Below are 57,671 nucleotides of genomic sequence, written 5' to 3'. Positions count from 1 at the left end.
GACATTTCGTCCTAATGGACAGCCTACTCCTGCAAAATTACCAGGCACCAGAGAACATGATAGAGCTGCTACTTCGATTCAGGTCTACCATCTTCACTGTAGAGAACTGGTTCGTGAGCGAATGACTTTAGCTTCGAGGATTCAGCGGCTTGTCGAAGAGATGGACCTGCTCTATCCAAAAATTACTGATTCTCAAATAAAAATAGTCTACAAAAATAAACATAAGGAGCTTCTTCGAGCTATTAATCATAATTCGGAATATTCAGCGGCAGCATTAGCCTATGCACGGGCTGAGGTATACAAGATGGAGCGTGGTCATCAGGTAAAGAGACAGTGGCTCGAAGATATTCTCAATTTGAAGTGAGTATTAAAGGGGTTAAACTAACGACGCTGCTGTTTGGGGCAATTGAGTCTGAAGTTCCCCCACGGGTGCAACTTCTGTTTAATGGGCAATACAGGATTTGAACCTGTGACCCCTTCCGTGTGAAGGAAGTGCGCTACCACTGTGCTAATTGCCCGCAGATAATTAAGATACCATACTAAGTCCAAATTTGCAACTAAATTTTTCCTAAAAAATCAGCCTCTGGTTTCGGAGTTGAACTCGACACAATGCCAAGAATACAGGCATTTGTCGAGTCTGGCATCAGTTAACCTGCCACCAACCTGCCGACGGGCCGACAAACCGCACTACAATCCACCAAGCAACCAAAAGGCTAATCCCCATCCAGCTACCGCGACTTGTCCACTTCACAAAATCTTCGCTTTGGGTTTTCGTGATTGGCAGCCAGGGAACGATGCGCTCTTCTTTACCGTATTCGTCGCCGATCGACTCTTTGCGACGCTTAGATTCACCCATAATCTTTGTCTACTAAATTAGATTTCAACTGGATACCTAACCAAATTATACGCCAACAGGTCATCTCAAGCCTGCGTCAGCCAAGTCGTATCCAAATAATCAATCCTCGCAAAAGGACTCAAAGCCGCTAAAACCTGCTGTCCATAACTGCGGTGAATCACCCTGCTGTCGAAAATCGCCACCACCCCTTGACGTTCTCGCACCGGCGCGATCGCCCGTTGCAACTCATTCAGCGCCGCCGGCAGCAAATACAACCGAAACCAATCCTTGCGCCGTTCCTTATAATAAGCCACACGCGCCGTCACCAAAGGATTCTCCAAAGAAGGTAGCGGCAAAGTTGCGATCGCCAGCAAGTGAGGCGCCCTCAATTCCCCCTGATGTTCCCGCCAAAACTCCCACCCAGTCACCAAAATCGCATTCTCGCCCACCTCTGTTTTTTCAACCTGCACCCGAGAACCGAACTCAGAAGCCAAAATCGCCGCCAGCCGAGCCTTCAGCGGTACATCACCAACAATCAGCACCGTTAACCCTGGTACCGACGCGCTCATAAACAGCAAAGTCCGAATTTCTTCAATTAAAACACCCTGAAATTCCGGCGTATTAGGCAGCGGCAGCCAGTTGGGAATGTACAGTTGAATTAATTCGCTTTGTCGATCGGGCGAAAACTTAACGCTCGTCAATTCTGGAAGTCCCAGCATTTCCCGGAAAATCGGAGCCTTCGGTTCCACATCCACCGCCCCACCAATCAACACCACGGGCTGATCGTCCCAAATTTGGCCCAAAACCTCCCCCACCTGCACCGGCGCGCAGTACAGAGAAAATGACCCAGCCTCCCGATGAATTTGCGCCCACCGCAGTTTTCCGTTTGCTTCCCACCGCTGCCAAAAATTGCTCCAAGCAGCGGGAATTAGGGGGTTTGGCTCGATACTTTCAAACAGCCCCTTCAAAATATTTTGCTCTGCCGTTTCCAGCAAATAGCACTCCTCAGGTTTCGCCGGATGCTGAAAGAAAGCCCGCGTTAGCAGTACTCGCCCTTGGAGGATGGCATCGGCTTCCAAAGGCTGAGATTGCATTAAATCATTCCAATCAGCCGGTTGCAAACCCGCCGTCAATTGCTGGCGCGTCCAAACTTCCAAGTCATCCACACCGTCGATAATTGTCGGAATATTCCTGTGCAGTTCCGAATTCCCCGCCAAGCGAGCCGCCAGCCAAGACTCTGGATCGGCTAGCATCAATCCTCGCCCAGTGGCACGATCCGAATAAGTCTCGATCGACCCCTCTGTTTGCAGCCACTCTTGCAAACGCGGAATTTCCACTGCTCTCAAATACTCAATCAGCGGTGTCGGCGCCACTAAAATCACAGGCTCCGGCCACATCAAAATCGGCATCAAATAGCTAACTCGATACCGCTGTCGGTAAGCTCCAGCGGGAAGCCCTGTTTGAATTAGAGCGCTGCGCCCCAAGCGCAAAGCCCGCGCCACGAGCCTCGCCATCGTTAAATGGTGTGGCCAGTGCGGCTCGGAGTTCGATCGCAGAAAGCGGAGCAACGAGTTGTGGACTTCTACCTCAATCAATCGGTTTTAAAATTGACATTTCTCACTCAACATAATCAAAACTGGCCAGAAAATCAACTACTTTTTGACCGATAGGCAAACTGAATTTACTCTCCTGATTATTTCCACGTCGCTGACCAAAATTCTGGTGACACTGCACGGTCAAACTCTCCTGCCCCGAACTAATTAAAATAGTTTGGGTAGGTGATTGAAAAAAAGTTGTTGGCTGATTAATACTTGATATATTAGAGATCAATTTTCTCAACTCATTTAACTTACTTGTAGCGGCGCTCAATGCTTTACACAACACCACAATTCGTTTTCTATCCCAATTTTGACTTTCGATAGTTTTGCCGATCGCTATAATATTTTTCTGAGTTGGTACAGCATCCTTAAAAGGAAGAATCGCTAAAAAAGCTGCTGGCAATAAATGCTCGTCGCTATCAAATCTAAAAGTGAGAGTTGTCCGGCGGTAGCCGACTTCAATATTAGGAGGAAAATTCATTACCTGGTAATGCCGAGCTATTTCGCTGTAAGCTGTTGCTAAAGTGCTGTTTGCGGAGTAGTCTAAAAGTGCGTCAACCACAATTTGCACTAACCCAGGCGTGTGATTTAAAAATTTTCTCGATTCTGACGGCGAATTAAATTGTTGAATATGAGTGCGATCGCCTGCGGGGCTGAGGTCAACCCACTGGCAAGTAATATCATCTGCAATGATACCACACCGAGGAACCAAATACAGTTTTGCTCCTGTTAAAGTTGCTCCCCTCAAATCAGCGCCCACCCAATCAGCATTAATCAAATTTGTTTCTGTCAAATCAGCGTGAACGAAACTAGCACTTGCTAAATTAGTATTTCTTAAATCTGCTCCGTTGAGATTAGCTCCGCTCAATTTAGCACAGCTCAGATCGGCGCCGTTGAGGTTAGCTCCCGTCAAATCAGCCCATTTGAGGTTAGCTCCGCTTAAATTGGCACTGCTGAGATTCACCTGTTGCAAAGAAGCTTGTCTCATATCGGCCTTGCTCAAATTGACGCCGCTAAGTTCTGCTTTCGTCAAATCCGCGCCGTGCAAGTTAGCTTCTTGAAAGTTAGCTGAAGAAGCCGAAGCACCTCTGAGATTTGCACCGGAAAGATTAGCACCGCACAGGTTAGCTTCCGTCAGTTTTACCTCTCTTAAATCTGCTTCAGTCAAGTTAGCGCCACTGAAGTTAGTTTTGCTGAGTTCGCAGCGGACTAATTCGCTTCTAATCAGGGATGCTCGGATTAATTGAGCTGCACTTAAATCGGCTCTCACTAAGTTTGCTACGTTGAGAGTCGCCCCGTTTAAGATTGCCCGCGACAGGTTGGTACTGCTGAGTCTAGCCACATTCAAGTTAGCTTCGCTCAAGTTAACTTCGCTCAAGTTAGCGCCGCTGAGGTTGGTGACAAATAAGCTAGCCCCCCTTAAAATTGATTGGCTGAGGTTGATGCGGCTGAGATTCGCTTCATTCAGGTTGATTCCTGTGAAATCTCTGTCGCCTTCAGTGTATCTTTTGACGATTGCAAATCGTTTGAGCAGTTCTTCAGCTTCCATTTGTTTACCTGAATGAAAGGGCAATCGGCTAACTTTTATATGGCATAAACAGAAATAATATCAAAGTAATTTATAGTATTTACTCACCGAGCTGATAAAAGCTTTTGACAAACTCAATGACCGTATTTAGCGGCGGGGTGGTAAATCTTTGGGCTTTAATTGCAGGACTGATAGAGGTTTTGTTGACTCCCGGTAAATTTGTCAAGTTTCTGCCAAAGTCTGGGTGATAGTGAATCATCAAACTTTCGGCGCTGGAGTTAGCCAGTACAGTTTGGGTAGGCGATTGGAAAAAACTTGACATCGGTTCGCGATCTAGGCGAATCGGCTGAATTTTCATTTCCCCTATTTTTCTCATTGTTTTGGTCAGGGCGACGTTTAATTGCACTACCATATTTGACACTCTGACGCCCAGGTTATTACCACTTTGGGGTTGAATCATCTTGATGAGAGTCATCAAATTTTTTTGAGTAAATGCTGCATCACTAAAGGGAATAATCGCAACGAAAGCTGTGGGAAATAGTTGCTCGTCCTGTTCTATTCTAAATGATATGATTGTGCGTCGAGAATTAACTTCGATACTGGGAGGATGGTTCAAAGCAGGGTATTGACGGGCAATTTGGCGGTAGGTAGCTGCAAGGACAAAGTTAGCATCGGGGTCGAGGGGTCGATCGACAATAATTTGAACTGTCGGCGGTGTAGCATTGAAAAACCTTTGAGATTCTTCTGGGGTAAAGCGCTGAATGTGGCTGCGATCGCCGTTAGGACTGAGGTCAACCCAATCGCAGGTAATGTCATCTGCTTTCACATCAAACCTAGACACCGCATAAATTTTTGCCCCCGTCAGGGCCGCCCCCGTCAAATCGGCGCCCACCCAATCAGCGTGAATCAAATTCGCTTGAGTCAAATCCGCATGTACCAGAGTAGCGTTCAACAGGTTGACATTGCTTAAATTTGCCCCGTACAAGTTGGCCCCGCTCAATCTCGCTTCATCGAGGTCAGCGCCGGTCAGGTTCGCCCCGCTGAGGTCAGCCCACCGGAGATTAGCGCCTCGCAAGTCAGCGCCGCTAAGGTTTGCCTGAGACAGATTAGCTTGTCTGAGTTCGGCATTGCAGAGGTTTACTCCTCGCAAGTCTGCCCTGCTGAGGTCGGCTCTGTGCAAGTTTGCCCGTTCCAAGTTTGCCGCTGTTAGAAAAGCGCCTCTCAGGTGAGCCCCGCTGAGGTCGGCTTGCTCTAGATTGGCTTCTCTGAGGGTTGCTTCTCTCAAATCTGCTTCGCTGAGATTTGCACCACTCAAGTTGGCACTGCTGAGGTTGGCTCGGATCAGTTCGGATCTGATCATTGTAGCTTCGACGAGTTGGGCTTCTCTGAGGTCGGCTCGAATCAAGTTAGCCACGTTGAGGATAGCGCCGCTGAGGTTTGCTTTGTAGAGATTGGCACCGCTGAGTCTGGCAACATTGAGTTTGGCTTTTCTCATGTTGGCGTTTGACAAATTGGTGCCGCTCATGTTGGTGAGGCTCAAGATTGCCTCACTGAAATTAGCCCCGCTGAGATCGATCCTGCTGAGATTTGCCTCGCAAAGGAGGATGGCAGTAAAATCTCTTTCTCCTGCAGCATATTTGGTGATGAGTTCTTCGGCATCCATGCTTTTCAATTTCCCTGATGTCTTAGCTAGAACAAAGCTTTATTGTGCCAACCTTTAAACTACAATAAGCATTTTTTGTAACTTGATGCAATATGGCTAGACATCTATATTGTGGAAGCCTTTTATAAAATCCAAAATGCTAGTGATATTAGCTTGAGCCAATTTTGTGCTTTCGGCTAACTTACCCGATGGTGAGTTACTTGGCTCGTATTTTTTAATCAGGCGCTTGCCGAAGGCAGGGTGGTGATATACGCTGAGTCTTTGATCGCGGGAATTAATTAAGATCATCTGTGTTGGAATTTGAAAGAAATTGATGCTTTCGCCGATTTTTGGAAAAGAACTGGAAATTTTGATTTGGTCTACTTTGCTGATAGCTTGGTTGAGAGCTTTGCTGCATAACTGGACGTGTTTAGATTCTTTGACGTTAAGTTTGCCTGCATCATGGGATTGAATCATTTTCATCAAAGCTATTAGGTTTTTTTGAGTTGTGGCGGCGTCGTTAAAAGGAATGATGGCAACGTAAGCGGTGGCAAATAATTTATCGTCGCTGTCCATTTTAAAGGCGAGTACGGTGCGCCTGGAGCTGACTTCGATCGTGGGAGGCTGACTTAAACTCGGGTATTGTTGGGCAATTTGGTAATAAGTTGCAGCTAGGGCAAAATGAGCGCCTTGGTCTAAGGGCGAGTCAATCACAATCCGAACTGTGGGCAAAGTTTCGTGAAAAAATTCGTGGGTTCCTCCGGAGTTCAACCAGTAAATTTGGCTGTGGTCGCCGTTGGGGCTCAGATCAACCCACTTGCAGGTCATGCCTTCGGTTTTGATGCCGAGCCGCGAAACTGCGTGGAGTTTGGCTCCGGTTAAGGTGGCTCCGGTTAAGTCGGCTCCAATCCAGTCGGCGCGGATCAGATACGCATTTGACAGGTCGGCGTGAACTAAACTGGCATTTGACAGGTCGGCGTGGCAGAGGTCGGCTCGGCTGAGGTCGGCACCGCTCAATTTGGCTTCGCTGAGGTCGGCCCAGCGGAGATTGCAGCCGCTGAGGATTGCCCAGCGCAAATTGACGCCGCTGAGGTCGGCGCCGCTGAGTACGGCTTGAGTGAGGTTGGCTTGTCTCAGTTCTGTGCCTCGCAAGTCGGCGCCGCTGAGGTCGGCTCGGCTAAGGTCGGCGCCTTGCAGGTTGGCTTGTTCGAGGTTGGCTTCTGTCAAGCACGCGCCGCTGAGATGAGCGCCTCGAAGGTTGGCTTGTTCGAGGTTGGCTCCTCGAAGGGTGGCTTCGGTGAGGGTGGCGCCGCTGAGGTTTGCGCCTTGCAGGTTGGCGCCGCTGAGCTCGGCTCGAATTAGCTCGGCTCTGATCAGTTTTGCTCCTATGAGTGTGGCTTTTTTGAGGTCAACTCGCACTAGGTAAGCGACGTTGAGGTCGGCGTCGGTGAGGTCGGCGCCGCCTAGATGGGCGCCGCTGAGTCTGGCGATGTTGAGTTTGGCACCTGTGAGGTTGGTTTTGCTGAGGTTGGCTCCGCTCAGGTTTGCTACACTCAGATTCGCACCCTTGAGGTTGGCTCCGCTCAAGTTGACGCCGCTGAGGTTGGCCTCAGTCAGGTTGATTCCGGCAAAGTTTCTTTCTCCGGCGGCATATTTTTTCAGGAGTTCCTCGACTGTCATGGGGGCGGCACCGTATCAAATATCCCCATTTTATTGCTATGAATATCGGTATTGTAGGACTAGGTTTAATTGGTGGCTCGATCGGGCTGGATTTGCGATCGCGCGGGTTTAATGTTTTTGGGGTTTCGAGTCGGCAGCAGACTTGCTATCGGGCGCAAGCTCGCGGTGTTGTAAATGAAGCCAGCATACACCTGTCTCTAATGGCAGCAGCCGATCTGGTTTTTATTTGCACGCCGCTGGGGTCGATCGAGCCGATCGTCCGAGAGTTGGTGCCCTATCTTTCCCCTGATACTATTGTAACGGATGTCGGTTCCGTAAAAACACCCATAGTGCAGGCTGTGTCTCCTCTGTGGCCGAATTTTGTGGGGGGACACCCGATGGCGGGGACTGCTGAAAGCGGGATTGAGGCGGCGGTGCCGGATTTGTTTGTGGGCCGGCCTTACGTGGTGACGCCGACTCCCCAGACGCCGCCGTTTGCGGTGGATAAGGTTGAGGAAATTGCGCGGTTGCTGGGTGCTAAAGTTTACCGATGTGAGCCGGAAGAGCACGATCGAGCTGTGGCTTGGATTTCTCATTTGCCGATCGTGGCGAGCGCGACGCTGGTTGCTGCCTGCGATCGAGAGGGCGATCGGGATATTGTTAATTTAGCCCAACATTTAGCAAGTTCTGGTTTTCGGGATACCAGCCGGGTGGGGGGCGGCAATCCCGAACTGGGAGTGATGGTGGCCAAGTACAATCGAGAGGAATTGTTGCGATCGCTCTCTATTTACCGCGACAGTCTCGACGAGTTCATCAGCGATATCGAAGCCGAAAATTGGCAAGCTCTCGAACACAAGCTGAAGCTGACTCAACAAGCGAGAGAGAATTACCACTTGTGATCCAAAATTTACAACCCAATTCAACCAGTAATTCACGTTCAGATTGAGGCGCAAATAGTTGGTGTAGTCGCTAAAATGAAGCGAGTGTTAACGTTTAAAGCCTAGGAACCGGGCTTTTGAGAATTAACAATTAAACAAAGGTAAGGTGCGCGCCGAGCACCCTACTAATTTCTAATTCTCAGCCCTATTTCCCATGCCCAATGCCCTATGAATGATTCTCAAGCATCACCAAATCCATCAAAACCTGTCCATCCCCTAAAGCGGCTGCTAAAGTACGGGCGCCGCTACCGCCTGAAAGCTTGGCTGGCAAGTATCTGTTCGCTGCTGAATAAATTATTTGATTTAGCGCCGCCAGCATTAATCGGTATTGCCGTTGATGTGGTGGTGAAACAGCAAGATTCTATACTCGCTCAGTGGGGCATAAAAGATGTCTTTTGGCAACTAGCAATTATTACTTTTGTGAGTTTGATTGTTTGGACGTTGGAATCTGTTTTTGAATATGCCTATGATTATTTGTGGCGCAATTTGGCTCAGGATATTGAACACGATTTGCGTCTGGAAGCTTACAGCCATTTGCAGGAATTAGAATTAGCTTATTTTGAAGAACGCAGCACTGGTGGTTTGATTTCTATTCTCAACGATGATATCAATCAACTCGAACGTTTTTTGGACGACGGCGCTAATGAGGTGATTCAGGTAATTACAACGGTTGTTGTGATTGGGGCGGCTTTTTTTGCTGCTTCTCCTGCTGTTGCTGGGCTGTCAATGCTGCCGATACCTTTTATTATTTGGGGTTCGATCGCCTTTCAAAATCGCCTCGCTCCTTTCTATACTGACGTGCGGGAAAAGGTGAGTTTTCTGAACGGGCAACTGTCGAATAATTTGATGGGAATTACTACTATTAAAAGTTTTACTTCCGAAGATTATGAAATTCAGCGCATCGAAACACAAAGCCAAGCTTACCGCCAAAGTAACCGACGGGCGATCGTACTTTCGGCAGCTTTTATTCCGCTGATTCGGGTTGTGATTTTCTTGGGGTTTATTGCAACATTATTTCTGGGCGGTTTGGAGGTTGTGGCGGGCCGGTTGTCTGTGGGAACTTACAGCGTTTTAGTGTTTTTGACCCAGCGGTTGTTGTGGCCGCTGACTCGCCTGGGAAATACTCTGGATCAATACCAGCGCGCTATGGCTTCTACTAATCGGGTGATGAATTTGTTGGATACTCCGATCGCAATTCGCACGGGTGATATTCGGCGGCCGGTTAGTTCGATTAAGGGTGAGTTGGAATTTAAAAATGTTACCTTTTCTTACAATCAAAGAAAACCGATTTTGCAGTATTTTTCCCTGACTCTGCCGGCGGGAAAAACTACTGCGATTGTTGGGGCTACTGGTTCGGGAAAAAGTACGCTGGTGAAGCTAATCTTGAGGTTGTACGAGGTACAGCATGGCAATATTTATCTCGACGGTATAGAATTAAATAATCTGAATTTAAAAGATTTGCGGAGAGCGATCGGATTGGTGAGTCAAGATGTGTTTTTGTTTCACGGTACGGTGGCAGAAAATATTGCTTACGGCAGTTTTGAGGCAAGCAATCGAGAGATAGTAAATGCTGCGAAAATTGCAGAAGCGCACGAGTTTATCGCCCAATTGCCGGACGGTTACAACACTATTGTAGGGGAACGCGGTCAAAAATTGTCGGGAGGTCAGCGGCAGCGAATTGCAATTGCGAGGGCTGTTTTGAAGAATCCGCCGATTTTGATTCTTGACGAAGCTACTTCAGCGGTGGATAACGAGACTGAGGCGGCAATTCAGCGATCGCTCGAACGAATTACCAAGAATCGCACTACAATTGCGATCGCCCACCGTCTTTCTACTGTCCGCAATGCCGATTGCATTTGTGTCATGGAAGAGGGGCTGGTGGTAGAATCGGGGCAGCACGAACAACTGATCGAACAGGACGGAATTTATGCGGCGCTCTGGCGCGTGCAATCTGGTATAAGATAGATACGCAGCGGTTTTGGGTAATTGGGAATTGCTAATTTGTAATTGGGCATGGGCCATTGGGTATGGGTAACTAATGACACCAGTCAACAGGCAACTGCCCACAGCCAACAGCCAACTGCTAACTGACAACTGACTGTAAAATATTAGTTTATACAAACAAGAAGAGAAAATGTTTCTATTTGATAGCCCTGAGTCCAAACCCAACGAAAATAGCTGGAGTCGCAAGTTAGATAAATTTGTGAAAGCTAATCAACATGAATTGGCTGCTTTGGCTTGGGGGCTATTTCTGGAAAGGGGAGAGGAAAGCGAGGAGATTTTGGCAATTGATATTGCAGAAACTGCGCGTTTTGTGTATTGTAAGAAAGAGGCGGTTGAGGAGTTGAACCGTCAAGTAAAAAGTCATATTCAGGAAGTTGTAGGTGTGTTAAATGCTCACAAACCTGAGACAGAAGTGGCGATTTTGGCGATCGGGGAAGGTCAAATTAAGTTGATTCTTTTTGAACCTAAGCCTGAACCTCCTGTTTGTTTTGAGGAAGCCGCAACCGATGTGGATACGTTGTTGGCTAAGCTGGAACAGCAGATGGTTGAATATATGAAATAGGAATTATATCAAATCCGGTGGCATCGGAATTGATATTACCTACAGTCAGGAGACGACGCCCTGCAGTTTCCCTACAATTAATCGGGCGATGGTTAGATATCTTATCGAGGAAAATTGATTATATTGGGGTAGGGAAACGGCATTGCCGTCTCCTCAGTTGCCCTATTTTCGATGGTTATATCCGATCGCACTTACAGGGCAATTTCATCCCGCAGTCTCTTTCAATCCCTGGGTGATCTCAACATCAGCAACAGGGATATTGCCTGTTCCACAAAGAGTAAACCCGGACTTATTATAGATATCAGAATAACCAGCAATCAAAATAACCAGCGGGCGGCGAATCGTCATGAAAAATTTGAGCTTTGTCTAAAGTAGGTACAGCCTCCGCCAATTCTCTACCTACTTTTACCTCAAGCGCCCTGTCTGTTAATGGAAAGGAAAATTGATAGCAATCTTGCAAATATTTTGCCTTAGCAACAATCTCATCTTTCTCCAAAATCGGGCTGTTGCTACCAATCAAAATGCTATTACTTTCCTGGCAAACACACAGGCACACCTGAGAAAACACACTTTGAAAAGTCGTGATTTTTTCCGCATAAAACTGATCTCGGTGCAGCAGATTTGCTACCACAACTCCCTCGCTTGACAAGTGTTTTTCGCAGATTTGATAAAATTCTTTGGTGGAGAGGCGGTGCGGAAAGTAGCCGTTGCCAAAAGCTACGTCGATCATGATGATATCGTACTGAGTATCTGATTTTTGCTGCTCTAAATACTCTCGGCCGTCTTGAATTGTTACAGTTAGCCGATCGTCCAATTTTATCCCAAAGCACTGTGTAGCTGCTTGGATCGCGATCGGATCGACCTCCGCACATTCTATAACAGTGTCCGGCAAATAGTGGTGCACAACTAAGGGAATTCTGCCGCCGCCAAATCCAGCTATGTAGATTCTTTGAGGTTGGCTTTGCCACACTAAACCCAACATCATCGCTTGAGTATATTCAGATACTAGGTGTAAAGGATGGTTGAAATCGAAAACAGATTGCAGTAAATCTGTTTGCTGATTTACTTTTTCTACTAAAGATAGCTTAATGTGCGATCGCTCTTTTGTGACTGCAACATAGTGAACACCAGACTCTTTGCAAAAAATAACTTGGTCTGGCTGTTGCTGCAGCCAAGCCAGCCGCTGTCCAATAGCGGATAAATTAATAGATTGCCAAGTTTTGTGTTCCTCAATCATCTGATTTTAAATTTTATTTAAATTCGATACTCTCTAAGAATATAGCCTCATCAACCTGGTTTCTACCAAAATGCCTGAGTCGCCCGATATCTGCGAAGAAACCGGGCTTCTAGTCAAGGCTGGGGCAAGTCATGTTCTCATTTTCCAGCAGGGCGAAGAACGAGAAGACAACAGAAATTCACCAGATTACAGCCGTTTGTACGCCACCAATTCTAAACCTGAAACCGAAAGTTCCACTTTTCCCCAATCTTCCTTGTCACCTTCCAACTTTTCAAAGGCTGCTGAGGTGAGCAAAATCTCTCCTCGTTCCGCCAAATCTTCTCCCAGCTTCGATGCGAGATTAAATTCCGATCCGTACATATCCTCTCCTTCCAGCATCAAAACATCGCCACAGCCAATACCAATGCAGAGGTAAATATCCATCTCCGGTGGCAGTGTCGTGTTGACAGCCGCCGTGTGTTTCAAAGAGTCGATCGCAGCTTCCACAGCCGATTTTACATCAGCAAAAACTGCAAAAATATTGTCTGCTTCCTCCTTAACTACAGTGCCACCGCATTCGGAAATTATCGGTTTAACAATTCCGTGCATCCGGTGAATCATTGCCAAAAATTGAATAATTCCGTAGCGGACTGTCGTGCGCGAAAATCCCGACATATCTATTACTAAAATGGCGTAATTTTTGCGGAAAGTGGCATTAATTTTTTCATCAATTTCAGCCATTCTTTCGGGATATTCGTTTCTTTCTTGCAGCAGCGTTTCTAAGTTAGCGCGGTTATTTGTTTTCATTTTATTTTAATTAAATTCCCAATCGCGACACAGTTCTTGAGGGCGGCCAGCAGGATGCACCGCACAATTGATGCCATCCTTGCCGTAATAATAATCGCACACTTTGCAGGGTTTAGTTTGCTCTAATTTTTTAAGCAAAATTGCCCGGATTGTCTGGACTCGGTTTCGATACTTGTTTGCATTCGAGTGACTCGGTTCAATGGCCAAAGCTTGCTCAAAAGCTGCTAAGCTGGCATCGTACAATTTAATAATTTGGGCGCTGTATTTTGTCCAAGCATCGGCGTGGCTTTGATAAAGTTCGACTGTACTTAAGTTTAAAATTCCGTATTCAGTCCAAGCGTCAGCAGAAACTCGATCGAACTTAATATTGGCATTGAGCAAAACTTTTTTGATCGTTGCCAAAAGTTCCCTGGGCTGCCAAGGTTTGCTAACATAAGCCTCGGCGCGATCGCCCTGGAACCTCGAAAATAAAGCTAACTGCTGTCCCTTGCCTGTTAAAAATACCACCGGTATGTTCCGAGTTTCGGGATTAGCTTTAATTAAACGGCAAACGCCGTAGCCGTCTAGACGGGGCATTATGACATCTAATAATACTAAATCTGGGCAATTTTTCTCAATTTTATCCAGCGCTTCCACACCGTCAGATGCCTGAATTACATTCAATCCGCTGCATCTCAACTGATGTGAAATGCACTCCCGCTGGCTGCGGGAATCTTCCACCACCAAAACTGTACTCATCACTCCCCACCTGGTTTCTGAGGTAAACTTGTTCGCTGCTTTGAGTTGTCCTTGCTGAAATCAGTTTACCCGCATTAGATGAATTTGCTATCACTGGCACTCCGGATTTACTAAAATTGCAACAAATCTTAAACAGGGAAGCAAAGGTGATACTTATCAGACAATGCTGGTTGCCAATACGCGGATAATTGTTGAAGGTTTGGGCGGCAAATATTCGGCTTTTAAGCCTTAATAACGGCAAATGGTACTGATATCGGACGAAAACCTTGTTGAATTGCAACAGATAATCGGCTACTGTATACGTTGAAGTTCTTAAGGACGACAAATGAATCGATTGCTCCTCACTTTATTGGTAAGTCCAACGCTCTTTGGATCTGTGATGTCTTTGAGCGCGATCGCAAATCCCGCTCAAATTGGCGAAACACCAAGCCAATCGGCTGATTCGCCCCAATGCGTGCGATCGCCCCACACTCAGCGTCTGACTTGCATGCGGCTTCCTGGCAAGTCTGCTGCTGCTGCTTCTAAGCCGAGAATTACTTGGCAGCGCCCGGGTGAAGAACGGGTGGCGATGCTGGATTTTTCGGAAGAAGAAAGCGATGCGGCAGCGGCGCTGTTTGGCTGCGACTGCCAGGCGTGTATCAACTCGCTGCGGCAGTTGCGCGGTTTGCCACCTCTGGATCTGACTTGAGGCCGATCGCGCGTGATCGAGCTAACGTTTGAATTTTGCTCAAATCGCGATCGTTGCGAAATTTGATAATTGCGGGACGATCGCACTTGTCATCTACAATAACCTGTTCAGATCGGCGATCGAGCAGTTCAGAGCGATCGACCTTTTGATGTCCACAAATTTCAATAATTTCTCACCGATAAAATGCCCTTCGATGTCTTTCGGGCAAAAGGCATACTATAGAATTCTCTCACAGCTCAACAGTTGTTTTTTTTGATATTTCATCAGTCTATAATTTGGCCGTTTGTAATGGCGAATGTTATTCGCAGCTACACGGACGAGACTGCCAAAAGTTGTAGTTTTGGGTTTGTAACGGTAGATGAATGCAGATCAATGCTGATGTTGCAAATCGAGCGTACCTGCTGCTACAATAAAATTTATAATATTAGCCAAATAAACTGCTACTTGGAATCATGTCCGCAAACACCGCGCTACCCGCAGCCCTAGCTAAAATCGTCCAGCGCTTTCAACGACACTCCGATCCAAAACAGCGCTACGAGCAACTGCTGTGGTATGCTAAGCGACTCCCAGCATTTCCCGAAAGCGACAAACTGCCGGAAAACAAAGTTTCTGGCTGCGCGTCGCAAGTTTATGTTACTGCAAATTTGGCAGACGGAAAAGTTTTGTATCAAGGCGATTCAGACGCTCAGTTAGTCAAAGGATTAGTTGGATTGTTGGTGGAAGGTTTGAGCGGATTGACGCCTGCTGAAATCGTCAGCGTTACCCCAGATTTTATTCAAGACACGGGATTGAATGTGAGTCTGACACCTTCCCGCGCTAACGGATTTTATAACATCTTTCAAATGATGAGAAATAAAGCACTTGCTTGCGAATTGAGCGATCGCGCAGAAGCAAATTAACCGGATAAAAAGCCGTGACTCAGACTGCTGATTTAACCCAATCTAATTCGGGAAACTATCCTGCGACAGTTCAAAAATATCTCTGGAAGTGGAAAGCCACGCAAATCCAAGTTATTTACGAAACCAGAGGACAGGGAAATCCTGTATTGCTGCTGCCGGCATTCAGTACGGTTTCCACACGAGAAGAAATGCGTCCTTTAGCAGAATTGTTAGCTTCTAACTTTCAAGTTGTGAGCTTAGATTGGCCGGGTTTTGGCGAATCAGATCGCCCGCGAACCGACTATCAACCGCAATTATATCATCAATTTCTTAAGGATTTTGTTGAGGGAATTTTTAATAGTCCGGTTGCTGTAGTTGCGGCAGGTCACGCTGCGGGTTATGCGATGCAATTAGCGCAATCAAAGCCCAATGTTTGGTCAAAGATTGTGTTAGCTGCGCCGACTTGGCGCGGGCCTTTGCCGACGATGAGCAAACAGCAAAGCGGATGGCATGGAATCGTGAGAGAATTAGTACGATCGCCCTTACTAGGACAATTCCTCTACAAACTCAACACTGCGCCGTCATTCCTCAGTTTGATGTACCGCCGCCACGTCTATGTTGATGCAGCTAAAGTCACGCCGGATTTCATCCAAAGCAAATGGCAAGTGACGCAAAAACCAGGTGCTCGATACGGTTCCGCTGCCTTTGTGACTGGTGGTTTAGATCCGGCAAAAGTGCGATCGGAATTTACAGATAATTTTCAACGATTAGCAGTGCCGGTGATGGTTGTAATTGCTGAGAATGCGCCACCAAAATCAAAGGCTGAAATGGAAGCATTAACGGAATTACCGGGTGTTGAGTCGCGAGTTATTCCTGGTTCTTTGGGAATGCACGAAGAGAATGCAGAAGCTTTGGCAAATGCGGTTAAATCTTTTATTTGATAGAATTAAGAGGGAATGAACCGCAGAGGGCGCAGAGAACGCAGAGGGGAGAAGGAAAGAGGGGAGGAATGCAAGCTGTTTTTTTAACGTTAGTTTGGATTGTTTGCTATTGGTTTTGTCTGCCAGTTTATGCTATCGGAGAGTCGTCGATAATCAATTTGCCAAAGAGTACGATCGAAGGTGCGATCGACTTTCACATCCATTCTTCTCCTGATGTGATTCCTCGCAGGTTGGATGATTTTGAAGTAGCGAAATTAGCTGCTAGGGCGAAGATGAAAGCTGTTGTATTGAAAAATCATTATGCCAGCACAGCAGCGCGGGCAGTTTTGGTTAATAAAATAGTACCAGAAATCGAAGTTTTCGGGGGAGTTGTTCTCAATCATTCGGTAGGCGGAATTAATCCCGATGCTGTAAGCGCAATGCACCGCATCGGTGGCAAATACGGTAAAGTAGTGTGGCTACCAACGGTTGATGCTGAGCATCACTTGCAGGTTTTTCACAAGTCCGGAATTGGCATTAAAGTTGCGAAAAATGGCAAGGTTTTACCGGAAACAGCAGCGGTGTTGAAGACTGTAGCAAAAGATAATTTGGTATTGGAAACCGGGCATATTTCCTCAGAAGAAGTGATGGCAGTTGTCGGTGAAGCCAATCTTCTCCACATTAAGAACATCCTGATTACCCACGCAATGGCAGATGTACCCGGTTTGTCCCTAGAAAATATGCAAAGAGCCGCCCAGATGGGAGCTTTTCTAGAACTAGCATTTGTCAACGATTTGATGGGAGAAAAGGCCGCTGATGACGGACACAAAAACTGGCATCAAGTTTCTATTAGTAAGATGGCTGCCGCGATTAAACTAATCGGAGCCGAGCATTTTGTTCTCAGCACAGATTTGGGAAGAAAACCCGATCCTTTACCTGCAGAAGGCTACAAGTTATTTGTGGAAAAATTGATGGGCGAAGGCATTTCTCCGCACGAAATTGATTTAATGACGAAACACAATCCAGCTCTATTGTTAGGCATTTAGAATGGGTAATTGGGTATTGGCAATCGGGGATTGGGAATCGCTAATTGGGAATTCTCTTCGCTCTTTTCTCTTCCTTCTTCCCTCTTCCCTCTTCCTTCTTCCTTCTTCTATTCTTGATTGCCTTTGTCGCGCAGGTATCCGTTATCTGCAATGCGCCAAGCACCCCCAGCATTGCCCGTTAAATCGCTATCTTCCACGGTAGCAATGCCATCTCTGTAAACGCCGATCGCCTCACCTTCATTACCATTAATCCGACACCGGCGCACGATCAATTTTCCTCCCAATCCGACACCTATTCCCAAACTGCCGTTGTCAAAAATACTGCAATCTTCCACCGTTGCTTTCCCATTATCGGATATAAAAATTCCGTTCCATACCCCATCATGAATTTGACTGCGGCGGAGGATAGAATTTGCATCGGGGCCGCAAATTCCCACCACAGAATAGTCCGCAGAAGTGATATCGCTGTCTTCTATGATTAACTCACCTTTGCTAATATCTACAGCGTAATATTTCCCCGTCGCGCTCAGGGTTAAACCCCGCACTAAAGCACTGTCAGTTGCCATTTTAATGCAGTTTGAGTTGATACTTTCAACCACAATGCGATCAACTTCTCCGCTGCCGATAATTTCTACCGATTTGTCGAGAATTAGACTTTCGCGATAAACGCCTGGATCCACGTCAATCCGCGTGCCCGGTGCTGCATTTTTCAGCGCTTCGCTAATAGTAGTATAATCGCCTTGACCCTCCTGAGAAACAACAAATTTTTGACTCTTCAAAACTTTGGGATCAGAAGCAGATGCTTCAATTTGCCGTGATTCCGAGTCAAAATGCTCAGATTGTCGATCGCCCGCTTCGGAAAGTTGCGATGTTAGCTGCAAGCGTTCTTGATAAACTGTCTCTAGTTGGTGTTCTAACTCGGATACTTGAGATTGAAGTTGAGCTTGATTCTGGTTTGCTGTCTCGATTTGACTTTGAGTTTCCGAGAGTTGAGAATAAAGGTGCGATCGTTCTGTGTTAGCAGTTTCTAGCTGAGATTCTAATTCCAAGCGAGTTTGACGCACACTTTCTAGCTGACTTTCTAAGTCCCATACTTGAGATTGAAGTTGAGTTTGATTCTGATTAGCCGTCTCGATTTGACTTTGCAATTCCGAAATTTGAGAAGTGAGCTGAGATTCCAATTCAGAGCGAGTTTGACGCACAGTTTCTAAGTGGTGTTCTAACTCGGAGATTTGAGATTGAAGTTGAGTTTGATTCTGATTTGCTGTCTCGGTTTGACTTTGCAATTCCGAGATTTGAGAAGTGAGTTGAGATTCCAATTCAGAGCGAGTTTGACCCACACTCTCTAACTGATGTTCTAACTCGGAGATTTGAGATTGAAGTTGATGTTGATTCTGGTTTGCTGTCTCGATTTGACTTTGAGTTTCCGAGAGTTGAGAATAAAGGTGTGATCGTTCTCTGTTAGCAGTTTCTAGCTGAGATTCTAATTCTGAGCGAGTTTGACGCACACTTTCTAACTGATTTTCTAAGTCGGAGATTTGAGATTGAAGTTGAGTTTGATTTTGATTGGCTGTCTCGATTTTAGTTTGCAATTGCGAGATTTGAGAAGTGAGCTGAGCTTCTAACTCAGAGCGAGTTTGACGCACACTGTCTAGCTGAACTTCTAAGTCGGATACTTGAGATTGAAGTTGAGTGTGGCTCTGGTTGGCTGTCTCGATTTGACTTTGGGATTTCGACAGTTGAGAATAAAGGTGCGAGCGTTCTGTGTTAGCAGTTTCTAATTGAGCTTGCAGTTCTGATAACTGAGACTGGAGTTGCGAGCTATCTCCCTCCTTGCTATGTATCTGAGACTCCAATTCTGACAACTCAGCCAGCAGTCTCTCTCGCTCTAAAACAACCATTTCGGATTGAAGTTGTAGTTCATGAACTTGAGAGTTTAACTGGATTTTATCCAGATTAGCAGCTTCTAACTGTCTTTGCAGTTCTAATAATTCAAATGGAGGTTGCTTTGCTTGTTGGCGAGCGGTTTGCAATTGAGAGTTTAGTATTTCGCGTTCTTGCTCTGCACTCTCCAATTGAGCTTGTAGCTCGGACAATTCCGAAGTAAATTGCGATCGCTCTGCTTCGACTAATTGCAGTTGAGTTTGCAAACCCGACAGTTGAGACTGAAGTTGCTCCCGCTCTTCAATCGAGCGATCGAACTTAATTTTAATTTCTGACAACTGGTACTGTACCTGCAATCTGCTTTGAGTAGCAGTTTCCAACTGAGTTTCAAATTCAGACAGCAGAGCCTGAATTTGAGAGTGTTCTGCATCAACCGCCTCTAACTCTGCTTGCTGTTCCAGCAATTGAGCGTTAAGCTGCGATCGCTCCTGCTCCCCAACTTCTAACTGATCTTTAAGTTCTGCCACTTCTGCTAACTGCGACTCAGCTTGTTGAGCATTTTCTAGCTGAAACTGCAAATCAGCAATCAGAGCATCAATTTGCGATCGATCTTGGGCAATTCCTGCCAAAAATTCTTCCATTTCCGACACTTGATTTTTTAACAATTCTTGCTCGCGAGTCACAGTTCCCAACCGACTTTGCAACTGGGACAATTCAGAATTTAGCTGATTTTCATTCTGCACCTTTTGCCGCAATTCCGAATTTCGGGCATCCAACTGAGCAGCCAAATTCGATATAGCCTCCTGCGAACCCTGCATCCGCACCAAATTGCGTGAATTTCGCTTATTCAAAATTAGCCAGCAGACTAAGGCCCCGCCTCCAAATCCTATTAATAAAAGTAATGCTTCCATTTGTTTTATCTAATTAATATAAATTGAGTGATTTTGATGCTGACCAAAAAATGGACATCCCCAAATTGCTATCTTACTCAAAGCTATCACAACTTGCCAGCCTGTGTTTACTTGGCTCAACAATTTATATTTCTTTACAAATCCCTTTTGTTTTCAGGTAAGGTGCAGCGCACCCTGCAAGTTTGATTAATGCAGCAAATCCACAATATGAGGAATAATTTCGATATGCTGAGTTAACAAATAATCCAACCTATCCGCCAATAAACTAAAAATTAAATCGTTATAACTCATCCCGTATTCCGCCAAACCTAAAGCTACCAAACTCGTCACATTTTCCCCTGGATGTTTCAGATCCGGTTTTGGATTTGCTTCCAAAACATAAAGCGAGCCATCAGCATCACTTCGGACATCGAGCCGCACCAAACTGTTCAAACTAAACTCCCAATAAATTTTTCGAGCTAACTCAATTAACTCTTGTTTTAGTTCCGGTTCCTCGGCGCCCATTAACCGTCCTCTGTCGGCCGTAATGGCTTTTTGATCCATAGAAGTAAAGATACGTTCGTCAGACTCTAGCACCCGCTCCACAGTCGAAAAAGCAAAGGGTTTTGTATTTTTATCAAATTTGCCTTGAGCATAAGTAACATAGCCACAAACCGCTACACAAAATTCTCGTCCAGGCAAATACTTTTCAATTAAAGCAGTATTGTGAGTGTCTCGGTGAACTTCCGAAACCGCCTTAGACAAACCCTCAATCTTGTCTACAAAATGAACGTGCAGCGAAGCGCGGCCGGATACTGGTTTAACAACAAACGGCCCTGGATAATCTCCAAAAGCAATGGAAAAACGCTCGTGCAAATGAGGATGCAAAATCCCTTGAGAAGGATGCCAAGTCATAAACGGAGCGGTTTTTATTCCGACTGATTGCAGTTCCCGTTTAAAAGCGTGTTTGTTATCTAAAGTTGAACTATTTAAAGGATTGTGACCAACATAAGGCATTCCCAACATTTCCAACAATGCGGGAGTGTGACAAACAGGATTGTAGCCCTGGACTCCGCCAGTATTCATCCACACTAAATGGATATTTTTTTGTTTTAGTTGTTCGCCTAAATTCATGTCATCAGGCATGACAAAGACTTGCTGAAATCCAATTTCTGCTAATGCTTTAGCAATCTCGCGGGCGACGACTTCGTAACTCTTCCAAGAGCGGGGATTGTGAGTTTTGTAAATCACTGATTCGGGGCGATCGCAGTCGCCGCCGAACACCACAGCAATCCGCAATTTAGCAAGCAGCACCTCCAAATATTGAGGTAGTAAACTAAAGTCGTAATGCCAGTGATTCATGCCAATTGATGTTGCAAACATTTAAGTTTTTTCCCTGTGTATTTTATTTTTTATCGGCAGAACTGCTAGATTTTGCCAAATATATTCCAGCCAAAACTACGGAGAAAGCCAACCAATTAAACAAGCTCAAACTTTCCGCAAACAGCACCCCGGCAATAATCGCAGTAATCAGGGGTTCTAGCAGCAGGAAAAGAGCGACAAATCCCGACGACAAACGACCGAGACTGTGGATGAGAAGTCCTTGGCCGAAAGCTTGGCAAATCACCGCCAAACCAATTACAGCCAGCCATCCCTGCCAAGAATAAGGGAAAATTCGATCGCCCGCCAGCAGAACCAGTGGCAAAACCAATATACTGCCAATAAAACAGCGCCACATCAATATAGTTGTCGCTGGAAACTTCGTTCGCAAATGTTCTGCAATCAGCAGATTTCCTGCATAAAACATCGCCGATAAAAGAGCAGCAATGTCGCCGACAAGAGTGTCTCCCGCCGTTTGCAAATCCTCCATGCCGATCGCAATTGCGCCGGACAAAGCCACCGCCAGTCCCACCAAAAACCTGTTGTCAAAGCGCCGCCCCAACAGCAGCCATCCCCCCAAAGTAGTAAATAAAGGAGTTAAGTTTCGCAGTACAGTAGAATTAGCGACATTAGTCTGAGTCAGTGACCAGGCCCAGAAACCCAAAGAAGCAGAAGAAACCACGCCTACGGCTGTTAACAGCATCACATCCTGCCGAGTGTAGCTCGATCGCCCTTCAACTTGTGCCCCAGACATTCGGCGACGCGCAGCACCCGCACCATTCCACAGTCCAAATACCACAGTTGCTATCCACAAACGGTTAAAAACAGTAGCATTCGGGCTGATTTCCCGTTCGCTCAACCTAATAAAAATCGCAGCCAGCGACACCGCTAGCAGCGCCGCCGACAGCGAAACGATCGCCCAAATTTTGCCTTTACTGTCAGCTAATTCACCGTTTTTTAAACTGTCCGGCTTTCCCGAAACAAGAGTTTTGTCTTCAGTTGTTAAGGCATAGTTTAACTCGGTTTTTTCCAAAATATTGCGCTGAATTTCAATATTTGGCTCTGGCAATCCCAGTTTTTTTGACATTATTAAAAGTTCCAATAAAGGCAGAAGGCAGTTGTGTATAGTGCGTGACTCAATAAATTTTTGGTTGCGAAAATAGTAACTCAAAAGTCACGCACTATACTTACTAAGGCTGCATAAACTATTGTTTAGAGTTAACAGCAGCTTAGGTTGAAGGTTTAACAGAAAGCCTTGTCAAAGCCTCCTTCAGCGCCGGCGGCAATTGGCGGATAATCTTGCCCTTGTCGCGATCGACACCAACCAAAGTTACCTGTGCTGTCACGTATAATTCTTGAGTATCGGGCGATCGAATTTCGTAATCCCAAAGCAGCCGCACACCCTCGGTAGCAGCGATCCGCGTTCTGACTGCCACAGATTGACCCATTTGTACAGCCCGGTGGTAGCGCAGCGAAAGTTCCACCACGGGCAATTCCAAACCCTGCGCCACCCAGTCTGCATACTCGATGCCTAGAGAGCGCAAACTTTCCACCCTCGCTTCCTCCATCCAAGCAATATAAGTTCCGTGCCAAACCACACCGCTGTAGTCAGTATGGTGAGGGTACACTCGCACCAAATATTCAAACCAGCCCTCAGAGTCCATCCCGCGCCGGTTTTGAATAGCACCAGCCGGTGCGAGTTCTGGTTGAGTTCGATCGTTCTCTAACACGTTACAAATCGTTCCAAAACGCTACATTTCTACAAATCATAAGACAAACTTCAGGCCTATGCTTAACATTAACGAACTAGAGTACCAACGCCCTAGTTTAACGTCGCACAAGAAAACTCAACTGTTTTTACCGCCAAAACCATGATAGAAAAAATTTTAGTAGCCGTCGCCGGTCGCGGCTTGTGCGAAGAGATGTTTAATATGTTGATGGACATCCCTTCCTTGCAACAAACCTCTGTCACCGTCTTGCACGTCGTGCCGCCGCAAGTAACATCCGATGGCATGGCCGAGAAATTGGAAGAAGGAGGCAAGATTTTAGCACAAGCAGTCCAGTCTTTAAAAATAGATCCCAGCAGAGTCAATCCCCGGCTCAAACAGGGAGACCCAAAAACAACAGTTTGCCAAGTCGCAGAAGAAGAACAATCCGACTTAGTAATTATGGGTTCGCGGGGACTCGGACGGCTGCAATCGATTTTGGAAAACTCAGTCAGCCAGTACGTTTTCCAGCTAACATCGCGACCGATGCTGTTAGTAAAAGACGACATCTACGTTAAAAAAATCAAGCGCGTCATGGTGGCGGTAGACAAGTCAGAAGCGGCCAACCAGTCATTACAGCTTGCGCTATCTTTGGTCAAAGAAGTCAGTGGCGGAGAGATAATTTTAGTACACGTCACCAAAGATTTGACGGGAAAAGCCAGCACAGATTTAACAGCAAGTGCTGACAAAGACCCCGTATTGGCCCCAGCAGTAGCACTAGCGAAACAAATGGGAGTTAGCTACCGCTGCGTTAGTGCTACAGGCAAGCCTGGGGAAGAAATTTGTCGGATTGCAGACGACATGAATGCCGACTTGTTGGTGCTCGGTTCCCCGGATCGGCGACCCAACGTTGCCAAAAACTTTGTGGATATCGATCGACTCCTAGGAAATTCGCTATCAGACTACGTGCGAGTTTATGCCAACTGTCCCGTCTTGCTAGCCCGCACAGTCGGCTAGAATCTCATCGTTAAGAGTTAGCCGCTAACACTCAACAGTTAACAAAAAAAGCGCCTCAGCAAAAAGCTGTTGGCGCTTTTTTTGCAAGCAGCAAAGCCAGACAGAAATAGCAGCAGTTGCTAATCTTTTCTGCCTTGACGGCTAGCTGTTTGAATGTACAGAATGATTAGAAAAACACTGGGAACCAATACAAACAGAATGGTTGCCACAAACCCTAAATCGTTAACTTCCATGAAGACGCTCGCCTCTATCGGAAAATAGGAAAATACACACAACTAGGATATCACTCAAAGGCAAAAGGCAAACTCGAAGACAGAAGAATGGCTTACGGACAAGCGTCGAAACCCAGTTTCTGCGTGGATGCCTCGCAGACCAACCTTTTATTTTTTGTAGAAACCAAGTTTCTTTTCCTAGGTCAGGAAAAGAGATGATTATACAGTGAAATAGGAAAAAAAAACAAAATTATTGCATTCTGCATTTTTCTTTCCTTCTGCATCTCTAGCATCTCTAGCATCTCTAGCCTTCTGAAAGTCACGGTTTAGTCTTCACGCTCACCTGGCCGTTGACCATAGCTTGACAAGCCAACCGATAGTTTTCGGGCTTCTTCTTGAGCTTGCGGTTTTCAAAGTCAGTGCGGGGCGACAGATTTTCACTTCCCTCGACAATTTCCACAATGCAGGTGCCGCATTGACCGATGCCCCCGCAATTCATCATCTTTCCCGAAAACGTGTACAAATCGATGCGGTTTTCTAGAGCTTTGAGCCTCAAATTGGCTCCGTCTGCTGCGATGACTTCCTGATTTTCCTTCACAAACTTGATATTGGCCATTGCCGCTCCCTTAACGCAGTTGACATGGAACTCTATTACCAAATATTAACTAATGTGTCGGACGTTTAATACAGGATGTCCAATTGATCTGGTAATTAAAGCTCGCCCCAACTCAATCTCAAGGAGCGTCTGAGAGGTTATTAGTGGGCAGATTGCTCACAGCCCGCTGAAGAGACGAAAGTCCCAGGTTGTAGGTGACAATTGCCGACAATCGGTTTCTCTCAGCCCTAGTCAAATCAGTTTCCGCCTGAATCACATCCGTCTGAGTACCCACACCAGCTTGAAACCGCAGTCTCGCCAAACGCAGAGCTTCCCTTGACTGCAAAACCCCCGCCTCAGAAGTTTCGATATTCTCAAAACTCGACTCCAAGCCAAAATAAGCTTGTTCCACTTCCCGGCGCACCTGATTGCGGAGTTGGTCAAATCGAGTTTCGGCGATCGTAATATCAGCATTCCGCTGTTGCACCCGGGCGTTCGCCGCGCCCCCATCGAAGATACTCCAAGTCAGACTCGCCCGGATCGAATAACCATCGGCCCAGCCACGAGCAGCAAACGGATCGGGGTTATCAGGGTCTTGTCCCAGTACGTTGTAACTACCCCCCACGCTCACTTGAGGCAAACGCGATGCCTGAATCGCTCGCCTCTGCTGCTTGCTGATATCCCTCTGCACCAACTGCTGTTCCAACTCGGGGCGATTCCTAAAAGCCTGCACGATACTCTCTTCCAAAGATAGCCTCCAAGAGCCCGCTTGCTCTACCGGATCAGCCGCCGTCAAGTTCGCCGACTGGCTGATATTCAAAATCTCAGCCAGACGCCGCTGGGCAACTCGCTGATCGCGACGGGCTACTGACAGTTGTTGCACTTCGTTAGCCAAATTTGCCTGAGCCTGCAACACAGCAAATCGGGTTCCTACCCCGGCCCGTTCCAAAGCTTCGGCATCCCGCAAACTTTGCTGGGCATTTCTGACCGAAGCTTGGCGGATGGCAACTTGTCCGTCCGCGTTTTGCAAGGTGTAGTAAGCCTCAGCAGTGTCGAAGCGGAGTTCCTCGGCTTGGCGTTCCACATCCAGTTCCCGAAGGCGCAACTGTTCCTCTGCCGCGCGGATGGTAGCGCGCCGGCCTCCGAACAAATCGAGGTTGTAGCTCAACTGCAAAGTGCTGTTGAGACTGTTGTTGCCGAAATTTGTGCCTGCTTGCTCGGCGGGCTGCCCGGTTCGGTTAGCCAGAGAGTTGAGGCGGCGCTGGCTAGCCCGGATTCCGAGTTCTCCGCCCGCACTCATAGAACGGCTGGCGTCCATTTGAAAATTCAGGTCTGGATAAAGAGCAGCTTGCTGTTCGCGCAAAGCTGCTCTGCTTTGTTCCACTTGCTGTCCGGCGATTTGCAAAACTTGGCTGTTGCGGCGGGCGAGGTCGATCGCCTGCTGCAAGGTAATTGACTCTGTTTGCTCGATCCTGACATCCTCCGGGTTTGTCGGAAACAGCAGCGGATTCGGGTTGGGTTCCAGGGAAGCCGGAGGCTTGGTATCTAAAATGCCCTTCGGCGGGACAGGGGGGAAACTTTCGTTCGGAGTGCCCCGGAGAATGGGTACCGGGGAACTGGGCACAGGAACATTGTTGGGAGGGTTCGGAGAAGGCTGCTGAACCTCTGTCGGTTCCAACCCTCTTAGAGGCGTTGAACCGCCCTGCGACAGAGTTAATGGGGCAGCCGGAGCAGCCTGTTGAGGCTTTGATGCTTGCTCGGACTTGGTTGAGGAAGTTGATGCGATCTTTGATCCCCCTTGCTGCTGAGACTCGGAGGTTGGCGGGTTAAGGGCGATCGACTGTTCGGGATCGGATGCTGATTCAGGCGCTGTGTTCGAGGTCGATCGAGCATTCTGCCCTAATTCGAGCTGATTGCTAAGGGGGGAACTGTCCTGAGATTGAGCCGGAGGCTGTGCTGAAGCACTCTGTGTGGCGTTGCTGAAAGTAATTGCAGCGCCTACTCCGACTACGATGATTTGACGAAAAACACGCATAATTTTTTAATTACTCTGCAATCCTAGAGACAATTTTAGAGCAAGATTGAGGTCTCAAGTTTCTAGTTTGTAGCCTGAACTCGCCAGTTACAAGTCAGAATTACCCTACTCATCTTAACTTTTGAATGTTCGATTCAAAATTTAGAATTCAACCTCAGCAGTTGCCAGACCGATCGCCGCCGAGATTAGTTCCTCTACTCCGCTCACGGGCAAAATCCGGGTTTTCAGAGAGCTAGCGAGCTGTTCGAGGGTCATGTCGTCTAGAAAACGCGGTTCCCCCTGTTTTAGCATCACCGACGGCAACAGGATACCATCTCCCAAGTCTCGCCCCTGCAAAGCTTCGAGTAAATCTTGCCCGGTGAGCAAACCCGTAACAGTGATAGTTTGTCCCCAGTAGTGGCTGCACAAAGCTGCCATGTTGACGGACAAGCCGGGAATTTGGTTGAGTTGTTGTACGATCGGCTCAAAAGCTTTTTCCACAGCATTCCCCACCACCCAAACTAACTTGCGCGCAGGCTCGACTGGCATCGGTTGCAGCTTCTCAAAAGCAGTTTCAAACTGCTGGATAAACTGGCGAATCGAGCCCACACCGTTACCAATTTGCGGATAATCTTCGTAATCAGCAGCCGACGGCAAATCTAAACCAGCTATTAAAAACCACTCGTCAGCCAGCCAAATACAGCGCGATTTTGCATTCTGCTTTTTCGCCTTTTGGCCACCTTTTCCTTTACTCAAAAGCACTTGAATTTTCTGCACTTGCTCTATTACTTCTCGCGCTTTTTCCGCAGTTACTGCGATCAGTTCATCTTCGGCAGGGCGAAAGCGAGTTAAACCCACTGGCACTACGGCCACCGATGCTACAGCGGGAATATTTCCGGTATGAAATTTTGCCAAATCTAACAAAGTGCGTTCTAAATGTTCGCCATCATTAATACCGGGACAAACAACTACTTGAGCGTGAATTTGCAAGCGACGTTCTTGAAACCATTTAATTTGTTCGAGAATCTTGCCCGCGCGGAGATTTTTTAACAGCCTAATTCGCACTTCCGGTTCCGTAGCGTGCACGGAAACATAGAGAGGAGAAAGCCGCATTTGTTCGATTCTGTCCCACTCTTTCTGAGTCAGATTTGTGAGAGTGAGATAGCTACCATAAAGAAAACTAAGTCGGTAGTCATCATCCTTAAGATACAGAGTTTCCCGCTTGCCCGGTGGTTGTTGGTCAATAAAGCAAAAAGGACAGCGATTATTACACTGAATTAGTCCATCAAAAAGAGCAGTTTCAAATTCCACTCCCAAGTCTTCGTCATACTCTTTTTCTATTTCTAACTTGTGGGTTTTGCCTTTAGTGTCTAATACTTCTAATTCGAGAAATTCATCGGCGCACAGGAATTGATAGTCAATTAAATCGCGGGGTTTTTGACCGTTGACGGCGACGATTGAGTCTCCGGGTTCAAATCCGATTTCGGCGCAGATACTGTCGGGGATAACTTTGGTGATTAGGGCGGGCCGGATTGATAAGTCGCTCATAAGTTCGGGCTGGCATTTTCCAATTTGATAAGTTGTTGTTAAAAAATTTGTTTTAAGTTTTTATTTAACGATAAATTATACCATAATTCATGTCATTTGTCAAGCGCTCTGTGCCAAAAAAAGAGCTGTTTGTGATGCGCGAAATGACTTGTCGAGTTGCTGAATGCACAGGATTATATTTTTTCCATAAACACTCCTTCAATCCGCACCTCAAAACGTATCCCGATCGCGCTCGGCTGCCATCCAAGTTGCACCGCTTGGCCTATCCATTGTGCTGTATCAGAGGGTGTTACTGGTTTCACTTCGTTAGTTGGAGTCAAACCTTGAGGATGAGGTCGATCGGTGAGGATAACTAACACTGAACCCCGTTTTTCAGAGTGTTCGACAGCAACATGAAGATTTCCGCAAGCGTAGTCTGCTTGCGTATTAGTAGCTTGTCTTCGGATTAGCCAGATGAAAGGCTCCCTATCAACAATTATTTTTCTTGTTCCTTTTTTCGGTATTGACATAGTTTGCTAAGGTCGTTAGCGTAAAGGTAAAAATCGCACTTGCCCTTCCCATTCTCCTTCCAGACTGCACTCAGCTATTAGCAAAATTTCCTCGATCGCCAAACCTACGGAAACACGGCGACTGACTTCAAATAACCCAGGCATTGCAAGACCTGCGTGCATTCGCTCATAGGCGAAGTTGGTCATCGTTGCTACATCGTGAGTTAGTCCCACGCGCCCTTGCACCGCTCCCATTCTAAGACCGTTGGGTCGTCTGCTTCGATCAAGCCCATATCTTGAACGCGGACAATATCAACGTCGGGATTCCGTCGCAGAATACCTCGGACAATCTGATTGTTAAAGTTCTCGTCTGCTAAGAATCGCAGCATATAAAACTACTCTTTTTGGTTGCGTCTTGCTAATAGGCGATCGCGTATTCCAACTGGGCTAAAACGCCTTTCTGCTTCCTGCTGAACTTCTGCGGCAAGACGTTGACGTTCCATCATATAAGCGTTAACTTCAGATGGGTGTCGCAAGTAGTAGCCGATCGCAAAATAAATATCGGAAAGTTCAAGAGACGGGTACTGTTCCCGGATTTCTTCTGCTGTGCCTCCTTCAAGAAAAGCTGTAATGAGTGTATCTAGTGTGACCCGGGTTTTGCTAATGCGGATAACACCGTTTGCATCAGCCACAAGCGGAATTGGTTCAGCCGTAGGAACAAGTAGCATTTTGAGATTGATGGCAGTGTTAGTTTTCTCTCTTCAGCATAGCAGTCTGCTAAGCTCGATCGCCTTTAAAATTAGGATAAGTTCTGGGTTGTGAATTTATTTGAGCTGTGACAGAATAAAGCAAAAATCTTTAATTTATGAAATTCAAAATCTTGACAGGACTGCTAACCGGGTTAGTTGCTTTTACTACAAATGTACTTTTTTGTCAACCCAGTAGTGCGGAAAATGATAGCTTTTTTAACAACGGTACTCTCAAATATATTAACACTGGGATTCTGAATGCAGAACCCGTGGTGTGCGCTGCTGTTAACAAAGACGATACTTGTACGAATAGGACTTTGCCCCACACTCTCAAGGGGAGGAGGGATGCTGATGCTACCTTGAAAAAACAGCCAAAAGTTGACTTAACAGTTGTACAGTTTACCAACAGTCAAAATTACAGCATTGCTAAGATTGGCAACTCCGATTTAGCGGCAGGGGAAAAAGCTGAGGATTTCTTGATTCAGGGTGAGGAAAAGTATAGAAAAGGAGATCGTCAGGGTGCGATAGAAGATTTAAGCAAAGCAATTCAGCTTAATCCTAATTATGCCGAGGCTTACTATAACCGGGGAATACTCCGCTATGTATCAGGAGACAACCAAGGTGCGATCGCCGATTTCAACGAAGTTTTGCGAATTAATCCTAACTTGTTCCAAGCCTACGTCAACCGGGGGAATGCCCGCGATGACTCAGGAGACAGCGAGGGTGCGATCGCCGATTATAACGAGGCTCTGCGAATAAATCCTAGCGATTCAAAAGCCTACTACAACCGAGGGGTTACTCGCTCTCGTTTAGGAGACAACCAGAGTGCGATCGCCGATTACAACGAAGCTTTGCGAATTAATCCTAATTATGCCTTAGCCTACAATGGTCGCGGGAATTCCCGCGCTGAGTTAGGAGACAAGCAGGGTGCAATTCAAGACTTTCAGAAAGCAGCAGACTTATTTCAGAAGCAAGGAGATAGAGATAACTATCAAAAAGCCATTAATAATCTTAGGAGACTTCAATAAACTGCAACAACTCCCCAAAGGTCGATCGCACTACTAAGCGCTAAAAAATAGAATACTTAGAACCCAAACCTCTTTTTTAAGAATTCTGAGTTATAATTAAATATTATCATCATCAGATAATTTAATAATTTTTCAGATTTTAATTACTTACTATAGGGCGGGTAAATGGCTTATGTAAATCAAAGAAGATTCCTAAGATAAAATTACATTAAATAAAAAACCGAAAAAAATGTTCGCTTTTATCATTAAAAGCACGCACATTTTATCTCCAATTTCCCTGTCTAAATGGATTTTTAACTATCAAAAAATTCGTTAATTTTGAGATTTTATGTTTTTTTTAACAAACCAATAGATTGTAATTTGGCGTTCCAGTTATTAATTAGACCGAGTTCAGAGCGACATAAGTCGCTCCTACTGCTATCGAATTTCTATTTTAGATATTTCGCACGGCCCCACCTGCGATCGCCGTTAAAATGGCTACGCCAAAAGCTAGCCGATACAACACAAATATCCACGTCTTTTGAGTTTGCAGGAATTTCATCAGCCATGCGATCGACAAATAAGAAAACACAAACGCCGAAATCGTTCCAACTATCAAAGCTGCAACTCCAGCCTCGCCGATTCCTTGTCCCAAATCACCCTTTAATTCCACTAATCCAGCCAGAGTAATTGCCGGAATTCCCAATAAAAAAGAAAACCGCGCGGCGGCAGGTCTTTCCAATCCCATGAACAATCCTGCTGTGAGAGTGGAACCCGATCGCGAACACCCCGGAATCAAGGCTATTGCTTGAGCTAATCCCATCAAAATACCGTCTTGAACAGTTAACTTTTCATAGGTGCGATTGCGCTTACCAATTTTTTCTGCTGTTGCTAACAGCAGCGACATGACTATCGAAGCAATGGCGATGCTGGCCAAACTTCTCAGTGGCGAGTTGTCAAAATCTGGAACCAATGCCTTGATTAGCAGCCCAAAAAAGACTATAGGTATTGTTCCCAAAACCAGTCCCACCGCCATTTGAAACTCTTGCGATTTGTAGTTGCGCTTCACCACGGCTTCTACTGCACCAACAGTTATATTTGTCAAGTCTTTCCAGAAATACCAAAGCACTGCCACAATGCTGCCCAACTGAATAACAGCAGTATAAGCAACCCCTGGATCGCCCCATCCTAGGGCGATCGGCACTACCTTTAAATGAGCGGTGCTGCTGATGGGCAAAAACTCGGTTAATCCTTGTACAATTCCTAAAACAAAGGCCTGCACCAGATTGATTTGAGCAGACCCGGAAACATCAGCAGCGGGCGTTTGGGCGAGGAGTGCGTCAAGCAAAGCTATCATTAGTTGTAAATTCCCAGTTGTCTGTTTCTAGTTATCAATTGGATTTAAGATTTTTCACTCTTCTGAGAAGCTAGAAGCCCACCCCACCACAAATAAATTTTATTGTGGCGCGGATAGTTCCAGTCCGCCCGTGAAAAGCCGATCGCAAATAGCGATCTTCGGTCAGTATAATCCCCTGGTAGATGGCCACTATCAGGAATTTATGATAGTCGAGCCGAAACTACTTTAACTTACTCACCAACATTTGCCTACATTTTGCTGATAAACTTAGGAAAGTTTTTGCATCTGATTTCGCTTTCCTTACAGCAACGGCCAACACCTATGATATTTCCTGAGAACAAAAATTCAATTGTTACTCCTGCTTCTGGCCTGGGCTTGCTGCGGCGAATCTTGTCAGCGAGTCTTTTAACAGTCGTGATCGCACTTAGCTTGATACTGCTAACAGGCACGCCACCAGCCTTAGCAACTCTCACCGACGATCGCTTTGACGGTACAATCTTTGCCCTCTACGCCGGCAATGGTTCCCTAGTTCCTCCTAAAGTCAAGCTTGCAGATTCTTTCAAACGCCATAAGCCCGTATTATTAGTGTTTTACACAGACGACAGCAGCGACTCCAAGCAATACGCGATCGTCGTCTCTCAACTCCAGGAATTTTACGGCCGCGAAGCGGATTTTATGCCGATAACAGTTGACTCTTTGCCTCCGCAACCGTCACCGGAACTCACAGAACCGAGCCATTATTACGAAGGTTTCGTACCTCAAACTCTCATCCTCGACCAATCGGGCAAAGTAGTTTTTAACGAGAAAGGACAAATACCATTTGAACAGGTAGATGATGCTTTTCGGAAAGTATTTGATTTGCTGCCCCGTGAAAAATCCCTCCCGCTAAAACGCCGCGTCGTGAACGAACTTAATGTCGAATTATCGAAGTAAAATGTTGCAATAAGTAATATCAATTCCGGTTGCACCGGAATTATTGTTGACCCTTCGACTTCGCTCAGAGCAACGCTGTTGACTGTTGACTCGGGGTATAAAAACTGAATGGTTGAGTGTTAACTGTTGACTCGATTTTATCATTCCGATGCAACTGGAAAGGATATAAGCTAACTTCCACAAATGAAATACTCGCGAGGCCCGACTTCTTGAACAAGTCAGGTCTCGAATAGCTATCAAACCAATTCATATCGTTTCCGGCTGTATCGGGAACAATATTAAAGCTGAAAAAAGCGGCGCCACCAAGTATGGAACAGTACAAGATAAATAGAAATAAAAATGAAGTGGGCAAAGTATTGATAAAAGTTGGATATCGATGGGGTGACAAAAAATCCTTGATAGGGTTTTGGGTTAATTGTGGCTGAGTTTTGAGGATATTAAGAGGAATAGGCATCAAAATCAAAGAAAGCGGGTTTTTTGCCGTTTGTGCGGGTTCGGAAGTATGCTAGCAAAAAAAACCTGGTTTCTGAGCGCGATCGTTAATCTTCCCATCCCGCTGCTGTTTCAAGCCCTAGATGGGGAAATAGGTGTTTTCCGGCGGTAACAGTTGCAGGAGGTGCGGCGGGAATTTCGTTTCAATCCCTGATAGGGTTTTAGGTGTTTTCCGGCTAGCCCGCAAAAAATTACTCGCACCCATCTAAACGAAAGTTTCAATCCCTGATAGGGTTTTAGGTGTTTTCCGGCAGTACAGCGCCAGCACCTTCCCCTTCCCCCACAGTCTAGAATGGGTTGTTTCAATCCCTGATAGGGTTTTAGGTGTTTTCCGGCACAGCAATGAATTCGGCTACTGGAAAGGGAATAGTTTCAATCCCTGATAGGGTTTTAGGTGTTTTCCGGCCACGAACGCTGTGGCTCTGGTGGCGGGATTACGGTTTCAATCCCTGATAGGGTTTTAGGTGTTTTCCGGCAAGGAATCTATCATCTAGTTCAGCCACCTTGTGAGTTTCAATCCCTGATAGGGTTTTAGGTGTTTTCCGGCCATAAATTAGCAGAACGCTATTATTCAGAGGGTTCTAGTTTCAATCCCTGATAGGGTTTTAGGTGTTTTCCGGCTCAATCGCCACCACCAACCCCTGAGAGCTAGCAGCCTCAATGTTTCAATCCCTGATAGGGTTTTAGGTGTTTTCCGGCCCTTGGCTTCCTCTTTGGTGGCATAGCGAGGCGAATCTATGTTTCAATCCCTGATAGGGTTTTAGGTGTTTTCCGGTGCTGGCGCTATACCGAAAGAGCGATCACCAAAATCCAGTTTCAATCCCTGATAGGGTTTTAGGTGTTTTCCGGCCTGACTGAGCATATGCGCTCTTAATGTCCACTTCCGTGTTTCAATCCCTGATAGGGTTTTAGGTGTTTTCCGGCTTGCAAAAAAATGAAATTGTCCGCAAGGGTTACAGTTTCAATCCCTGATAGGGTTTTAGGTGTTTTCCGGCGGGGCAACGGGCTCAGGAACAAATAATGCTACATTAGTTTCAATCCCTGATAGGGTTTTAGGTGTTTTCCGGCTTTTAAAGAATTTAGAATGTCATTTTAAAGAATGTTTCAATCCCTGATAGGGTTTTAGGTGTTTTCCGGCGCAACCCGTCTCAGTATTAACATGGTGAAGCTAGGTTTCAATCCCTGATAGGGTTTTAGGTGTTTTCCGGCCATAGATGGTTTCACCAAGAAATAAATCGCCCCGTTTCAATCCCTGATAGGGTTTTAGGTGTTTTCCGGCAAATTTTGTGGGTGCGCTGGGCGATCAGCAATTGTTTGTTTCAATCCCTGATAGGGTTTTAGGTGTTTTCCGGCATCGCCTCGTTGCAGCTTGCTTTAGCTTCCCAGTGTTTCAATCCCTGATAGGGTTTTAGGTGTTTTCCGGCATAATGCTGTCCGGTGAGTTCACCGCCAGCGAGTTTCAATCCCTGATAGGGTTTTAGGTGTTTTCCGGCAAGTTGCTGGCAAGGGGACGAACAACGAGGCTAACGTTTCAATCCCTGATAGGGTTTTAGGTGTTTTCCGGCGGCGTCACATTTTACAGTGATATTGGCTTTTGTAGATGTTTCAATCCCTGATAGGGTTTTAGGTGTTTTCCGGCGGGCTGTGAACCATCGGACATCGACAATCTGGATTGTGTTTCAATCCCTGATAGGGTTTTAGGTGTTTTCCGGCCCTTCTAGGACGGAGTTTCTAACCAATTTTCTAATGTTTCAATCCCTGATAGGGTTTTAGGTGTTTTCCGGCTCAATATGTCGTCGTCTGTGCCCGTGAGGGCAACGTTTCAATCCCTGATAGGGTTTTAGGTGTTTTCCGGCCTTTGTGAATCTTAATGGTTCTACAATGAGTGCTTTAGTTTCAATCCCTGATAGGGTTTTAGGTGTTTTCCGGCGTCCGTGATCTGGCGACTTATAATCTAAGCCCATGTTTCAATCCCTGATAGGGTTTTAGGTGTTTTCCGGCTTGCTAGTAGTAAATTAGCTACCATTAGAAACAAGTTTCAATCCCTGATAGGGTTTTAGGTGTTTTCCGGCCTAAATACAGTATATTCTAAATACTTACTTATGGCGTTTCAATCCCTGATAGGGTTTTAGGTGTTTTCCGGCGGGGGCGCGATCGCTATCTCAGTAGCACTAAATCTCAATAGTTTCAATCCCTGATAGGGTTTTAGGTGTTTTCCGGCAACCTAATCCCTGTCGTCCTGGGGATTGGCGGTCTGTTTCAATCCCTGATAGGGTTTTAGGTGTTTTCCGGCGATGCGCCGAGGTGGTGTCCGATCGCCCCAGGTTTCAATCCCTGATAGGGTTTTAGGTGTTTTCCGGCCTAGACCGAATCTAGATTAGCTACTATGTAGTTCAGTTTCAATCCCTGATAGGGTTTTAGGTGTTTTCCGGCTAAGAGTGTGTCTGTGTGCAACCCCATAGGGTTTGTTTCAATCCCTGATAGGGTTTTAGGTGTTTTCCGGCTTTACAGCAATGCTCGCAGCAGTTGGTAAAAAAGTAGTTTCAATCCCTGATAGGGTTTTAGGTGTTTTCCGGCGGCGATTATTTACTGTCGGGTATCGACCGACGATCAGGTTTCAATCCCTGATAGGGTTTTAGGTGTTTTCCGGCCGCCCGTTCCAGAAGCCTTGGTGTATTTGGTTTTCAACGTTCATTTGCGTCTGTATTAGCAAAAATATCATTTCAGCCTCCGACCTGTCAATACCCTATTTAAACTTTACCCCTCAAACCCTTATCATATAAAGGTTTCAGCAATTGCGTCTGCCGTTTTCCCCAAGAATTGGCATCAAACCCTTACAGAAATTGGATTACAGCCCAAAAAATTCACCCCTCGATTTTTACACCCAGCAACAGACGCAATTTTCCCAAAAATATACCTCGCCCCCAAAACCCGCAGACAGCAACAATTATCTCCATAATTATAAGCTGTTGAGCAAAATAGATCTGAACCCTTAAACTTCAAACCATGACCAAAACCTTAATTCCCGTAATACTCGCCGGCGGTAAAGGCGAACGCTTCTGGCCCCTCAGCCGCAAGCAGCGCCCCAAGCAGTTTTTGAGTCTCGACGGTAGCGGCAATAGTTTGCTGCAAGCTACAGCAGAAAGACTATTAACATTAGGTAACGGCTGGGACGATTTGTGGGTGGTAACGTCGGAAATGTTGGCTGCGGGAGTCCGGGAACAGTTGCCGCTTTTACCCCCTGAGAATTTGCTGGCGGAACCGGAGGGCCGAGATACTGCGCCAGCCGTGGCCTGGACTGCTATAGAAACTGCCAAGCGTTACGGTGAGGATGCGGTAGTGGGTTTTTTCCCGGCGGATCACTGGATTGGGGAACCGGAGGAGTTTGTCAAGACTTTGGAGGCGGCGGCCGAGTTGGCGAAAAATCAGGATGCGATCGCCACTTTGGGAGTCAAGCCGAGTTATGCTTCCACTGGTTACGGCTACATCGAACAAGGCGAGGAAATTGGCAGTTTTGGAGGTTTTCCGGCCTATCGGGTTGCCAGGTTTACGGAAAAGCCCGATCGCGCCACCGCTGAGGAATTTGTAGCCAGCGGCAAGTTTAGTTGGAACGGCGGAATTTTTGTATTTCGAGTCGGAACAGTCTTGACAGAATTGCGAAATCATGTACCGGAAATGATGGCAGCTTTGGAAACAAAAGGCGCGCAGGCGTACTCGGAATTACCCAAAATTAGCATCGATTACGCGCTGATGGAGAAGACGCAAAAAGCCTGTGTTCTGCCCGTAGGCTTTAGCTGGGACGATTTGGGTGATTGGAATGCGATCGGTCGTTTGCTGCAAGGAGATAAGCCGAATGTCGAGTTAGCAAAACACGTCGGAATTGATACCAAAGGCGGCATTTTTTATGCAGCAGATGAGAATGAAGTCATCGTCACCATTGGTTTAGAAGATGTCGTAGTTGTCAGAGATGGCAATGTGACCTTGATTGTGAAAAAGGACAGGACGCAGGAGATTAAACAGGTAATCAAGGTATTGGGAGAAGATGAGAAATTGAAAGATTTGCTGTGAGGCTGAGATGAGGCCGCACGACACGGATTCTGAAGGCGGATACACCAACTATTCATCACTGTTTATCCAGGCATTCGTTTTTGAATCTGTGTTGGGCCTTACTATTTACTTTATTTACATAATTTCTTCTAAATTCAACACAAAACCAGGCAGTACATCTTCCCCTGATAGAGTGGCAGGATTTTCGATAATTTCAACATCTTGACCGGGGCGATAAATTTCTACCAACCGATTTTGCCTGTCAATTAACCAACCCAATTTAGCAGCGTTATCTATATATTCTTGCATTTTCTCTTGAAGTTTTTTCAGGGAATCAGTCCGAGAACGTAACTCAACAACAAAATCAGGACACAAAGGAGCAAAACTGTCTTTTTGTTCTGGTGTTAAAGCATCCCAGCGTTCTTTTTTGACCCAAGAGGCATCAGGAGAGCGATCGGCACCATTGGGCAGCCTAAAGCCTCCAGAAGAGTCGAAAACAACTCCCAGTTTAGTTTCACGGTTCCAGACTCGGAGTTGAGATGTTAAATCGGCATTACGCTTGTTAGTTTCACTGCCTGTCGGTGGCATAATAATTAATTCCCCTGATGCTGTACGTTCAAATTGATAATCGCGGTTGTGCTGACAAAGCTGAAAAAATTGCTCGTCACTTAAGTTGATGGATAATTCGATCGAGTTGGTAGGAAATTGGATGGCAATCATGTCTCTTATACGGTATGAAACACACGGAGAATCGGGTTTGTAATAACTTACTCATTCAAGTTTTTGACACATCTTTTCAAGTCAATAAATTTAATTATAAAAATATCATGTCTGCTTTAACTGTATATTACTATGAGGAGCAATGCCACGGCCAAAAACCGATCGCCCCCACACGCAAAAGCTGTCACGCCCCTTTCCACCCTTTCGCCCAAGTTATTCCCCAAGACACTCGTCAGCTTGGTTAACAGCGCTATCCTAGTAGTTATATTGCCCTTAAACCCGATCGACCCGGAGGCCCCTTGTTTAGCCTAGTTCAAAACAATTCTCGCAAAGGAGAAATTCTAGAGGTCGTCTTCCGCAACGGTTGGGACTACATGAAAAGCCTCCTAACCGGCCGCAAAACCGACGCACCCAGTCTCCCAACTCCAGCAGTTCTCCGCAACATCCTCGTCGAATTAGGCCCAGTTTTTGTCAAATTGGGACAATTGTTGAGTACCCGTCCCGACCTTTTGCCGGCCGTCTACATCGAAACCCTCTCCACGCTACAAGCGGAAGTGCCGCCCGTACCCTGGTCGCAAGTAGAATTTATCGTCCGCAAGGAACTCACACAATCTCTCGAAGATACCTTCGCCAAATTTAACACTCAAGCCGTCGCCGCAGGTTCGATCGCCCAAACCCACAAAGCTACTTTAAAAGACGGCCGCGAAGTCGCCCTCAAAGTTCAGCGCCCCGGTATTGAGATTGTCATCGAACAAGACATCGCCGTACTGCGAGGTTTGGCAGAACTTGTCATGCTCACAGACTTCGGTCAACAATACGATATTGTCGCCCTCGCAGAAGAATTTGCGATCGCCCTGCGTGCAGAACTAGACTTCATTCAAGAAGCCAGCTACACAGACGAACTGCGCCGCAATTTATCTAAAAGTCGCTGGTTTGACCCCACACAAGTTGTCCTACCAGAAATTAACTGGGAGTTGACTACAAAAAAACTCTTAGTCATGGAGTGGCTGAACGGAGTCCCAATTTTGTTAGGCGATTTGCAAGGAATTCGCCAAAAAGGAGATATAAACGCCGAACGCGAAGAAATTACAACGCTGCTTTGCCGCGTTTTCTTCCAGCAGTTGTACATCGACGGATTCTTTCACGCAGACCCGCATCCCGGCAATTTATTTTATCTAACAGACGGCCGGATAGCTTTGCTAGACTGCGGCATGGTCGGCAGATTAGACCCGCGCACTCAACAGAATTTGACAGAAATGTTGCTGGCAATTGTCGATTTAGACGCTCAGCGCTGCGCTCAATTAACTTTAGAAATGGCAGAATTTGCTCAGCCGACAAGTTTAGTTAATCTAGAGAACGATTTAGCTCGAATGCTCCGCAAGTATTACAATGTGAGCTTGTCGCAAATGAACTTGTCGGAAATTTTTTATGAGGTGCTGGGAATCACCCGCAAAAATAAAATTCGGCTGCCCAGCAATCTCGGTTTGTATGCAAAAACTCTAGCTAATTTGGAAGGACTGGCGCGCTCTTTTAATCCCCGATTTAATATTGTAGAGCAGGTCAAACCGCTGATGACCGATATGTTTCGGCGTCAGTTATTCGGAGATGACCCGATACAAGCTCTGTTGAGAACAGCCCTGGATATAAAAAGCTTATCTTTGCAATCTCCGCGACAGGTGGAAGTGCTTTTAGACCGAGTTACTTCGGAAACTTTGAAGTGGAACTTGACACTAAAAGAACTCGATCCGCTACGCCGCACTTTGGGGGATTCTGCGAACCGACTTTCTTTTAGTATTGTTGTGGGTTCGCTGATTATAGGGGCGGCCATTATTTCTTCTAACGCGCAAAGTTCTCAGCTATCTTTTCTGAGCACTGGTTTGTTTGGGGCGGCGAGTTTTTTGGGTTTTTGGTTAATTATTAGCATTCTGCGATCAGGGCGTTTGCGGAGTTGATTGAAAAGGGGAAATGGGGAAAATCAGGAGATATAGCAATCCTTTCGGGAAACGGGCAACTGGCTTTTATTGTGAACGAACAGCGAAGACGCTATTGACGCGAATGTTGAGGAAAGAAGAGTAAAGATTTCACAATTGATGCCAGGAGTGCTATAGCATCCTCAACTGTTAAGCAACATCTCTGACTTAAGATAGGCGATCGCCCGCAGCACCTAAGTCTAAGCTAGAAATTGTTCCATAAACCTAAATGAGGAAAAAAAGATGAGTAGCGGTCACGCCAGCCATAAAGGTTCTTCCACAAAACCCAATACCAACACTAATGGTCAAATTACATCCCCTAACGACCAACCCGCTGACCCGCTAAATCAAGAAACATCCGGTTATCCGTTCCATAACGAAGCAATGGAAAATCCTGTTGCTACCGCGCGGCCAGACGAAGAGGCTGAGTCTGGCGAAAAACAGCAATAGTTATATCGATTAAATTGGCATCGATATGCTATCTGCGACGTGGTTGATTAGAGGTTTGAGAAAAATTAGGTTTGTACTAATTACATCTTGCACCTGTCCCCGTAGTCCGCCAGGGATTTCACTCTCTGCCGGACTATTTTGGCAGGTTCAGTAGTACCTCAGAGCTTAAAAAAAAGGACTAAAGTCCTTACGACAAAACTATTTAACCTAAAATTCAAGTTAGGAATTATTGATAAATGAGCGAGATTAACCAAGGATTGGAACAGGAAAAATTGCCGGAATTGGGGTTAGTCTGCATTACAACATCCGATGCAGTTCGCTTTCGCACTGTCACGCGGAAGCGACTTTTACAGCTTTCGGAAACTGAACAAGAAACAGTATTGCGCGAGCTTTATACAGACAACTTAAAGCGGCTTGACAAAGCGATCGACTTCTGTTCAGCTAATCAAATTAAGCTCTACCGCATGACTTCCGCACTGTTCCCTTTTGCAGATACAGATTTGGGGGAAGCAGTGCTACACTCCATGACTGAGGAATTGCGGATTACGGGCGATCGCGCTTTGTCTTTGGGGATCCGCTTGGTACTCCACCCGGATCAATTTGTCGTCCTCAGTTCCGACAAGCCTGATGTCGTTGCAAACAGCATTAAAATTCTCGCCACTCATGCTTTAATTTTAGATATGTTGGGACAACCCCGATCGCCCCAGGCACTGATGAACATTCACGGTGGCAAGAGCGATCGCACTTCGCAGCTCACATCAGTCATCCGCGACTTGCCAGAATCCATTCGATCGCGCTTAACCTTTGAAAATGACGAATACGCTTACAGTTCCTCGGAAATTTTAGAAGTTTGTCTCGATACCGGCGTACCAATGGTTTTTGACGCCCACCACCACGTCATTCACGAACATTTAGAAACTTACGACGATCCCAGTGTGGCAGAAATGCTCGCAGCAGCCCGCACAACTTGGTCTGTTCCTGAATGGCAATTAGTACACATATCGAATGGAAAAGAGTTTTTTGCCGATCCGCGCCACAGCGATTTAATTACAGAAATGCCTAATTGCTATTATCAGGCTCCTTGGATTGAAGTAGAAGCTAAATTTAAAGAATTAGCTATTGAAAAGTTGCGCGCAGAATGGTTGTCTGCGAATGTTCCCCAATTTAGCAATGTGTCATAGGGGCGGGTTTGACAAACCATCTTTGCCTAACACGAATAATCTCGAAAACCCGCCCCGCCCAACGGTAAATACCCATCTACCTTTTTGTTAATACCAATTATAAATTATGTGTGGACGATACACTTTAACTACTTCAGGTGAAATCATAGCCGAGTTCTTCAAACTGTCGGGAGCTCCCGACATCAAACCGCGATACAATATCGCCCCAACTCAATCAGTTGCCACAGTAACAGTTGAACAAAAAAAAATGCAGCGACAGTTCCAATTTATGCGCTGGGGTCTGATTCCAAGTTGGGCCAAAGACATGAAAATAGGCAGTCGCATGATTAACGCGCGCTCGGAAACTGTAGCCGAAAAACCTTCTTTTCGCAGCGCCATCAAGCACAGGCGATGTTTGATAGTCGCTGACGGTTTCTACGAATGGCAACAGCAGGGAAAGAACAAACAGCCTTACTATTTTCAAAAGGCAGACGGCGAACCTTTTGCTTTTGCCGGTTTGTGGGAAAATTGGGAATCTCCTGAAAAAGAAAACATTGTATCTTGCAGTATAATTACTACCGCTGCTAACGAAACAGTGCAGCCGATGCACGATCGAATGCCGGTGATTCTCCCCGACAGCGATTGGGAACAGTGGCTCGATCCTTCTGTTAAAAATGCTCAGGAAGTTTTGCCCCTGTTAAAGCCCTATGCTTCCGAAGCTATGAAAGCAAAGGCCGTAAGTGCGATCGTCAACAGTCCAAGTAGAGACACTCCCGAATGTATTAGCGATCGGCAATAAATCATTGCAGCGGACAAAACCGAGATAGTTTGAGTTATGATGTAAAATAATGTTTGAGTTGTAGCTTGGGTTTTATAAGGATTAGTTTAACTCAATTGTTATTTGCTAAAACATTTTTTCAATCTTAACCTCAGTTAGAAGACAAAAAATATGATCGGATACGTTACACTGGGTACGAACGATATTGAAAGTGCAGCCAAGTTTTATGATGCTTTGCTTGCTGAAATTGGCGCTCGACGATTCATAGAATTCGACCAATTTATCGCATGGGGCGTTTCTGTTGAGCTACCAGCACTTGCTATTACAAAACCATATGATGGTAACAGAGCAACTGTTGGCAATGGAGTAATGATAGCTCTTAAAGTTGACAGTCCCGAAAAAGTCAACTTAGTTTATAACAAAGCGATCGAACTTGGGGCTAAGGATGAAGGATCTCCAGGACCAAGAGGCCCGTTGCCGGGGTTTTATGCGGGATATTTTCGGGATCTTGATGGGAATAAGCTGGACGTGTTTTGTATGCCTGGGCCAAACACTTAAGATTTTTATTTTTCGTGAGGCGAGCCGAAAAAAAGCTATTTCCGAGCGTTAGCTATTAGTTATCAATCCATAAATAAGAGTTGATAACTAATAACTAATGGCTAATGACTAATAACTAAATTAGATCAAATCCGTTAGCATCGGAATAGTAAATTCGAGTTCACTGTCAACAGTCAACATCATTCCGGTGTAACCGGAAATGATATTAACTCTCGTACATCCGCGCTTCAGCAGCTTCGGGATTTTCCTCGCAATACTCGTCAAAAGCCGTTTTGTCAAGCTTCATCGATCGCTGGTGAGAAGCCTCAGCCTGCATTTCCTCTACAATATCCCACGCTACCGCGCACTCTCTAGAAGTAGCGCCTTTCTCGGCACAGATAGTTCTGGCATCCGCGATCGCCTGTTCGATTTCTTCCTCAAATAAAACACTTTTGGGCTTCTCGACAAAATCGCTTTTTGTCAAGATATCCGTTACCGAAATAATGCCCAGCAGTTTGTCTTTAATCACCGGAGCTCGGCGGATTCGGGTATTTGCGAACAACCTCGCCACGTATTCCACGCCCAAGTCTGGATTCACCGTGATGCACGGTTTGGTCATAATCTCGAAGACGCGGACTTTCTGGGGGTCTACTCCGTAGGCTGTTACTTTGTAAACAATATCCGTTTCCGTGACAATGCCGTAGGCATCTTGTTCGTGGCGGCGTTCCACAATTAACGCACGCAAACACAAATCGTTCATCATCGCCACCGCTTCAGCTACAGTTGCTGAACCGCGAATGGTAACAACTTCTGTGGTCATAATATCTTGGGCTTTCATCATCATTTTTTATTGCTTCCTGCTTATAAAGTCTAGTGCGTCCCGATTGGCGGCTGTCCATTTGATTCGTCATCATTAGGACTTACCCTCAGAAACCTGGTTTATACCAAAATATTGGGTTTAGTAACGATAAATCCGGTCAGCAACCGGGTTTCGGAGAAATCGTGCGATCGCAAACTAATCATAAAACCTTTAACGCCACTCGGATGACAACTTGCCTGAAACAGCCCCTCGCTCCCCCGGAACCTCTGGAGTCCGCGATTTAGCGCTCAGACGGGGCTAGCGTGCGATCCTCCAAGCAAGAGTGAAGTATTGGGGCGATCGATCTTTGAGCTGGTTGGACTCAGATTTTCCAGCCCAACTATCAAAGAAGTAAAAGTTAACACAAACTAAGCAACTGCTTGCGCTCGCACAGATCCCCGCCTCTGATAAACTTGATGGCTGGGAGTGCAAAAGAGCACAAGGCACGCATCAGCAGTTGGGAGGATCTAGTTCGTGGACAATGTAATCGGTTTAGAGATTATCGAAGTAGTTGAGCAGGCAGCCATCGCCTCCGCTCGCTTGATGGGCAAAGGCGAGAAAGATGAAGCCGACAGAGTGGCTGTAGAAGCCATGCGGGAGCGGATGAACAAAATTCATATGCGCGGCCGCATCGTGATCGGCGAAGGCGAACGCGATGACGCACCCATGCTTTACATCGGGGAACAAGTAGGTATTTGTACCCGCGAAGATGCCAAAGATTTCTGCAACCTAGATGAATTGATCGAAATTGACATCGCTGTTGACCCCTGCGAAGGTACTAACCTGGTAGCTTACGGTCAAAACGGTTCGATGGCAGTTTTGGCAATCTCTGAAAAAGGTGGTTTGTTTGCTGCACCGGATTTCTACATGAACAAATTGGCTGCTCCTGCGGCTGCTAAGAATCATGTAGATATTCGCAAAACGCCCACTCAAAATCTCAAAATTATCTCTGATTGTCTCGGCCGCAGTATTGAAGATTTGGTGGTGGTGGTCATGGATCGCCCCCGGCACAAAGATTTAATAAATGAAATTCGGCAAGCGGGTGCAAGAGTTCGGCTGATCAGCGACGGCGACGTTTCGGCAGCGATTTCTTGCGCGTTTTCTGGTTCCAACATCCACGCACTTATGGGTATTGGCGCTGCACCCGAAGGCGTGATTTCCGCAGCAGCAATGCGCTGCTTAGGCGGTCACTTCCAAGGGCAGTTAATTTACGATCCGGCTGTTGTAAAAACTGGTTTGATCGGTGAAAGCAAAGAGAGCAATATCGCCCGCCTGAACGAGATGGGCATCACAGACCCAGACAAGATTTACAATGCTGAAGAGTTGGCATCTGGAGAAACAGTTCTGTTTGCAGCTTGCGGGATTACTCCCGGAACGCTGATGGATGGAGTTCGCTTCTTTGGCGGCGGCGCTCGCACTGAAAGCTTGGTAATTTCTTCTCAGTCGAAAACTGCTCGGTTTGTGGATACAATCCATATGTTTGACCAGCCGAAATCTTTGCAATTGAATTAGTGATTAGTTAGGGGTTAACAGTTAAATGTTAACAATTAACAGTTAACGGTTAACAGTCACCGGTGATTAGCAATTAGCGATAAACTAATAACTAATAACAGGTGACTGTTAACAACTAAGAAAGAAATAGTGACAAATCACAGATATGAATATTGCAGTCGTAGGTCTCAGCCACAAAACAGCGCCGGTTGAAGTTCGCGAAAAACTGAGCATTCCAGAACAGAAAGTTGAAGCGGCGATCGCCCAATTGCGCGGCTACCCCCACATTCAAGAAGTTGCCATCCTCAGCACATGCAACCGCTTAGAGATTTATATTGTTACCAGCGAGTCGGAGCCTGGTGTGCGAGAGGTTATTCAGTTCCTTTCCGAATGCAGTAAAGTTCCTTTGCAGTCTTTGCGCCCTCACCTGTTTATTTTGCTGCACGAAGATGCGGTAATGCACTTGATGCGAGTGGCTTCTGGTCTCGACAGTTTGGTGCTCGGAGAAGGACAAATTTTGGCTCAGGTGAAACAAACTCACAAACTCGCCCAGCAGTACAAAGGTGTCGGCAGAATTTTAGAGCGCTTGTTCAAGCAAGCTCTCACAGCAGGGAAGCGAGTTCGCACAGAAACTAGCATCGGTACTGGTGCGGTTTCTATCAGTTCGGCGGCGGCAGAATTGGCTCAAATGAAGGGTCAGCATTTAGCAAACAGTAAAATTGCGATTATCGGTGCTGGCAAAATGTCGCGGCTTTTGGTGCAGCATTTGCTCTCAAAAGGAGCTAGCCATATTTCGATCGTCAACCGTTCTGTGCGTGGCGCCCTGGAGTTAGCAGGCCAGTTTAAAGATGCTGAATTGCACCTGTATCAGCTCTCGGAAATGATGCAGGTAATTGCCAGTTCTGACTTGGTTTTTACCAGTACGGCAGCTACCGAGCCACTGTTAAATAAAGCTAAATTGGAATCTGTTTTAGACCCAAATCGCCCTTTAATGTTGGTGGATATTTCTGTGCCACGCAACATTGACTCAGATGCGAACGAACTCGCTAATGTGCGATCGTTTAATGTGGACGACTTGAAAGCAGTAGTAGCTCAAAATCACGAAAGCCGCCGCAAAATGGCAATGGAAGCTCAAGGCTTGCTGGAACAGGAAGTAGAGGCTTTTGATCTCTGGTGGCGCAGTCTGGAAACTGTTCCTACTATTAGCTGTTTGCGGGATAAGATAGAATTGATTCGGGAACAAGAATTAGAAAAAGCTTTATCGCGTCTTGGTTCGGAATTTTCGGAGAAACATCAAGATGTGATTGAATCTTTAACAAGGGGGATTGTGAATAAGATTTTGCACGATCCGATGGTACAGTTGCGCGCTCAGCAGGATATTGAGGCGCGGCGGCAAGCGATGCAAACTTTGCAAACACTGTTTAATTTGGATGTGGATGTCAATCAGCAGTACAGCTAGTTGGTTATTAGTCATTGGTCATTAGTCATTAGTCAGTTGCCAGTTGACAGGAAAGCAGGAGTCATATTATGTCCGGTCAATTACCCTTAATAAAAAGGCCTCCAACCCTTGCGGCAAAAGCATCGTTCGGGATGGGCAATTGCTCGGACTTGATATCAGTTATCATTCAACCAATAACTACTGACTAATAACTAATGACTAATAACTAATGACTAATAGGCGAATTTATCAAATAATCCTACTGATTGCGGGGCTATGGCTGGTTTTGGAGTTGGCCTCCCGCATTGCGGCAGAAATTCTGTGGTTTCAGGAAGTTGGATATCTTCAGGTTTTTCTGTTAAAGCTGAAAACTCAAGGGTTGCTGGGGGCGATCGCAATTGCTGTTTCTTCTGTCTTTTTGCTCGGAAATTTGGCTTTAGCCCGCCGCCTGCAACATCCCGCAGAGGAAATGAAATCGCCGGTTGCGGGGGCGCTATTCGCTTCACTGAGGGCGAACAAAACCGGGAAGAATTACGAATTACCTGTTGCTAAATCCCAAATTACCTTTTCCTGGCTGCTGTTGGCGGTATTCGGATTGAGTTCGATCGCAACTTTGACAGTAATTCACTGCGGGCTGTTAGCTGCAAACAGCCTCACCTATTTCGGTATAGCTGGCAATTTGCCTGCACCGCCCGTGCAGTTGGGAATTGAGTCAATCCAGCAAATAGCAGTGCAGCTATTTTCTCACTGGTGGCAGTTGGGCTTGCTGCTGGGCGCAATCTTAGCTGTGGTAATTAAGCCTGATTTTTGGCTGCGGGCGATCGCCCTTTTTCTCAGTTTGGCGATCGGGCTGATTGCCGCCAGTCGCTGGACAAAAGTTTTGCAATATTTCCACCCTACTAATTTTAACACAACTGAGCCTCTTTTTAATCAAAATATTAGCTTTTATGTCTTTATTTTGCCAATCTTAGATTTGCTAGGATTCGGGCTGACAGTTGTATTTTTGTACGGTTTAGTATCTTGTGCTTTAACATATTTGCTGTCAGGAAATAGCCTGAGTCAAGGGAGGTTTTTGGGGTTTTCTCGATCGCAGCAGCGTCACTTGTACGGGTTGGGTGCAGCTTTAATGCTAGCCATTGCATTCCGCTACTGGTTGGGGCGCTACGCATTGCTGTATTCGCGAGGAGACGTTACTTACGGGGCAAATTATGCTGACGTGACGGTGCGGCTACCCGTCTATGGATTTTTGAGTATTTTGGCGGGGGCGATCGCACTTTTGATGCTGTGCCAGGTTTACCAATTCAAAATTAAGAATGAACTCATAAAAAAAATTCTTTTAGCATGGGTAACTTTAACTTTGGTGGGAGGTTGGCTGCTGCCACAAATTGTGCAGCAACTCATAGTTCAACCCAACGAACTAGCACGAGAACAGCCGTACATTCAGCGCAGTATTGCCTTTACTAAAGAAGCCTTTGACCTCAACCAAATCGAAATAAAAACCTTCGATCCCGCCGGAAAACTTACTTATGCCGACTTAGAAAAAAATCAACTTACTATTAGCAACATCCGCCTGTGGGACAAGCGACCGCTGCTGCAAACAAACCGACAGTTACAGCAAATCAGACCCTATTATACATTTCCTGATGCCGATATCGATCGCTACACAATCAAAAATGAAAAAGCGCAAAAGGGAGATTCGGACAGCCAACAAGTGTTTCTGGCAGCGCGGGAATTAGATTACACAGCAGTTGCCCCCGATGCTCAAACTTGGGTGAACGAACACCTAGTTTACACTCACGGTTACGGCTTTACTATTTCTCCCGTAAACACAGTGGGTGTCGGCGGTTTACCCGATTATTTTGTCAAAGATATTGGAGTTGCAGCCCAGAAAGGAGAGACTGCTTTGGAAGTCACTAGCGATCAAATTCGGGCTAGTATTCCGATCGGCTACCCGCGAATTTACTACGGCGAAATCACCGATACCGACGCCATGACACCCACAAAAGTCAAAGAATTCGATTATCCCAGCGGCGAAGAAAATGTTTACAATACTTACAGCGGTAGGGGCGGAATTGCGATCGGCTCTATGTGGCGGCGCTGGCTGTTTGCTAATTATCTCAAAAATTGGCAAATGGCGTTGACGCGCAATTTCACGCCAGAAACTAAATTGCTGTACCGCCGAAATATTAATAAAAGAGTCCGGGCGATCGCTCCTTTTTTGCGCTACGATTCTGACCCATATTTAGTAGTAGCAAACGCCAATCTTAGCAAAGATGATATAGAAAAAGAAAAAGATGAAACTGGCAACGAGATTAAACCTTCACCCTCAGCAACTGATAAATCTCCCAACTATCTTTACTGGATTATTGATGCCTATACAGCAAGTCCTCGCTATCCGTATTCTGACCCTGGAAATCATGACTTTAACTACATCCGCAACTCGGTTAAAGTAGTGATTGATGCCTACAACGGGTCTGTTGACTTCTACGTTGCCAATCCCTCCGATCCGATTATTAATAGTTGGATTGCTATCTTTCCCGGACTCTTCAAACCCCTTGACAAAATGCCTCCGGCTCTCCGCACACATATCAGATATCCAGTAGATTTGTTGAGCATTCAATCCGAACGCTTGCTAGCTTATCATATGGAAGACCCGCAAGTATTTTACAATCGGGAGGATTTGTGGCGAGTTCCCCGTGAAATTTATGGCAGCGAACAGCAGCCCGTAGACCCGTATTATTTGATTACGAAACTGCCAACGGAAACAGCAGAAGAATTTATTTTGCTGCTGCCATTTACACCAGTAAGTCGCAACAATTTAATTGCTTGGATTGCAGGGCGATCGGATGGTGGCAATTACGGAAAATTGCTGTTGTATCTGTTTCCCAAACAGCGATTAGTTTACGGCCCGGAACAAATAGAAGCTTTAATTAACCAAGATCCAGTTATTTCCGAACAAATATCTCTCTGGAATCGCCAGGGTTCAAAAGCCATTCAAGGAAACTTATTAGTAATTCCCATTGAACAATCTTTACTGTATGTTGAACCTCTTTACTTAGAAGCCGAACGCAATAGTTTGCCAACTTTAATCAGAGTTATTGCGGTCTACGAAAACCGCATAGTCATGGCAGAAACTCTAGACTTGGCACTCAAGGCACTTTTTCAGGCAACATCTACCAATAAACCCCCAATTATTCGACCTGTAGAGGGAACAGCACCAGCTTTAAATAGTGAATGATATCAATTCCGGTGTGCGATTCGTTTAACCTAAATGGGTAGGTTCTCCTATCCAGGGACGGTTAGCCTAACTCCTAGAAGTTAGTGATAACTGATTACACTTCTGGGTGAGGCATTAAGTCAAGTCCCAGTCCGCAGGTGCAGCGGTAAAAGCATATCCCCTATTTTGTTGGGTAGCAACCAACAGGATAAAGCGGGGATAAAAGGCAGAAAGACTCTTAGCCGAAAGGGGTAGCTGTCGAGCAAGAACTTATGCGTAGCGAAAGCAAAAATGTGTCTGAACCACCGTTATGATAGATGGTCAAACGGCTGATAGACCAAGCCAAAAGGCAAGGATAGGGCATAAGCAATTATCGGATTGACTTATATGCACTGCCCAAAAAACCCGGTGGAAAACATTACGCTGTCATGTTCAACCAATGTGTAATCGGAACGAAGTAAAGCATTCATAGCCCTTAATAACATAAGTAGGTTGCTAGCCGTAAGCTGTGAATGTGAGGGATGGTTGCAGAAGCCAATGCGGGCGCTGTAATAGCAGAGATATGCTGACAGCGCCGGGTGGTGTAAAAGATAGAGACTAAGTAACCCTTTAAAAGCCTAATGCCACGGAAAAATCTGATGGTGGGATGTAGGGGTAAAAGGAAAACTCTCAAGCGGTAGAAATCATCTCTTGATGCGATCGTACTGTATCCATAACCAGGATTACATCACCCAGGAGCCGTGTGCGGTGAAAGTCGCAAGCACGGTTTTGTAGGAGAGATGGTGGGGGACACCCTACCATCGACTCTCTAACTGCACCGTAGGTGCAACCGGAAACGATATAAATTACTGCGATTTCTGTTTGCTAGCAGCCTTAATATCCTGCCACCAAACATCGACATAGGGCCACATCAATCTCTTGTCTCCTCCAGAATCTAGTTTCACTGTCACCTCATAACGGTAAATATGCGTGAGTTCGCCCGTTTTACCATTCAAATACAATTGTTTGGGATTGTCGGTGATAATTTCTACCCTTTGATTCAACAGCGGCAGCATCTGGGTAGAAGAACCCTGAAACGGATTTTTGCCTTTGATCACATAACCACCAATCAAAGATAAGTACATTAAAGCTAGAAAAAATACTGTACATAAACCCACAATTACCAGTGTTTTTTGTTGTGAAAAACTGGTATAAACGCTCACATATCCTACGATCATAGTTCCCAAAAACAACAAATTTGGCAGGTACAGCCCATCTTCCAAAAACACGCTACCAAAAAACATCAGGACTACCTGAAAACCAAATAATGCAGCCACCCAACTCCACCCAGTTAGCAACGATGCAGATAGTAGCCAATTCATTGCTATAGTAAGGGCGATCGCCATTGCTATAGCCCCAATTGGTGCTGCATAATCGTACTGTCTGAAGGGAAGAAGAACAAAAAAGACTAAAGCATAAGCAAAACCCGCAAAAGCCAGTGCTAATCCACTAAGTATTTCGTTCGAGTTCAGCATGGCTATGAATTTTTGGAGCGCTAAAGTCAAGCGTTCATATTCTGTTCGGGTTCTAGCGGTTAAAAATTCCAAGAGGACTAAGATCAGGAATTTTAACCGTAGGGTGCGCTACAAGCACCTAACCGCTATATTTAGGGGAGCGAACCGATTTGTTAACCAAGCGTGCCATCCCAGTTTCCGAACGCACAAGTCAGCCGGATCTGAAGGTAAAATTTTCAGAAAACCAGATTATTTACGGTCGATCGACTTAACAAATTGTTGCACAGGCTGTGGTAGAGCCGGCACAAAAGTCTTTCTAAAACCCCTAACATCGAACACTCGCCACAAAATACCTACCGCTACCGTCAAGAAAAATAACGCTCCCAAAAAATTGAACACAGTAGACAGAAAACCGCTGTTCCTTTTTTTCGGAGGTGTAATATGTTTCATGCGATATACAGCCGGCTCGTAATCTCTCGACTCCTCGCGACTGCGCCGCGGCGTTTTGGGGCGCGAACTCGCACTGCGCTTCTCAGTCAAACCCGTTTTATTAGTTTTAGTAAAACTGCTGGGCGATTTTAGCTCAGAAGCGCCGCGGGTTCCCGTTAACTTGCTAGCAGAAGCCCCCGTTGGGCCAACAGCAGCATCCTGAATTCTGCTGTTAGGGCGCTGAGTCGATTTACGTTCGGCGAGGGTACGCATCAAACTTTGCAATTGCTGAGTCGCCGCCGGCGGGCGTTCCCCTTTCCTCGCCCAATTTAACAGCATCGCCCCGGTAATCCCGCAGAGATTCGTAGCGCCTACAGAAGCCAGCCGCTTCAGCAGAGGCTGGCTGTTGGACACAAAAATTACCAATGCGTCCGGGTGTTCGGTCGCCAAACCGTAAACGCACTGAGCCGTCGCCACCACCAGCATTGCTGGCTTGCTTTGATTTTTGATCGAAGGTTCGAGAGCTCGGTGTGTTTCCTGAGCGTCAGTTGCAATCCAGCCACTGTCGGCAAAAAATCGCATAAACTCTCTAGCTACTTGCTCTTGCTCTTTTTCCACCGCTTGCCCTGTCAGACGATCTATTTCGTCGTACACTACTTCCGGGATATAGCAAGTTCCCACCTTGGCATATTCTTGCCACACTTGGGTTCTGCCAGCCATTAAAACATCTGCATCAAAAGTTACCAATACAGGAGGAAGTTGATTAGCCATGACTTTATCCTATAGGCTCAGATAAGTTATTTAAACTTAATCGATCAAGTTTAAACAAATTTTGGGATATAAAAAAATCAACTTTTGGTAGTAGATAAATTGCCCTGGGCGCGGGTCTTAATTGGAAATTAGTAGTTAGGAACCAGATCGCCCTTCAGTTCCCCAGTTCGATCGCTCAATTCCTAGATTCCACTAATTTACCGCAACCCAAGAGCCTATTACCAAAGATGCCCGACTACTGCTAGTTCCCGATGCCCAGACGGCCAGCCAAAGCCGGAGTCAACGGCAACAGCGCAGCAATCATCAAGAACAAAGCTAGCAAACCCAAAGCCGCGCGAGCGTCGTCAGGCTCAGTCAACTCGTTGAGGCTCGGCCGCTCCAGATTCCGCTGTAAAATCAGAATCACGATCGCCCAATACAGAGCCAAAGGATTAACTAAAGAAACGATAGCCAGCACAACAAAAGTCGCCAAAGTAGTGCGACTGGCTATTTTCCGACCGTAGATGGCTTGCACGATTCTACCCCCGTCCAACTGTCCCGCCGGCATCAAATTAATCGCCGTTATTACCAAGCCCAACCAACCGATAACTACCAGCGGGTGAACGTCAACAATCTGCTGCTGCAACGCCGAACCCAAAACCACTTTTGCCAAAGTTCCCACCAAAACCGAGCCCTTGAAAAATTCTGCGGGAATTTGAAACAAACTGCCGGGGTGAGACAGCAGCAAACCCGTTACCAGCATTAGCAGAGAAACTATTCCCCCAGCCGCTGACCCGGCAAAAGCGATGTCAAACAAAACTTTACGGTTGGGCAGTAGCGACTCAAAACGGTCGATCGCTCCAAAACAACCTATCTGCAAAGTTGGTATAAAAAACGGCCAACTCAAGCCAACCTTGTACCGATTTGCCAGCACTCGGCGAGCAATTTCCCCAGAGCCTAAAACCGCCCAAATTCCGGCTGCTATTGGCAGAACTTCTAGATATCTAGTCGGCGAGTTAAAGAAATCGAAACCCAGCAGCAAACCGCCTGTCTCTAAGCTGGTAGCAATTGTTGCCAGCAACAGCACGACTGCGAGGATTTTTTGAGATACGGTAGTTGGCTGCGGGTCGTTGGTGCTGGGCAAGATAATAACTACTGGCTTGTCGTCCTGATTTTCTACTAAAAATAGGCGGTAGCGATCGTTTAATCTTTCTTGCAAACTTGCCGTCAAACGTGAGTGTACTTGTTCTGGGTCTCCCCGGAGATTGCCTTTGAGAATTACCCCATCTTGATAAGGAATGGTTTCTGTGGCAAAGAAAGTATCAATTCCAAAGATGCCTTTAATTGAATTGAGGTCTTCAACTGGAACGGGAATAATTTGTAATTCATTATTAGCAGGCGACGAAGTGACGATTTTAATGGTTTCTGGGCCTGGTGTTCGCTGCGACTCAGGGGCCGAGAAAGCATCGCTTTGGGACTTTACCTCAGCAGCATCCGGCCGCGGCAGCACTGTATCGGATGCAGCCTTACGCAATTGCCGGCCCAGATAAATGTACAATCCCGTGGATGCCACTAGCAGCAACAATACCGCAACTAGATTGAGGTAAATTCCGGCGGCGAACAAACCAAAGAACAGCAGCCAGGGACTCATCAGCGCAACAGACTGCAACCAAGCCAAAATTCCCAGTTTGCCAAAAGGTCTGGCGCGATAAAATCCCCAACCCAGAATTCCCATAGCAACCAATACGAGCGCAATTGTTGCCGTATTTTCCGATGCAACTATAGGCATTCCGGTTGCTTGCGCCAATAGGGGCTTTAATCGGTCGATCGCGCTGCGGTCGAGTAATAGCATTAAATTTTGGGGAATATGAAATAGAGTTGTTGGGAACATATCCAAACCTATCGGAAACTAGCCTGATTACTAAGGATAACCCCTGAGGGCTACTCGGCCCACAACCTGCTGCTGGTGCTGTTTGAACATCGCAGGAGCTAGGCTATTGACACAAGAGACTTTTTATGATACCACATCGTCTGTGGCAAGCATATACTCAGAAGGGTAGCAGTGTCGATCGGGAAGCGGGAAGATAAGCCCCGTATCAACCGGAAATTGGGCTGCTGGAGGTCGCGTGTTCAAGACAAGCAATGTTTCCGATATCGGAATCCGAAACAAATCCGAAATCAATAAGGTTTGGGCCACTGTCTCCTTTACGGCAGAAAACGGCCCAAACCTTTGATAATACGAGCTTCGTGTAACGGGTACGGCAGGACTTGAACCTGCGGCTCGCTGCTTAGAAGGCAGTAGCGTCAAATTCTTGAATTCCTTTGTGCATAAGTCTTTCAACCTTTAGTCACGCAAAACCAAACCAAGATGCACAACAAATGCACAACAAATGCACAACAATTTGATATTGTAGCCCTGTAGAGTTGAGGGCGCAATCGTGCAAACAAACCAATCTCAGCGTCGGAGAAAGGTGACTGTAGGAGTGATGGCAAGCCGAGGTATGCTACGTCTTCACTTGCCCCGCGAGCTTTATTCCGGTAAAAATACGTTTCTGTATGTAGGTCTGGCGGATACTTTGGAAAACCGGGCGATTGCAGAATGCAAGGCTAAGCAGATTGAGCTTGACATCCTTACAGGGATATTTGACCCAAATGATTTAAGCAAATACAAGCCTGTCCAACCCCACAAACACAGCAATCTGGTACAGGCTAAATTTGGGACAACAGGTCTGACGCTGCAAGAGTTGTGGGACAAATATCTAAACTACAAGGAGGGTACGCTCAAGCCAAAGTCTTTGCACTACTTGCAAACTACGTTGGGGCGACACATAACTAAGTGTCCTTCGGATATTCTGCAAGCGCTAGAAGTTCGCGAAGTCCTTTTAGGGACAACAACGGGGGACATGACTAAGCGCATTCTCACCCACTTAAATGCTGCTGTTAATTGGGGTATCAAGCACGGGTTAATTATTTTGCCTGTTAGTCCCTACAAAGATATGGCCAATGATTTACCTAAGTACAACTGGCAGAATGACCCCACCCCTAATGCTTTTGTCACTGAAGAAAAGTTGCTGGTGCTACAAGCTTTTGAGTCTCACAAAAATAAGCCCGGACACTGTTACAACACATACTACCCATTACTAAAATTTTGGTTTTTAACGGGTTGCCGTCCTAGCGAAGCTATTGGCTTGACTTGGGGGAATGTCTCGCCAGACTGTTCTTACGTTTTGTTCAACAGCAGTATTCAGTTCATTGAGGGCAAGGCTGTTGAGAGTAAGGGCAGTAAAAATAACAAACACCGAAAATTCCCTTGCAATAACGAATTGAAAGAGCTTTTAGTGTCAATTAAACCAAAACAGTTTGGCTCTAAAGAATTGGTTTTTTCTTCTCCAACTGGGGAGGCAATCAACTACAGCAATTTTTCTCAAAGAGCTTGGCACAAGATAGTTGTACCTATCACTGACAAGACGCGGGAACCTGGTTACAAGCCTACTACCCCATATTCTTGTCGCGATACTTTTATTAGCGAACAATTGGCGCAAGGTATCCCATCTGCGGTAATTGCTCGCTAGTGTGATACGTCGGAAAGTATTATTAATTCCCACTATTTAGATAACAAAATATTGGAGCATTTACGCCCGCTTTGATACTATTAGTATGTTGATTCTACGGGCAACTTTTGCGAAACAAAACTTTACAGTCCCTGTGTTGAGAAGGAACTGTAAGTCTGCAATCGTGAGTAACTAAGGAAGATTGATGCGCGGTTGACGAGCACTTGCAATGCTAGCCAAACCACGACTTCCCCAAACCGTTACATCACAACGTTGGGAGCCTATAAATTATGCCACTTTCAGCCGATTGTCCTAACGGACGATCGCAACACTTTACATTTGGCCGTCGCGAGTTATTGCAGAAAATCGCATCGGCCGCTTTGCTGTTTTTTGTGCCGCCTTCTCAGTCGGTTGCTTTAACTCTTAATGGGCAAACTTTGCCAGAGTTTAATATTGGCGACTCAATAGCCGTTGATTGGACTGGTGAATTTGGCGAGGACTTTATCGAATTTGGCGAGGTTGTGGGTATCTGTCATCGCCCGGAAGATGGTTGGGTCTATTACATCAACTGGACACATAGCACCAGCTCTGATGATTTCCACTATCCCTGTTTTGAGGGAGAGCCGACTACGGCCGACAGGTTGAGGCTTGTCAGTCATGGCTAAACCAACTGTTAGTTACCGTCGCATTGACCAATTAAAAGCGATCGCCTTTGACCGTGGCTTCACCAATGAAGACGCTAGACAATTCGGAAAACTCAGCAAAACTGCTACATGGGGCTTGCTGAATATATCGATCGCACTTGACCTAGCATGGGTTAAGAACTGGTGCGATCGAAAGTCAGGTGCAAAAAAAACAGGTAAAATAGATCAAAACTCGTGCATCACCATCTGCGATCGTGTACCGAAAAGCTGAGCTTGCTCACCCCTCACCCTCCGACTTTGAACTCCCCTCATGTGGAAAGTTGTCAGCAGATAACCGTTGGGTAAAAATGGCCCAAATAATCCCGTGGTCAGAATTTGAATCAGAATATGCGGCCAACTTCCCCACAGAAAAGGGGGCCCCTGCTAAATGCTTTAGGATGGCATTGGGGGCATTAATTATTAAAGAAAAATTAGGAATTAGCGATCGTGAAACAGTAGAACAGATCCGTGAAAACCCCTATCTGCAATACTTCATCGGTCAATCAAGCTACAGCAACGAACTCGCATTTGACCCATCACTCTTAGTACACTTTCGACGGGCGTATTAGTCCCAATCTAATTAATCAAGTGAACGAACGCATGGTCAAAAAAATGCGAGAACTCACGCCAGTCAAACCCGAAAAAAAAAAGGATTCGGACGCCAAAAATGAGTTATCCAATCGCGGCCAATTGATCGTAGATGCAACCTGCGCCCCAGCCGACATTAGTTATCCGACCGACTTAGGACTATTAAACAGAGCCAGAGT

51 protein-coding genes, 1 tRNA gene, 1 pseudogene and 1 CRISPR repeat array (1 of these 54 running past the window's edge) are annotated in these 57,671 nt (G+C 46.1%); of the genes and pseudogenes, 25 read left to right on the top strand and 28 right to left on the bottom strand.

The features are described 5' to 3' along the window. Positions 1 to 364, top strand: partial view of a hypothetical protein gene (locus tag QUA74_RS14520; protein ID WP_333329921.1) — the end only. 548 nt of this gene lie to the left of the window's left edge; the window shows 364 of its 912 coding nt (coding positions 549-912); the start codon falls outside the window, past its left edge; its stop codon occupies positions 362 to 364. 82 nt (positions 365 to 446) lie between these two features. On the opposite strand, the gene QUA74_RS14515 is transcribed toward QUA74_RS14520, so the two are convergent. From QUA74_RS14515 to QUA74_RS14490, 6 genes are all read right to left on the bottom strand, one after another. Beyond that, positions 447 to 518: transfer RNA gene (locus QUA74_RS14515), tRNA-Val, on the bottom strand. Positions 519 to 643: 125 nt separating this feature from the next. Then, entirely contained in the window at positions 644 to 856 is a 213-nt protein-coding gene (locus QUA74_RS14510; protein ID WP_333329919.1) for a DUF2839 domain-containing protein, read from the bottom strand. A 65-nt stretch (positions 857 to 921) separates the two neighbouring features. Then, entirely contained in the window at positions 922 to 2,430 is a 1,509-nt protein-coding gene (locus QUA74_RS14505) for a helicase C-terminal domain-containing protein (RefSeq protein ID WP_333329917.1), read from the bottom strand. 22 nt (positions 2,431 to 2,452) lie between these two features. Next, entirely contained in the window at positions 2,453 to 3,982 is a 1,530-nt protein-coding gene (locus QUA74_RS14500; protein ID WP_333329915.1) for a pentapeptide repeat-containing protein, read from the bottom strand. A gap of 79 nt (positions 3,983 to 4,061) precedes the next feature. Beyond that, positions 4,062 to 5,624: a pentapeptide repeat-containing protein gene (locus QUA74_RS14495; protein WP_333329913.1), complete on the bottom strand. Its 1,563-nt coding sequence runs from the start codon at positions 5,622 to 5,624 to the stop codon at positions 4,062 to 4,064. 96 nt (positions 5,625 to 5,720) lie between these two features. Continuing rightward, complete coding sequence (locus QUA74_RS14490; RefSeq protein ID WP_333329911.1) at positions 5,721 to 7,283, bottom strand: pentapeptide repeat-containing protein; 1,563 nt, start codon at positions 7,281 to 7,283, stop codon at positions 5,721 to 5,723. Positions 7,284 to 7,321: 38 nt separating this feature from the next. On the opposite strand from QUA74_RS14490, the gene QUA74_RS14485 reads away from it, so the two are divergent. The 3 genes from QUA74_RS14485 (at position 7,322) to ccmS (ending at position 10,766) form a co-directional block, all read left to right on the top strand. After that, positions 7,322 to 8,161 carry a prephenate/arogenate dehydrogenase gene (locus tag QUA74_RS14485; RefSeq protein ID WP_333329909.1) on the top strand — a complete coding sequence of 280 codons (840 nt, stop codon included), beginning with the start codon at positions 7,322 to 7,324 and terminating at the stop codon, positions 8,159 to 8,161. Positions 8,162 to 8,368: 207 nt separating this feature from the next. Beyond that, on the top strand, positions 8,369 to 10,165 hold the full coding sequence (locus QUA74_RS14480; protein ID WP_333329907.1) for an ABC transporter ATP-binding protein: 1,797 nt from the start codon (positions 8,369 to 8,371) through the stop codon (positions 10,163 to 10,165). A 169-nt stretch (positions 10,166 to 10,334) separates the two neighbouring features. Next, positions 10,335 to 10,766: a beta-carboxysome assembly chaperone CcmS gene (gene ccmS, locus QUA74_RS14475; RefSeq protein ID WP_333329905.1), complete on the top strand. Its 432-nt coding sequence runs from the start codon at positions 10,335 to 10,337 to the stop codon at positions 10,764 to 10,766. 301 nt (positions 10,767 to 11,067) lie between these two features. Here the strand turns inward: ccmS and QUA74_RS14470 are convergent, their stop codons facing one another. The 3 genes from QUA74_RS14470 to QUA74_RS14460 form a co-directional block, all read right to left on the bottom strand. Next, positions 11,068 to 12,003: a fused MFS/spermidine synthase gene (locus QUA74_RS14470; protein WP_333329903.1), complete on the bottom strand. Its 936-nt coding sequence runs from the start codon at positions 12,001 to 12,003 to the stop codon at positions 11,068 to 11,070. 186 nt (positions 12,004 to 12,189) lie between these two features. After that, positions 12,190 to 12,789 (bottom strand): adenylate/guanylate cyclase domain-containing protein, encoded by a 600-nt coding sequence (locus tag QUA74_RS14465; protein WP_333329901.1) that lies wholly within the window; start codon positions 12,787 to 12,789, stop codon positions 12,190 to 12,192. Positions 12,790 to 12,795: 6 nt separating this feature from the next. Then, a complete protein-coding gene (locus QUA74_RS14460) occupies positions 12,796 to 13,527 on the bottom strand; it encodes a response regulator (RefSeq protein ID WP_333329899.1) in 732 nt (243 codons plus the stop codon). A 325-nt stretch (positions 13,528 to 13,852) separates the two neighbouring features. Here QUA74_RS14460 and QUA74_RS14455 point away from each other — a divergent pair, with 325 nt between their 5' ends. From QUA74_RS14455 to QUA74_RS14440, 4 genes are all read left to right on the top strand, one after another. Further along, entirely contained in the window at positions 13,853 to 14,215 is a 363-nt protein-coding gene (locus QUA74_RS14455; protein WP_333329897.1) for a hypothetical protein, read from the top strand. A gap of 452 nt (positions 14,216 to 14,667) precedes the next feature. Continuing rightward, positions 14,668 to 15,114 (top strand): SufE family protein, encoded by a 447-nt coding sequence (locus tag QUA74_RS14450; RefSeq protein ID WP_333329895.1) that lies wholly within the window; start codon positions 14,668 to 14,670, stop codon positions 15,112 to 15,114. Between the two features lie 14 nt (positions 15,115 to 15,128). After that, positions 15,129 to 16,034, top strand: a complete 906-nt coding sequence (locus tag QUA74_RS14445) for an alpha/beta hydrolase (RefSeq protein WP_333329894.1) — start codon at positions 15,129 to 15,131, stop codon at positions 16,032 to 16,034. A 68-nt stretch (positions 16,035 to 16,102) separates the two neighbouring features. After that, positions 16,103 to 17,059, top strand: a complete 957-nt coding sequence (locus QUA74_RS14440; RefSeq protein ID WP_333329892.1) for a DUF6282 family protein — start codon at positions 16,103 to 16,105, stop codon at positions 17,057 to 17,059. Positions 17,060 to 17,166: 107 nt separating this feature from the next. Here QUA74_RS14440 and QUA74_RS14435 read toward each other — a convergent pair whose 3' ends face one another. The 4 genes from QUA74_RS14435 to QUA74_RS14420 form a co-directional block, all read right to left on the bottom strand. Beyond that, positions 17,167 to 19,854: a right-handed parallel beta-helix repeat-containing protein gene (locus tag QUA74_RS14435; protein ID WP_333329890.1), complete on the bottom strand. Its 2,688-nt coding sequence runs from the start codon at positions 19,852 to 19,854 to the stop codon at positions 17,167 to 17,169. Positions 19,855 to 20,040: 186 nt separating this feature from the next. After that, positions 20,041 to 21,216 (bottom strand): ATP-grasp domain-containing protein, encoded by a 1,176-nt coding sequence (locus QUA74_RS14430; protein ID WP_333329888.1) that lies wholly within the window; start codon positions 21,214 to 21,216, stop codon positions 20,041 to 20,043. 22 nt (positions 21,217 to 21,238) lie between these two features. Continuing rightward, the gene (locus tag QUA74_RS14425) at positions 21,239 to 22,300 is read right to left on the bottom strand and encodes a DMT family transporter (protein WP_333329886.1); all 1,062 of its coding nucleotides are present in this window, start codon (positions 22,298 to 22,300) and stop codon (positions 21,239 to 21,241) included. Positions 22,301 to 22,442: 142 nt separating this feature from the next. Then, on the bottom strand, positions 22,443 to 22,943 hold the full coding sequence (locus QUA74_RS14420; protein WP_333329884.1) for a thioesterase family protein: 501 nt from the start codon (positions 22,941 to 22,943) through the stop codon (positions 22,443 to 22,445). A gap of 141 nt (positions 22,944 to 23,084) precedes the next feature. On the opposite strand from QUA74_RS14420, the gene QUA74_RS14415 reads away from it, so the two are divergent. After that, on the top strand, positions 23,085 to 23,936 hold the full coding sequence (locus QUA74_RS14415; RefSeq protein WP_333329881.1) for a universal stress protein: 852 nt from the start codon (positions 23,085 to 23,087) through the stop codon (positions 23,934 to 23,936). Between the two features lie 119 nt (positions 23,937 to 24,055). Here the strand turns inward: QUA74_RS14415 and psbM are convergent, their stop codons facing one another. The 8 genes from psbM to QUA74_RS14375 all read right to left on the bottom strand — a co-directional run bounded on the left by psbM (position 24,056) and on the right by QUA74_RS14375 (position 29,521). Continuing rightward, positions 24,056 to 24,169 (bottom strand): photosystem II reaction center protein PsbM, encoded by a 114-nt coding sequence (gene psbM / locus QUA74_RS14410; RefSeq protein ID WP_015177760.1) that lies wholly within the window; start codon positions 24,167 to 24,169, stop codon positions 24,056 to 24,058. 298 nt (positions 24,170 to 24,467) lie between these two features. Continuing rightward, complete coding sequence (locus QUA74_RS14405) at positions 24,468 to 24,764, bottom strand: 2Fe-2S iron-sulfur cluster-binding protein (RefSeq protein WP_333083505.1); 297 nt, start codon at positions 24,762 to 24,764, stop codon at positions 24,468 to 24,470. A 118-nt stretch (positions 24,765 to 24,882) separates the two neighbouring features. Continuing rightward, positions 24,883 to 26,778, bottom strand: a complete 1,896-nt coding sequence (locus tag QUA74_RS14400) for a TolC family protein (protein WP_333329880.1) — start codon at positions 26,776 to 26,778, stop codon at positions 24,883 to 24,885. A gap of 141 nt (positions 26,779 to 26,919) precedes the next feature. Continuing rightward, positions 26,920 to 28,305: a TIGR03279 family radical SAM protein gene (locus tag QUA74_RS14395; RefSeq protein ID WP_333329879.1), complete on the bottom strand. Its 1,386-nt coding sequence runs from the start codon at positions 28,303 to 28,305 to the stop codon at positions 26,920 to 26,922. A gap of 173 nt (positions 28,306 to 28,478) precedes the next feature. Beyond that, entirely contained in the window at positions 28,479 to 28,814 is a 336-nt protein-coding gene (locus QUA74_RS14390) for a hypothetical protein (RefSeq protein ID WP_333329878.1), read from the bottom strand. 15 nt (positions 28,815 to 28,829) lie between these two features. Further along, positions 28,830 to 29,027 (bottom strand): hypothetical protein, encoded by a 198-nt coding sequence (locus tag QUA74_RS14385; protein ID WP_333329876.1) that lies wholly within the window; start codon positions 29,025 to 29,027, stop codon positions 28,830 to 28,832. Further along, positions 29,018 to 29,182, bottom strand: coding sequence for a DUF5615 family PIN-like protein (locus QUA74_RS14380; protein WP_333329872.1), 165 nt, complete (start codon positions 29,180 to 29,182; stop codon positions 29,018 to 29,020). Before QUA74_RS14380 ends, QUA74_RS14385 begins: the two co-directional genes overlap by 10 nt. 6 nt (positions 29,183 to 29,188) lie before the next feature. Further along, on the bottom strand, positions 29,189 to 29,521 hold the full coding sequence (locus QUA74_RS14375; protein WP_333329869.1) for a DUF433 domain-containing protein: 333 nt from the start codon (positions 29,519 to 29,521) through the stop codon (positions 29,189 to 29,191). A gap of 137 nt (positions 29,522 to 29,658) precedes the next feature. Here QUA74_RS14375 and QUA74_RS14370 point away from each other — a divergent pair, with 137 nt between their 5' ends. Beyond that, positions 29,659 to 30,570: a tetratricopeptide repeat protein gene (locus QUA74_RS14370; protein WP_333329866.1), complete on the top strand. Its 912-nt coding sequence runs from the start codon at positions 29,659 to 29,661 to the stop codon at positions 30,568 to 30,570. Between the two features lie 433 nt (positions 30,571 to 31,003). Here QUA74_RS14370 and QUA74_RS14365 read toward each other — a convergent pair whose 3' ends face one another. After that, on the bottom strand, positions 31,004 to 31,906 hold the full coding sequence (locus QUA74_RS14365) for an undecaprenyl-diphosphate phosphatase (protein WP_333329863.1): 903 nt from the start codon (positions 31,904 to 31,906) through the stop codon (positions 31,004 to 31,006). Between the two features lie 321 nt (positions 31,907 to 32,227). On the opposite strand from QUA74_RS14365, the gene QUA74_RS14360 reads away from it, so the two are divergent. Together QUA74_RS14360 and QUA74_RS14355 are read left to right on the top strand one after the other, a co-directional pair. Then, a complete protein-coding gene (locus QUA74_RS14360) occupies positions 32,228 to 32,839 on the top strand; it encodes a thylakoid membrane photosystem I accumulation factor (protein ID WP_333329860.1) in 612 nt (203 codons plus the stop codon). 632 nt (positions 32,840 to 33,471) lie between these two features. Next, positions 33,472 to 35,982: direct repeats of the CRISPR family, unit length 37 nt; unit sequence GTTTCAATCCCTGATAGGGTTTTAGGTGTTTTCCGGC. Positions 35,983 to 36,337: 355 nt separating this feature from the next. Further along, positions 36,338 to 37,399, top strand: coding sequence for a mannose-1-phosphate guanylyltransferase (locus QUA74_RS14355; RefSeq protein WP_333329857.1), 1,062 nt, complete (start codon positions 36,338 to 36,340; stop codon positions 37,397 to 37,399). A 114-nt stretch (positions 37,400 to 37,513) separates the two neighbouring features. Here QUA74_RS14355 and QUA74_RS14350 read toward each other — a convergent pair whose 3' ends face one another. Continuing rightward, the gene (locus QUA74_RS14350; protein ID WP_333329854.1) at positions 37,514 to 38,098 is read right to left on the bottom strand and encodes a Uma2 family endonuclease; all 585 of its coding nucleotides are present in this window, start codon (positions 38,096 to 38,098) and stop codon (positions 37,514 to 37,516) included. A gap of 107 nt (positions 38,099 to 38,205) precedes the next feature. Here QUA74_RS14350 and QUA74_RS14345 point away from each other — a divergent pair, with 107 nt between their 5' ends. From QUA74_RS14345 to QUA74_RS14320, 6 genes are all read left to right on the top strand, one after another. Continuing rightward, positions 38,206 to 38,343, top strand: a complete 138-nt coding sequence (locus QUA74_RS14345) for a hypothetical protein (protein ID WP_333329851.1) — start codon at positions 38,206 to 38,208, stop codon at positions 38,341 to 38,343. A 54-nt stretch (positions 38,344 to 38,397) separates the two neighbouring features. Next, positions 38,398 to 40,050: an AarF/ABC1/UbiB kinase family protein gene (locus QUA74_RS14340; RefSeq protein ID WP_333329848.1), complete on the top strand. Its 1,653-nt coding sequence runs from the start codon at positions 38,398 to 38,400 to the stop codon at positions 40,048 to 40,050. 261 nt (positions 40,051 to 40,311) lie between these two features. Continuing rightward, positions 40,312 to 40,518: a hypothetical protein gene (locus tag QUA74_RS14335; RefSeq protein ID WP_333329845.1), complete on the top strand. Its 207-nt coding sequence runs from the start codon at positions 40,312 to 40,314 to the stop codon at positions 40,516 to 40,518. A 236-nt stretch (positions 40,519 to 40,754) separates the two neighbouring features. Continuing rightward, entirely contained in the window at positions 40,755 to 41,699 is a 945-nt protein-coding gene (uvsE, locus tag QUA74_RS14330; protein WP_333329843.1) for a UV DNA damage repair endonuclease UvsE, read from the top strand. 106 nt (positions 41,700 to 41,805) lie between these two features. Next, entirely contained in the window at positions 41,806 to 42,477 is a 672-nt protein-coding gene (locus tag QUA74_RS14325) for an SOS response-associated peptidase (protein ID WP_333329840.1), read from the top strand. Between the two features lie 150 nt (positions 42,478 to 42,627). Further along, positions 42,628 to 43,014, top strand: a complete 387-nt coding sequence (locus QUA74_RS14320) for a VOC family protein (RefSeq protein WP_333329837.1) — start codon at positions 42,628 to 42,630, stop codon at positions 43,012 to 43,014. A gap of 205 nt (positions 43,015 to 43,219) precedes the next feature. On the opposite strand, the gene QUA74_RS14315 is transcribed toward QUA74_RS14320, so the two are convergent. Beyond that, entirely contained in the window at positions 43,220 to 43,837 is a 618-nt protein-coding gene (locus QUA74_RS14315; protein ID WP_333329834.1) for a CP12 domain-containing protein, read from the bottom strand. Positions 43,838 to 44,326: 489 nt separating this feature from the next. Here QUA74_RS14315 and glpX point away from each other — a divergent pair, with 489 nt between their 5' ends. The 3 genes from glpX to QUA74_RS14300 all read left to right on the top strand — a co-directional run bounded on the left by glpX (position 44,327) and on the right by QUA74_RS14300 (position 50,019). Continuing rightward, entirely contained in the window at positions 44,327 to 45,364 is a 1,038-nt protein-coding gene (gene glpX / locus QUA74_RS14310) for a class II fructose-bisphosphatase (RefSeq protein WP_333219227.1), read from the top strand. A 145-nt stretch (positions 45,365 to 45,509) separates the two neighbouring features. After that, positions 45,510 to 46,802 (top strand): glutamyl-tRNA reductase, encoded by a 1,293-nt coding sequence (locus QUA74_RS14305; RefSeq protein ID WP_333329830.1) that lies wholly within the window; start codon positions 45,510 to 45,512, stop codon positions 46,800 to 46,802. 208 nt (positions 46,803 to 47,010) lie between these two features. Then, positions 47,011 to 50,019 (top strand): UPF0182 family protein, encoded by a 3,009-nt coding sequence (locus QUA74_RS14300; protein ID WP_333329827.1) that lies wholly within the window; start codon positions 47,011 to 47,013, stop codon positions 50,017 to 50,019. Positions 50,020 to 50,843: 824 nt separating this feature from the next. On the opposite strand, the gene QUA74_RS14295 is transcribed toward QUA74_RS14300, so the two are convergent. The 4 genes from QUA74_RS14295 to QUA74_RS14280 all read right to left on the bottom strand — a co-directional run bounded on the left by QUA74_RS14295 (position 50,844) and on the right by QUA74_RS14280 (position 54,978). Continuing rightward, the gene (locus QUA74_RS14295; RefSeq protein WP_333329825.1) at positions 50,844 to 51,512 is read right to left on the bottom strand and encodes a hypothetical protein; all 669 of its coding nucleotides are present in this window, start codon (positions 51,510 to 51,512) and stop codon (positions 50,844 to 50,846) included. 228 nt (positions 51,513 to 51,740) lie between these two features. Next, positions 51,741 to 52,691, bottom strand: coding sequence for a hypothetical protein (locus QUA74_RS14290; protein WP_333329822.1), 951 nt, complete (start codon positions 52,689 to 52,691; stop codon positions 51,741 to 51,743). A gap of 241 nt (positions 52,692 to 52,932) precedes the next feature. Beyond that, complete coding sequence (locus QUA74_RS14285) at positions 52,933 to 54,561, bottom strand: site-2 protease family protein (protein ID WP_333329819.1); 1,629 nt, start codon at positions 54,559 to 54,561, stop codon at positions 52,933 to 52,935. A 123-nt stretch (positions 54,562 to 54,684) separates the two neighbouring features. Further along, positions 54,685 to 54,978 (bottom strand): hypothetical protein, encoded by a 294-nt coding sequence (locus tag QUA74_RS14280; RefSeq protein WP_333329816.1) that lies wholly within the window; start codon positions 54,976 to 54,978, stop codon positions 54,685 to 54,687. 130 nt (positions 54,979 to 55,108) lie between these two features. Here QUA74_RS14280 and QUA74_RS14275 point away from each other — a divergent pair, with 130 nt between their 5' ends. The 4 genes and pseudogenes from QUA74_RS14275 to QUA74_RS14260 all read left to right on the top strand — a co-directional run. Then, entirely contained in the window at positions 55,109 to 56,242 is a 1,134-nt protein-coding gene (locus tag QUA74_RS14275; RefSeq protein WP_333329813.1) for a tyrosine-type recombinase/integrase, read from the top strand. A 269-nt stretch (positions 56,243 to 56,511) separates the two neighbouring features. Next, positions 56,512 to 56,886: a hypothetical protein gene (locus QUA74_RS14270; protein ID WP_333329810.1), complete on the top strand. Its 375-nt coding sequence runs from the start codon at positions 56,512 to 56,514 to the stop codon at positions 56,884 to 56,886. Next, entirely contained in the window at positions 56,879 to 57,136 is a 258-nt protein-coding gene (locus QUA74_RS14265; protein WP_333329808.1) for a hypothetical protein, read from the top strand. The genes QUA74_RS14270 and QUA74_RS14265 overlap by 8 nt, the downstream gene beginning before the upstream one ends. Then, a pseudogene (locus QUA74_RS14260) lies at positions 57,120 to 57,671 on the top strand (transposase); the annotation flags it as partial. The gene QUA74_RS14265 and the pseudogene QUA74_RS14260, both read left to right, overlap by 17 nt.

The sequence above is a fragment of the Microcoleus sp. LAD1_D3 genome, from assembly GCF_036702135.1.
Lineage (GTDB): Bacteria > Cyanobacteriota > Cyanobacteriia > Cyanobacteriales > Microcoleaceae > Microcoleus.
This window is presented reverse-complemented; position numbering and strand designations above follow the sequence as displayed.

Excerpts from the sequence above, each read along its gene's own strand:
- QUA74_RS14350 (WP_333329854.1), bottom strand. The coding sequence starts at position 38,098 with ATGATTGCCATCCAATTTCCTACCAACTCGATCGAATTATCCATCAAC.
- QUA74_RS14450 (WP_333329895.1), top strand. The coding sequence starts at position 14,668 with ATGTCCGCAAACACCGCGCTACCCGCAGCCCTAGCTAAAATCGTCCAG.
- uvsE (WP_333329843.1), top strand. The coding sequence starts at position 40,755 with ATGAGCGAGATTAACCAAGGATTGGAACAGGAAAAATTGCCGGAATTG.
- QUA74_RS14375 (WP_333329869.1), bottom strand. The coding sequence starts at position 29,521 with ATGCTACTTGTTCCTACGGCTGAACCAATTCCGCTTGTGGCTGATGCA.
- QUA74_RS14455 (WP_333329897.1), top strand. The coding sequence starts at position 13,853 with ATGAATCGATTGCTCCTCACTTTATTGGTAAGTCCAACGCTCTTTGGA.
- QUA74_RS14430 (WP_333329888.1), bottom strand. The coding sequence starts at position 21,216 with ATGTTTGCAACATCAATTGGCATGAATCACTGGCATTACGACTTTAGT.
- QUA74_RS14370 (WP_333329866.1), top strand. The coding sequence starts at position 29,659 with ATGAAATTCAAAATCTTGACAGGACTGCTAACCGGGTTAGTTGCTTTT.
- QUA74_RS14440 (WP_333329892.1), top strand. The coding sequence starts at position 16,103 with ATGCAAGCTGTTTTTTTAACGTTAGTTTGGATTGTTTGCTATTGGTTT.
- QUA74_RS14285 (WP_333329819.1), bottom strand. The coding sequence starts at position 54,561 with ATGTTCCCAACAACTCTATTTCATATTCCCCAAAATTTAATGCTATTA.
- QUA74_RS14470 (WP_333329903.1), bottom strand. The coding sequence starts at position 12,003 with ATGATTGAGGAACACAAAACTTGGCAATCTATTAATTTATCCGCTATT.
- QUA74_RS14305 (WP_333329830.1), top strand. The coding sequence starts at position 45,510 with ATGAATATTGCAGTCGTAGGTCTCAGCCACAAAACAGCGCCGGTTGAA.
- QUA74_RS14290 (WP_333329822.1), bottom strand. The coding sequence starts at position 52,691 with ATGGCTAATCAACTTCCTCCTGTATTGGTAACTTTTGATGCAGATGTT.
- QUA74_RS14425 (WP_333329886.1), bottom strand. The coding sequence starts at position 22,300 with ATGTCAAAAAAACTGGGATTGCCAGAGCCAAATATTGAAATTCAGCGC.
- QUA74_RS14510 (WP_333329919.1), bottom strand. The coding sequence starts at position 856 with ATGGGTGAATCTAAGCGTCGCAAAGAGTCGATCGGCGACGAATACGGT.
- QUA74_RS14485 (WP_333329909.1), top strand. The coding sequence starts at position 7,322 with ATGAATATCGGTATTGTAGGACTAGGTTTAATTGGTGGCTCGATCGGG.
- QUA74_RS14355 (WP_333329857.1), top strand. The coding sequence starts at position 36,338 with ATGACCAAAACCTTAATTCCCGTAATACTCGCCGGCGGTAAAGGCGAA.
- QUA74_RS14415 (WP_333329881.1), top strand. The coding sequence starts at position 23,085 with ATGATAGAAAAAATTTTAGTAGCCGTCGCCGGTCGCGGCTTGTGCGAA.
- QUA74_RS14490 (WP_333329911.1), bottom strand. The coding sequence starts at position 7,283 with ATGACAGTCGAGGAACTCCTGAAAAAATATGCCGCCGGAGAAAGAAAC.
- QUA74_RS14495 (WP_333329913.1), bottom strand. The coding sequence starts at position 5,624 with ATGGATGCCGAAGAACTCATCACCAAATATGCTGCAGGAGAAAGAGAT.
- QUA74_RS14405 (WP_333083505.1), bottom strand. The coding sequence starts at position 24,764 with ATGGCCAATATCAAGTTTGTGAAGGAAAATCAGGAAGTCATCGCAGCA.
- QUA74_RS14380 (WP_333329872.1), bottom strand. The coding sequence starts at position 29,182 with ATGCTGCGATTCTTAGCAGACGAGAACTTTAACAATCAGATTGTCCGA.
- QUA74_RS14390 (WP_333329878.1), bottom strand. The coding sequence starts at position 28,814 with ATGTCAATACCGAAAAAAGGAACAAGAAAAATAATTGTTGATAGGGAG.
- QUA74_RS14295 (WP_333329825.1), bottom strand. The coding sequence starts at position 51,512 with ATGCTGAACTCGAACGAAATACTTAGTGGATTAGCACTGGCTTTTGCG.
- QUA74_RS14270 (WP_333329810.1), top strand. The coding sequence starts at position 56,512 with ATGCCACTTTCAGCCGATTGTCCTAACGGACGATCGCAACACTTTACA.
- QUA74_RS14345 (WP_333329851.1), top strand. The coding sequence starts at position 38,206 with ATGTCTGCTTTAACTGTATATTACTATGAGGAGCAATGCCACGGCCAA.
- QUA74_RS14325 (WP_333329840.1), top strand. The coding sequence starts at position 41,806 with ATGTGTGGACGATACACTTTAACTACTTCAGGTGAAATCATAGCCGAG.
- ccmS (WP_333329905.1), top strand. The coding sequence starts at position 10,335 with ATGTTTCTATTTGATAGCCCTGAGTCCAAACCCAACGAAAATAGCTGG.
- QUA74_RS14435 (WP_333329890.1), bottom strand. The coding sequence starts at position 19,854 with ATGGAAGCATTACTTTTATTAATAGGATTTGGAGGCGGGGCCTTAGTC.
- QUA74_RS14465 (WP_333329901.1), bottom strand. The coding sequence starts at position 12,789 with ATGAAAACAAATAACCGCGCTAACTTAGAAACGCTGCTGCAAGAAAGA.
- QUA74_RS14335 (WP_333329845.1), top strand. The coding sequence starts at position 40,312 with ATGAGTAGCGGTCACGCCAGCCATAAAGGTTCTTCCACAAAACCCAAT.
- QUA74_RS14360 (WP_333329860.1), top strand. The coding sequence starts at position 32,228 with ATGATATTTCCTGAGAACAAAAATTCAATTGTTACTCCTGCTTCTGGC.
- QUA74_RS14265 (WP_333329808.1), top strand. The coding sequence starts at position 56,879 with ATGGCTAAACCAACTGTTAGTTACCGTCGCATTGACCAATTAAAAGCG.
- psbM (WP_015177760.1), bottom strand. The coding sequence starts at position 24,169 with ATGGAAGTTAACGATTTAGGGTTTGTGGCAACCATTCTGTTTGTATTG.
- QUA74_RS14300 (WP_333329827.1), top strand. The coding sequence starts at position 47,011 with ATGACTAATAGGCGAATTTATCAAATAATCCTACTGATTGCGGGGCTA.
- QUA74_RS14395 (WP_333329879.1), bottom strand. The coding sequence starts at position 28,305 with ATGAGCGACTTATCAATCCGGCCCGCCCTAATCACCAAAGTTATCCCC.
- QUA74_RS14480 (WP_333329907.1), top strand. The coding sequence starts at position 8,369 with ATGAATGATTCTCAAGCATCACCAAATCCATCAAAACCTGTCCATCCC.
- QUA74_RS14320 (WP_333329837.1), top strand. The coding sequence starts at position 42,628 with ATGATCGGATACGTTACACTGGGTACGAACGATATTGAAAGTGCAGCC.
- QUA74_RS14500 (WP_333329915.1), bottom strand. The coding sequence starts at position 3,982 with ATGGAAGCTGAAGAACTGCTCAAACGATTTGCAATCGTCAAAAGATAC.
- QUA74_RS14400 (WP_333329880.1), bottom strand. The coding sequence starts at position 26,778 with ATGCGTGTTTTTCGTCAAATCATCGTAGTCGGAGTAGGCGCTGCAATT.
- QUA74_RS14315 (WP_333329834.1), bottom strand. The coding sequence starts at position 43,837 with ATGATGATGAAAGCCCAAGATATTATGACCACAGAAGTTGTTACCATT.
- QUA74_RS14365 (WP_333329863.1), bottom strand. The coding sequence starts at position 31,906 with ATGATAGCTTTGCTTGACGCACTCCTCGCCCAAACGCCCGCTGCTGAT.
- QUA74_RS14460 (WP_333329899.1), bottom strand. The coding sequence starts at position 13,527 with ATGAGTACAGTTTTGGTGGTGGAAGATTCCCGCAGCCAGCGGGAGTGC.